The organism is Mesobaculum littorinae (genome assembly GCF_004011175.1).
Classification (GTDB): Bacteria; Pseudomonadota; Alphaproteobacteria; order Rhodobacterales; family Rhodobacteraceae; genus Tranquillimonas; species Tranquillimonas littorinae.
The window spans coordinates 564,659-621,529 of sequence record NZ_RQXX01000002.1; the positions used below are offsets into that span (position 1 = coordinate 564,659).

General features: G+C 69.4%; 47 protein-coding genes, 1 tRNA gene and 1 riboswitch (1 of these 49 running past the window's edge). Of the genes, 28 read left to right on the forward strand and 20 right to left on the reverse strand.

The annotated features are described in order from the left end of the window. The first annotated feature begins 36 nt into the window (after nt 1-36). The 3 genes from EKE94_RS07380 (at nt 37) to EKE94_RS07390 (ending at nt 3,407) form a co-directional block, all read left to right on the forward strand. On the forward strand, nt 37-1,035 hold the full coding sequence (locus EKE94_RS07380) for a taurine ABC transporter substrate-binding protein (RefSeq protein WP_127905946.1): 999 nt from the start codon (nt 37-39) through the stop codon (nt 1,033-1,035). A 127-nt stretch (nt 1,036-1,162) separates the two neighbouring features. After that, nucleotides 1,163-1,969: a taurine ABC transporter ATP-binding protein gene (locus EKE94_RS07385; protein ID WP_127905947.1), complete on the forward strand. Its 807-nt coding sequence runs from the start codon at nt 1,163-1,165 to the stop codon at nt 1,967-1,969. 175 nt (nt 1,970-2,144) lie between these two features. Beyond that, complete coding sequence (locus EKE94_RS07390) at nt 2,145-3,407, forward strand: ABC transporter permease (protein WP_127905948.1); 1,263 nt, start codon at nt 2,145-2,147, stop codon at nt 3,405-3,407. A gap of 364 nt (nt 3,408-3,771) precedes the next feature. Here the strand turns inward: EKE94_RS07390 and EKE94_RS07395 are convergent, their stop codons facing one another. Genes EKE94_RS07395 through EKE94_RS07405 form a run of 3 tightly spaced genes read right to left on the reverse strand, consistent with a single transcriptional unit; the run spans nt 3,772 to nt 6,345 of the window. Beyond that, a complete protein-coding gene (locus EKE94_RS07395) occupies nt 3,772-3,867 on the reverse strand; it encodes a DUF2474 family protein (RefSeq protein WP_127905949.1) in 96 nt (31 codons plus the stop codon). Continuing rightward, complete coding sequence (gene cydB / locus EKE94_RS07400) at nt 3,867-4,886, reverse strand: cytochrome d ubiquinol oxidase subunit II (RefSeq protein ID WP_127905950.1); 1,020 nt, start codon at nt 4,884-4,886, stop codon at nt 3,867-3,869. The genes EKE94_RS07395 and cydB overlap by 1 nt, the downstream gene beginning before the upstream one ends. A 1-nt stretch (nt 4,887) precedes the next feature. Then, complete coding sequence (locus EKE94_RS07405) at nt 4,888-6,345, reverse strand: cytochrome ubiquinol oxidase subunit I (RefSeq protein WP_127905951.1); 1,458 nt, start codon at nt 6,343-6,345, stop codon at nt 4,888-4,890. 624 nt (nt 6,346-6,969) lie between these two features. On the opposite strand from EKE94_RS07405, the gene rpsD reads away from it, so the two are divergent. Beyond that, on the forward strand, nt 6,970-7,590 hold the full coding sequence (rpsD, locus tag EKE94_RS07410) for a 30S ribosomal protein S4 (protein WP_127905952.1): 621 nt from the start codon (nt 6,970-6,972) through the stop codon (nt 7,588-7,590). Nucleotides 7,591-7,844: 254 nt separating this feature from the next. Here the strand turns inward: rpsD and EKE94_RS07415 are convergent, their stop codons facing one another. Beyond that, nucleotides 7,845-8,777, reverse strand: coding sequence for a DMT family transporter (locus EKE94_RS07415; protein WP_127905953.1), 933 nt, complete (start codon nt 8,775-8,777; stop codon nt 7,845-7,847). 268 nt (nt 8,778-9,045) lie between these two features. Continuing rightward, nucleotides 9,046-10,068, reverse strand: a complete 1,023-nt coding sequence (gene ilvC / locus EKE94_RS07420) for a ketol-acid reductoisomerase (RefSeq protein WP_127905954.1) — start codon at nt 10,066-10,068, stop codon at nt 9,046-9,048. A 133-nt stretch (nt 10,069-10,201) separates the two neighbouring features. On the opposite strand from ilvC, the gene EKE94_RS07425 reads away from it, so the two are divergent. Together EKE94_RS07425 and EKE94_RS07430 are read left to right on the forward strand one after the other, a co-directional pair. Beyond that, nucleotides 10,202-10,657, forward strand: coding sequence for an Lrp/AsnC family transcriptional regulator (locus EKE94_RS07425; protein ID WP_127905955.1), 456 nt, complete (start codon nt 10,202-10,204; stop codon nt 10,655-10,657). Beyond that, nucleotides 10,654-11,109, forward strand: coding sequence for an Lrp/AsnC family transcriptional regulator (locus tag EKE94_RS07430; RefSeq protein ID WP_127905956.1), 456 nt, complete (start codon nt 10,654-10,656; stop codon nt 11,107-11,109). Before EKE94_RS07425 ends, EKE94_RS07430 begins: the two co-directional genes overlap by 4 nt. Nucleotides 11,110-11,221: 112 nt before the next feature. Here EKE94_RS07430 and EKE94_RS07435 read toward each other — a convergent pair whose 3' ends face one another. Together EKE94_RS07435 and EKE94_RS07440 are read right to left on the reverse strand one after the other, a co-directional pair. After that, nucleotides 11,222-12,427: an FAD-dependent monooxygenase gene (locus EKE94_RS07435; protein WP_127905957.1), complete on the reverse strand. Its 1,206-nt coding sequence runs from the start codon at nt 12,425-12,427 to the stop codon at nt 11,222-11,224. Nucleotides 12,428-12,429: 2 nt separating this feature from the next. Further along, on the reverse strand, nt 12,430-13,089 hold the full coding sequence (locus EKE94_RS07440) for a pyrimidine 5'-nucleotidase (RefSeq protein ID WP_127905958.1): 660 nt from the start codon (nt 13,087-13,089) through the stop codon (nt 12,430-12,432). 209 nt (nt 13,090-13,298) lie between these two features. On the opposite strand from EKE94_RS07440, the gene EKE94_RS07445 reads away from it, so the two are divergent. Continuing rightward, a complete protein-coding gene (locus tag EKE94_RS07445; RefSeq protein WP_127905959.1) occupies nt 13,299-13,949 on the forward strand; it encodes a GntR family transcriptional regulator in 651 nt (216 codons plus the stop codon). Between the two features lie 75 nt (nt 13,950-14,024). On the opposite strand, the gene EKE94_RS07450 is transcribed toward EKE94_RS07445, so the two are convergent. Then, nucleotides 14,025-15,845, reverse strand: coding sequence for a glycosyltransferase (locus EKE94_RS07450; RefSeq protein ID WP_127905960.1), 1,821 nt, complete (start codon nt 15,843-15,845; stop codon nt 14,025-14,027). Nucleotides 15,846-15,935: 90 nt separating this feature from the next. Continuing rightward, entirely contained in the window at nt 15,936-17,090 is a 1,155-nt protein-coding gene (gene carA / locus EKE94_RS07455; protein ID WP_127905961.1) for a glutamine-hydrolyzing carbamoyl-phosphate synthase small subunit, read from the reverse strand. A gap of 157 nt (nt 17,091-17,247) precedes the next feature. Here carA and EKE94_RS07460 point away from each other — a divergent pair, with 157 nt between their 5' ends. After that, entirely contained in the window at nt 17,248-17,706 is a 459-nt protein-coding gene (locus EKE94_RS07460; protein ID WP_127905962.1) for a GatB/YqeY domain-containing protein, read from the forward strand. Nucleotides 17,707-17,796: 90 nt separating this feature from the next. Here the strand turns inward: EKE94_RS07460 and EKE94_RS07465 are convergent, their stop codons facing one another. From EKE94_RS07465 to lipB, 3 genes are all read right to left on the reverse strand, one after another. Continuing rightward, nucleotides 17,797-18,381 carry a DUF2244 domain-containing protein gene (locus tag EKE94_RS07465; protein ID WP_235855928.1) on the reverse strand — a complete coding sequence of 195 codons (585 nt, stop codon included), beginning with the start codon at nt 18,379-18,381 and terminating at the stop codon, nt 17,797-17,799. Further along, on the reverse strand, nt 18,381-20,054 hold the full coding sequence (gene ctaD / locus EKE94_RS07470) for a cytochrome c oxidase subunit I (protein WP_127905963.1): 1,674 nt from the start codon (nt 20,052-20,054) through the stop codon (nt 18,381-18,383). Before ctaD ends, EKE94_RS07465 begins: the two co-directional genes overlap by 1 nt. A 512-nt stretch (nt 20,055-20,566) precedes the next feature. After that, the gene (gene lipB / locus EKE94_RS07475; RefSeq protein WP_328590471.1) at nt 20,567-21,451 is read right to left on the reverse strand and encodes a lipoyl(octanoyl) transferase LipB; all 885 of its coding nucleotides are present in this window, start codon (nt 21,449-21,451) and stop codon (nt 20,567-20,569) included. A gap of 16 nt (nt 21,452-21,467) precedes the next feature. Here lipB and EKE94_RS07480 point away from each other — a divergent pair. Then, nucleotides 21,468-21,554 (forward strand) — tRNA-Leu (locus EKE94_RS07480). Nucleotides 21,555-21,669: 115 nt separating this feature from the next. Here EKE94_RS07480 and EKE94_RS07485 read toward each other — a convergent pair. Then, entirely contained in the window at nt 21,670-23,406 is a 1,737-nt protein-coding gene (locus tag EKE94_RS07485; RefSeq protein WP_127905965.1) for a hypothetical protein, read from the reverse strand. Nucleotides 23,407-23,592: 186 nt separating this feature from the next. Beyond that, a complete protein-coding gene (locus tag EKE94_RS07490) occupies nt 23,593-24,567 on the reverse strand; it encodes an AEC family transporter (protein ID WP_164870853.1) in 975 nt (324 codons plus the stop codon). Between the two features lie 320 nt (nt 24,568-24,887). Here EKE94_RS07490 and aroQ point away from each other — a divergent pair, with 320 nt between their 5' ends. From aroQ to EKE94_RS07510, 4 genes are all read left to right on the forward strand, one after another. Next, nucleotides 24,888-25,325, forward strand: a complete 438-nt coding sequence (aroQ, locus tag EKE94_RS07495; RefSeq protein ID WP_127905967.1) for a type II 3-dehydroquinate dehydratase — start codon at nt 24,888-24,890, stop codon at nt 25,323-25,325. 283 nt (nt 25,326-25,608) lie between these two features. Beyond that, nucleotides 25,609-28,641, forward strand: a complete 3,033-nt coding sequence (locus EKE94_RS19210; protein ID WP_164870854.1) for a methyl-accepting chemotaxis protein — start codon at nt 25,609-25,611, stop codon at nt 28,639-28,641. Nucleotides 28,642-28,771: 130 nt separating this feature from the next. Then, nucleotides 28,772-29,299: a chemotaxis protein CheD gene (locus EKE94_RS07505; protein WP_127905969.1), complete on the forward strand. Its 528-nt coding sequence runs from the start codon at nt 28,772-28,774 to the stop codon at nt 29,297-29,299. Nucleotides 29,300-29,671: 372 nt separating this feature from the next. After that, entirely contained in the window at nt 29,672-30,154 is a 483-nt protein-coding gene (locus EKE94_RS07510) for a GNAT family N-acetyltransferase (protein WP_127905970.1), read from the forward strand. A gap of 69 nt (nt 30,155-30,223) precedes the next feature. On the opposite strand, the gene EKE94_RS07515 is transcribed toward EKE94_RS07510, so the two are convergent. The 3 genes from EKE94_RS07515 to EKE94_RS07525 form a co-directional block, all read right to left on the reverse strand. Beyond that, nucleotides 30,224-30,631, reverse strand: coding sequence for a hypothetical protein (locus EKE94_RS07515; protein ID WP_127905971.1), 408 nt, complete (start codon nt 30,629-30,631; stop codon nt 30,224-30,226). Nucleotides 30,632-30,713: 82 nt separating this feature from the next. Next, complete coding sequence (locus EKE94_RS07520; protein ID WP_127905972.1) at nt 30,714-31,826, reverse strand: alkane 1-monooxygenase; 1,113 nt, start codon at nt 31,824-31,826, stop codon at nt 30,714-30,716. A gap of 475 nt (nt 31,827-32,301) precedes the next feature. Beyond that, on the reverse strand, nt 32,302-32,829 hold the full coding sequence (locus EKE94_RS07525) for a GNAT family N-acetyltransferase (RefSeq protein ID WP_127905973.1): 528 nt from the start codon (nt 32,827-32,829) through the stop codon (nt 32,302-32,304). A gap of 160 nt (nt 32,830-32,989) precedes the next feature. Between EKE94_RS07525 and ftsY the strand changes: the two genes are divergently transcribed. From ftsY to EKE94_RS07540, 3 genes are all read left to right on the forward strand, one after another. Beyond that, nucleotides 32,990-34,540: a signal recognition particle-docking protein FtsY gene (gene ftsY, locus EKE94_RS07530; protein ID WP_127905974.1), complete on the forward strand. Its 1,551-nt coding sequence runs from the start codon at nt 32,990-32,992 to the stop codon at nt 34,538-34,540. Between the two features lie 238 nt (nt 34,541-34,778). Next, complete coding sequence (locus tag EKE94_RS07535; protein ID WP_127905975.1) at nt 34,779-35,681, forward strand: DMT family transporter; 903 nt, start codon at nt 34,779-34,781, stop codon at nt 35,679-35,681. Between the two features lie 12 nt (nt 35,682-35,693). Further along, on the forward strand, nt 35,694-36,299 hold the full coding sequence (locus EKE94_RS07540; RefSeq protein ID WP_127905976.1) for an inner membrane-spanning protein YciB: 606 nt from the start codon (nt 35,694-35,696) through the stop codon (nt 36,297-36,299). 124 nt (nt 36,300-36,423) lie between these two features. On the opposite strand, the gene EKE94_RS07545 is transcribed toward EKE94_RS07540, so the two are convergent. Together EKE94_RS07545 and EKE94_RS07550 are read right to left on the reverse strand one after the other, a co-directional pair. Further along, nucleotides 36,424-37,125: a glutathione S-transferase N-terminal domain-containing protein gene (locus EKE94_RS07545; protein ID WP_127905977.1), complete on the reverse strand. Its 702-nt coding sequence runs from the start codon at nt 37,123-37,125 to the stop codon at nt 36,424-36,426. Nucleotides 37,126-37,333: 208 nt separating this feature from the next. Further along, nucleotides 37,334-38,308, reverse strand: coding sequence for an alpha/beta fold hydrolase (locus EKE94_RS07550; RefSeq protein ID WP_164870855.1), 975 nt, complete (start codon nt 38,306-38,308; stop codon nt 37,334-37,336). A 221-nt stretch (nt 38,309-38,529) separates the two neighbouring features. Continuing rightward, nucleotides 38,530-38,608: riboswitch (SAM riboswitch) on the forward strand. 88 nt (nt 38,609-38,696) lie between these two features. On the opposite strand from EKE94_RS07550, the gene metZ reads away from it, so the two are divergent. The 4 genes from metZ to EKE94_RS07570 all read left to right on the forward strand — a co-directional run bounded on the left by metZ (nt 38,697) and on the right by EKE94_RS07570 (nt 43,237). After that, nucleotides 38,697-39,875, forward strand: a complete 1,179-nt coding sequence (gene metZ, locus EKE94_RS07555; RefSeq protein WP_127905979.1) for an O-succinylhomoserine sulfhydrylase — start codon at nt 38,697-38,699, stop codon at nt 39,873-39,875. A 167-nt stretch (nt 39,876-40,042) separates the two neighbouring features. Beyond that, nucleotides 40,043-41,146 carry a GTP cyclohydrolase FolE2 gene (gene folE2, locus EKE94_RS07560; RefSeq protein WP_127905980.1) on the forward strand — a complete coding sequence of 368 codons (1,104 nt, stop codon included), beginning with the start codon at nt 40,043-40,045 and terminating at the stop codon, nt 41,144-41,146. A gap of 55 nt (nt 41,147-41,201) precedes the next feature. Further along, on the forward strand, nt 41,202-41,759 hold the full coding sequence (locus EKE94_RS07565) for a DUF6151 family protein (RefSeq protein ID WP_127905981.1): 558 nt from the start codon (nt 41,202-41,204) through the stop codon (nt 41,757-41,759). Further along, complete coding sequence (locus EKE94_RS07570; protein WP_127905982.1) at nt 41,756-43,237, forward strand: TrkH family potassium uptake protein; 1,482 nt, start codon at nt 41,756-41,758, stop codon at nt 43,235-43,237. Before EKE94_RS07565 ends, EKE94_RS07570 begins: the two co-directional genes overlap by 4 nt. Before the next feature lie 315 nt (nt 43,238-43,552). Here EKE94_RS07570 and EKE94_RS07575 read toward each other — a convergent pair whose 3' ends face one another. Then, nucleotides 43,553-45,739 carry a peptidoglycan-binding protein gene (locus EKE94_RS07575; protein ID WP_235855929.1) on the reverse strand — a complete coding sequence of 729 codons (2,187 nt, stop codon included), beginning with the start codon at nt 45,737-45,739 and terminating at the stop codon, nt 43,553-43,555. A gap of 221 nt (nt 45,740-45,960) precedes the next feature. Here EKE94_RS07575 and EKE94_RS07580 point away from each other — a divergent pair, with 221 nt between their 5' ends. From EKE94_RS07580 to glmM, 8 genes are all read left to right on the forward strand, one after another. Further along, a complete protein-coding gene (locus EKE94_RS07580; RefSeq protein WP_127905983.1) occupies nt 45,961-46,896 on the forward strand; it encodes a glycine--tRNA ligase subunit alpha in 936 nt (311 codons plus the stop codon). A 22-nt stretch (nt 46,897-46,918) separates the two neighbouring features. Then, nucleotides 46,919-47,437, forward strand: coding sequence for a DUF6446 family protein (locus EKE94_RS07585; RefSeq protein ID WP_127905984.1), 519 nt, complete (start codon nt 46,919-46,921; stop codon nt 47,435-47,437). Between the two features lie 2 nt (nt 47,438-47,439). Then, a complete protein-coding gene (gene glyS / locus EKE94_RS07590) occupies nt 47,440-49,605 on the forward strand; it encodes a glycine--tRNA ligase subunit beta (protein ID WP_127905985.1) in 2,166 nt (721 codons plus the stop codon). A gap of 373 nt (nt 49,606-49,978) precedes the next feature. Further along, nucleotides 49,979-52,540, forward strand: a complete 2,562-nt coding sequence (locus EKE94_RS07595) for a putative PEP-binding protein (RefSeq protein ID WP_127905986.1) — start codon at nt 49,979-49,981, stop codon at nt 52,538-52,540. Between the two features lie 237 nt (nt 52,541-52,777). Continuing rightward, nucleotides 52,778-53,527 (forward strand): cell wall hydrolase, encoded by a 750-nt coding sequence (locus EKE94_RS07600; protein ID WP_235855930.1) that lies wholly within the window; start codon nt 52,778-52,780, stop codon nt 53,525-53,527. 411 nt (nt 53,528-53,938) lie between these two features. Further along, on the forward strand, nt 53,939-54,859 hold the full coding sequence (locus EKE94_RS07605; protein WP_127905987.1) for a dihydroneopterin aldolase: 921 nt from the start codon (nt 53,939-53,941) through the stop codon (nt 54,857-54,859). 14 nt (nt 54,860-54,873) lie between these two features. Then, nucleotides 54,874-55,890 (forward strand): dihydropteroate synthase, encoded by a 1,017-nt coding sequence (gene folP, locus EKE94_RS07610; RefSeq protein WP_407940886.1) that lies wholly within the window; start codon nt 54,874-54,876, stop codon nt 55,888-55,890. Continuing rightward, nucleotides 55,887-56,871, forward strand: partial view of a phosphoglucosamine mutase gene (gene glmM / locus EKE94_RS07615; RefSeq protein WP_127905989.1) — the 5' portion only. The gene runs 371 nt beyond the window's last position; the window shows 985 of its 1,356 coding nt (coding positions 1-985); the start codon lies at nt 55,887-55,889; its stop codon lies off the right edge, out of view. The genes folP and glmM overlap by 4 nt, the downstream gene beginning before the upstream one ends.

The window sequence follows — 56,871 nt, forward strand, 5'->3', positions numbered from 1 at the left end:
ACCGAGAACGAAAGAGACACCAGGGAGACACGACAGATGACATTCGGAAAGACGATGCTGGCCGCGGCCGGGGTCGCCGCGCTTTCGACCGGCATGGCGCAGGCGCAGACCGACGAGATCACCGTGGCCTATTTCCTCGAATGGCCGATGCCGTTCCAGTATGCCAAGGCAATGGGCACCTATGCCGACGAGATGGACGTCGACATCAACTGGGTCAGCTTCGACACCGGCACCGCGATGTCGGCGGCGATGGCCTCGGGCGACGTCCAGCTTGCCGTCAGCCAGGGCGTGCCGCCCTTCGTCGTCGCGGCAAGCGCCGGGCAGGACCTGCAGGCCGTGGCCGTCGCGGTCAGCTATTCGGAAAACGACAACTGCGTCGTGTCGAGCCAGCTTGAAATCGACAAGGAGTCGGCCGGCGAGCTTGAGGGCGCGAAGGTCGCCGTGCCGCTGGGCACCGCCGCGCATTACGGGTTTCTTGAACAGATGAAGCACTTCGGCGTCGATGTCGCGTCGCTGAACGTGGTCGACATGGCGCCGCCCGAAGGCGCGGCGGCCCTGGCGCAGGGCGCGGTCGACATGGCCTGCGGCTACGGCGGCGGCCTGACCCGGATGAAGGAGCATGGCAACGTGCTGCTGACCGGCGCCGAGAAGGAAGAGCTGGGCATCCTTGTCTTCGACGTGATCTCGGCCCCCGCCGATTTCGTCGCCGAGAACCCCGACCTGGTGGCGCAGTTCCTGAAAGTCACGGCGGACGCCAACGAGATGTGGAACGCGGGCGAGAACCATGACGAGATGATCGAGGTCATCGCCGAGGACGGCGGGATGGAACTGGACGCCGCCGAGGCCGCGATTTCGACCATGGTCTTCCCCGGCGTCGAAGAGCAGCTTTCCGACAAGTGGCTGGGCGGCAACGCGCAGACCTTCATGGGCGGCGTGGCCGAGGTGTTCCTGGACGCAGGCTCGATCGGGGCGGTGCGCGACAGCTACGATGACGCGGTCAACACCGGCCCGCTGGAGCAGGTCGAGGGCATGTAATCCCCGGCCGGTGCCGCGGATCCGCGGCGCCGTAGAATGAGATGCCGCGGCGCGCGTGCCGGCGCGCCGCGGCCGCCCCTCCCCGCGGGACGGGCGAGGCAAGATCAGAGCAAGTTCCGGGAATTCCATGACCAGCCTCAAAATCGATGACGTCTCGATGCGCTTCGACCTGCCCAACGGCTCCTCGGTCCAGGCGTTGCAGAACGTCTCGCTCGATCTGCAGCAGGGCGAGTTGATGAGCGTCCTCGGCCCGTCGGGCTGCGGCAAGACCACGCTTCTCAACATCGTGGCGGGGTTCCTGGCGCCGACCGAGGGTCAGGTGCTTCTGGGCGACGAGGTCGTGCGCGGCCCGGGCCCCGAGCGCGGCATGGTGTTCCAGCAGGGGGCGCTTTTCGAATGGATGAACGTGCGTGAAAACGTGGGGTTCGGCCCGCGGATGAAGGGCATGCCGAAAAAGGAGAAGGCCGAGGTCGTCGATCACCTGCTCGAGGTGGTCGGCCTGCGCGATTTCAAGGAAAAGGCGGTTTACGAGCTGTCCGGCGGCATGCAGCAGCGCGTGGCGCTGGCACGTTGCCTGGCCAATGACCCCGACGTCATCCTGATGGACGAACCGCTGGGCGCGCTCGACGCGCTGACGCGCGAAAAGATGCAGGGGCTCGTGCTGAAGCTCTGGAAAGAGACGGGCAAGACGGTGATCCTGATCACCCACTCGGTCGAAGAGGCGCTGCTGCTGGGCGAAAGGCTTCTGGTGATGGCGCCGCGGCCGGGGCGGATCCACCGCGAATACCGTCTCCCCTTTGCCGACAACGGCGTGAACGCCGACCTGCGCGAGGTGAAGAAGGACCCCGAATACACCCGCACCCGCGAAGAGGTGCTGAGCATGATCTGGGAGATGGAGGAAGAGATCATGGGCCGCGCCGAGGACGCCGCATGAGCCCGGTTCCCCCAGCCGCCGCCCCCCTCGCGAAGCCCGCCGCGGGGGCGTCCGGGACCGACAGCCCGGGATCGCGCGCCGCCCGCCGGTCCACCCGGCCCGATGCCCGATCCGATGCCCGTACCCATGACAGACAAGACACGCGCGCGCAGCGCCGTCCCGAGGCAGTGACCGCATGACCATTCTTCTGATTTACGTCGCGATCTTCGTGATCGCCTTTCTCGTCGTGCGCGGGGCCACGCGGCTGGTCGCGGCGCGACATGATTACACCTCGCTCAAGACCGTCACCTTCGGCGACGAAAGCGCGGTGCGGCCGAACCGCGTGGCCTCGATCCTGTCGGTGCTGACGATCTTCGTGATCTGGGGGGCGTTCACCGGGTCGAACTGGGTGCCCGTGCACGCGCCGGGGCCCTTCGTGGGCGAGACGCAGTTCACCTATACCGCCGAGCGCGCGGATGGCGCACGCGACGACGCGACCGTGCATGTCGTCGTCAACCCGCCCGAGGGCGAGCAGGCCGATGCGCCCGAACCCGCCGCGGGCGACGGCTGGGCGCATGACGACGGGCTGGCGGTGACCGCGTGGCGGTCGTCGCTGATCCGGGTCGACCGCAATGACGACGCCGAAGAGCGGCCGCAGGTCGTGGCGATCGACGGCGAGCCGATCTCGCCCGGCGGGTCGGTCAAGGTCGCGCACGGCAAGGTCACGCTGTCGGGCAAGGGCACGCCCAACTTCATCCCCGACTCGGGCTGGCAGATGGAGCCGATCTGGCTCCCCGCGCCCGAGGCGGTGGTGGGCCGGCTGATCGAGATCGCGCAGGACGGCTATCAGAACTCGACGCTGTGGGAGCATCTTTTCTGGTCGCTCTTCCGGGTGATCCTCGGCTTCCTCTGCGGTGCGCTGGTGGGCATCCCGCTGGGCTATGCCATGGGCCTGTCGAACTGGTTCCGCGGCTGGTTCGACCCGATCGTCGAGTTCATGCGCCCGGTGCCGCCCTTGGCGCTGATCCCGCTCGTCATCATCTGGGCGGGGATCGGCGAGGTCGGCAAGATCATCCTGCTGTTCCTGGCCGCGCTCTGGATCATGACGATCTCGGCCCGCTCGGGCGTGTCGGGGGTGGCGGTGTCGAAGGTGCACGCGGCGTTTTCGCTGGGCGCCTCGAAATGGCAGGTGCTGCGGCACGTGATCATCCCGAACTCGCTGCCCGAAATCTTCACCGGGGCGCGGGTGGCGATGGGCGTCTGCTGGGGCACCGTCGTCGCCGCCGAACTGGTCGCCGCTGAAAAGGGGGCGGGCATGATGATCATGGTCGCCTCGAAATTCCAGCTGACCGATATCGTCATCATGGGGATCATCCTGATCGGGGTGATCGGCTACCTGATCGATATCCTGATGCGGCAGGGCGAAAAGTGGCTGGTGCCGTGGAAGGGCCGGGTCTGACGGCGGCGCGGGGCAGTTGACGCAGCTGGCCATTCTGTCGGCTGGTTCGGCGATCGGCGCTGTCGAGTCCCCGTAGCTACAAGGGCGTCCCGGCGATCCGGGGCGCCCTTGTCGTGTCTGCTGTCCTCTCGTGCAGACCTTGGGTTGCCAGCTTCGGCGCGCCCTTCCATCGGGGGGCACGGCCCGGTGCATCCTGCTAAGACACCGCACGACAGCCTCAACCGACATCGCGCGGAGATGTGGCGACCCGACGGGGTGGGCTCCGACCGTGACTGCATCATCGACGGGCAGGATCCGTGCCGCCCACCGCGACCCGATTGCTGTCGGGCGACGACGTGCGCCGCGGCAACGGGCGCCGGGCGGGTCAGCTGATGACGGCGCGCAGGGCCATGGCGACAAGACCGAGGGCCGCGACGCTCAGCACCCAGATCAGGGCGAACCATCCCAGCTTGCGCCACATCAGTGATAGCCCTCGTCGGGGTTCACCTTGCCGCGGAACACCCAGTAGGCGTAGCCGGTGTAGATCAGGATCATCGGGATCAGAACCGCCGCGCCGACCAGCGTGAAGGCCAGGCTTTCCTTCGGGGCCGCCGCCTGCCAGATCGTCAGGTCGTGCGGCACTATATAGGGGTAGAAGCTGACGCCGACGCCCGCGTAGCCCAGCACGAACAGCCCCAGCGCCGCGATGAAGGGCATGGCGTCGCGCCCCTGTGTCAGCGCGGTGAACAGCATCCACGCCGCCGCCGCGACCAGAAGCGGCACGATCAGGGTAAAGGCGACGGACGGGCTCCACGAAAACCAGCGGCCCAGGTAGACGGGGTGCAGGAACGGGGTGGCCAGGCTGACCGCGCCGATCAGGACCAGCGTCGCGATGCCGGTCAGGCGCGCGGCCCGCATCGCCAGGTCGCGCACCGGGCCCTCGGTCTTCATGATCAGCCAGCAGGCGCCCAGCAGGGTATAGCCCACCAGCACCGACACGCCGGTCAGGATCGTGAACGGCGTCAGCCAGTCCCAGCGGCCGCCGCCATAGGCGCGGCCATCCATCTCGATCCCCTGCACCAGCGCGCCGAGGGCGATGCCCTGCATCAGCGCCGCGAGGCCCGAACCCAGCGTAAAGGCCCAGTCCCAGAACCACTGGCCTTCACCCGCGCGCCACCGGTATTCAAAGGCCACGCCACGAAAGATCAGCCCCGCCAGCATCGCAAGGATCGGCACGTAGAGGGCCGGCATCACCACCGCATAGGCCAAGGGGAACACGGCGAAAAGCCCGCCGCCGCCCAGCACCAGCCACGTCTCGTTGCCGTCCCAGATGGGCGCCACGGTGTTCATCGCCAGGTCCCGCTCGCCACCCTTTTCAAGGAAGGGGAACAGGATGCCGATGCCAAGGTCGAAGCCGTCCAGCACCACGTAGGCCAGCACCGCGAAGGCGATCAGGCCGGCCCAGACGAAGGCGAGGATCTCGAAGCCGTTGCCGTCCATGTCAGTCGTCCTTCTCGTGGCCGCGGACCGGGGCGCCCTGCGGGGTGGCATCTTCGTCGTCGGGGTCGTGGCTGTCGCTGTCCATCCCCGCCGCGGGGGTGATCCCCGCGGTGCGGATCGGGCCGTCGGTGATCCGGCCCTTGGCGGTTTCGGGCGCCCGACCCATCAGCCGCAGGATATAGAAGGTGCCCGCTCCGAAGACGAAGAAGTAGATGACGATGAAGCCAAGGAGCGAGGCGGCGACCGCCGGCATCTCGATCGGTGAGGCGCTGTCGGCGGTGCGCAGAAGCCCGTAGACGGTAAAGGGCTGGCGGCCGACCTCGGTGGTGATCCACCCCGCGAGCACGGCGACGAAGCCCATCGGCCCCATCGCCAGCGCCGCCCGCCGCAGCCAGGGCGACTCGTAAAGGCGCCCGCGCATCCGCTGGATCACGCCAAAGGCGCCCAGACCCAGCATCGCGAAGCCAAGCGCGACCATCACCCGGAACGACCAGAACACGATCTGGACCGGCGGCTCGTCGGCGTCGTCGATGGTATCGAGCCCGGGCAGGGGGGCGTTCAGGTCGTGCTTGAGGATAAGGCTCGAGAGTTTCGGGATCTCAAGCGCGTAGTCGATGCGCTTTTCCTCGGGGTTCGGGATGCCGAACAGGATCAGCGGCGCGCCGTCGGGGTGGCTGTCATAGTGCCCCTCCATCGCCATGACCTTCTGCGGCTGGTGTTCGAGGGTGTTGAGCCCGTGCTCGTCCCCGGCCAGGATCTGCAGCGGCGCGGTGACCAGCAGCATCCACATCGCCATCGAGAACATCACCCGCGCCGCCGCGTTCTGCGAGTTGCGGCCAAGGTGCAGCGCCCCGGTGGCCCCCACGACCAGCGCGGTCGTCAGGTAGGCGGCCAACACCATGTGCACGAGGCGATAGGGGAAGGAGGGGTTGAAGACGATCGCCCACCAGTCCTCGGGCACGAACTGGCCGACGTCGTTCATCGCGTAGCCCGCGGGCGTCTGCATCCAGGAATTGACCGACAGGATCCAGGTGGCCGACATCAGCGTGCCGACCGCCACCATCAGCGTCGCGACGAAATGCAGCTTGGGTCCCACCCGGTGGCGCCCGAACAGCATCACGCCCAGGAACCCGGCCTCGAGGAAGAAGGCCGACAGCACCTCGTAGGCCATGAGCGGCCCCAGAACCGGCCCGGTCTTGTCCGAGAAGACCGACCAATTGGTGCCGAACTGGTAGGACATGACCAGCCCCGAAACCACGCCCATCCCGAAGGCGATGGCAAAGATCACCTTCCAAAAGTTGAAGACGCGCAGAAAGACCTCGCGCCCGGTAAAGAGATGCAGCCCGTTCAGAACGGCGAGAAAGCTCGCCAGCCCGATCGAAAAGGCGGGAAACACGATGTGGAAGGCGACGGTGAAGGCGAACTGGAACCGCGCGAGATCCAATGCGGTAACATCCATGCGGCGGCCCCTTGCAAAATCCCGGATCTGACACCGCAGGTAGGTCTGTCGGCCCGCCCCGGCAATGTCGGCTCGCGGTTGCCAATTGTCGCAGGTGGGCCGGGCAGGGGGCGCAGCGCGGCCGGGCGTCGCGCCGCGGTGTGGACTGCCTGGGGTGGCCAGCGGCGCCGCAGCCCGGCCGGGTGCCTTTCCGGTCGGGATCCGGTTCAAGGCGCACCCATCCCCCCCGCGGACGGTCGTGGTGACACCCGACGGGGCCCGGAGAGAGCAAGGCGGACGGCGACAGCGTACGGGCCCGCGCAGGCCGTTCCCATGGCCCCGCGGGCGCCCCGCGACCAAAGCCACCAGCCATCCTGTGCAGGGGCGCGCCGGTCGCGGGGATGGGGGATGCGGGGTTGGTGGATGCGGGCGACCCGTTGACTCCGCCCCGCCGCCGCGTATAAGCGCCGCTCGTGCCGTCGACCCCGCCCGGGGACCGCGGTTGCGTCAATTGGTGTTGGTGGCCCCCGCAAGGGGATGCCTGTCGGCCGCCTCGGGGCATCGCCCCCTTGGGTAAGTGCAGCAGGACAACGCCCTTCCGAAAGCCGCGTTCGCGCGGCGACACGTAGAGAAGGAGATCAGACGGTGACCAAACGCACCTCTGCCAAGTACAAGATCGACCGCCGCATGGGCGAAAACATCTGGGGCCGCCCGAAGTCCCCGGTGAACCGCCGCGAATACGGCCCCGGCCAGCACGGCCAGCGCCGCAAGGGCAAGATGTCGGACTTCGGTCTGCAGCTGCGCGCCAAGCAGAAGCTCAAGGGCTACTACGGCGACCTGACCGAAAAGCAGTTCCGCCGCATCTTCACCGAAGCCGAGCGGGTGCGCGGTGACACGGGCGAGCTGCTCATCGGCCTGCTCGAGCGTCGTCTCGACGCCGTCGTCTACCGCGCCAAGTTCGTGCCGACCGTCTTTGCCGCGCGCCAGTTCGTGAACCACGGCCATGTCACGGTGAACGGCAAGCGCGTCAACATCCCCTCCTACCGCGTGCAGGAAGGTGATGTGATCGAGGTCCGTCAGAAGTCCAAGCAGCTGGTGCAGGTGCTCGAAGCCGTGCAACTGCCCGAGCGGGACGTGCCCGACTACCTCGACGTCGACCACTCGAAGATGACCTGCACCTTCGTGCGCACCCCCGGCCTGGGCGACGTGCCCTACCCGGTGCAGATGGAGCCCAACCTCGTCATCGAATACTACGCGCAGAACTGATCCGGTTCCGCCGCAGGTATCCAAGGCCGCGCCCCCCGGGGGCGCGGCCTTTTTTCGTTGTGGCATGGGGTGCGCATGTTCAGCGGACGGATACCGACCGTCTTACGGACGCGCTTGCCTGCGGCCCGTGGCTTCGCCCGTTCGCCCCCGGAAAACCGTCCACCGGACGGTTTTCCGGGGGCGCCTGCCTTCGGCCCGGGGCTCCGCCCGTTCGGCGCTGAAAACCGTCTACCGGACGGTTTTCCGGGCGCGCCTCACCCAAAGAAAAGGCGGTGGAGCGCGCGGGCCTGGCTGACCAACAGCCCGGCGATGATCAGAAGAAGCGCCGCGAAGAACCGCCACGGCAGCGCCTCGCCCAGGAACATGACGCCGAAGATCATCGCCCAGATCGGCACCTGGTAGCTGACGAGGGTCATGAAGACCGGCCCGGCCGACCGGATCGTCACCACGCGCAACAGCACCGCAAAGGCCGTGGGCAACAGCCCCAGCGCCACGATGGCGACCCCCGGAGCGGCGCCTGCCCAGTGCGGCACGCCCTCGATCGCCAGCATCGCGGGCACCAGCACCACCGCGCCCACGCACAGCGTGATCGCGGCCATCACGATGGGGTCGACCGGCGGGCAGCGGCGGGTCACGATCGATGCGGTCGCATAGAAGACCGCCGCCGAGAAACACGCCACCTGCGCCATGACATGCCCCTCGGCCCCGGCCGAGATCAGCCCCGGCCCGATCAGCACGATGGGGCCGCTGAACCCGATCAGCACCCCCAGGACCTGTCGCAGGCTAAGCGTGTCGTCGGTGAAGAAATGTGCCAGCGGCAGCACGAACAGCGGTACTGCCGCCAGCGAAAGCCCGGCAAAGGCCGAAGGCACGAACTGCTGACCCCATGACAGCAGCATGAAGGGAAGCGCGACCGACACCAGCCCGTTGACCACGAGGTACAGCACCGTGCGGGGGGCAGGCGCGGGCCACGGCCGCCGCATCGCGAACACCAGCGCAAGAAGGGCGACAGCCCCAAGGCTCGCCCGGGCCGCCGCCACGGTGATCGGGCCATAGCCGTCCAGCGCGACGCGCATGACCGTGAAGGTCCCGCCCCAGATCACGCCTAGGACGATCACTGACACCCAGTTCAGGGCGGTGGGCTGGCCGGGGGCGCCCACGGCGCCGGGGGATGCGGTGCTGGTCATCCCATGGGGGATAGGGCGGCTGCCGTGGGTCGACAAGGGAGGGACCGGAAGAGAATGCATGCGTCATGCATTTAGATCGGGCCGCGGTCCCATTTCACACCCCCAGGCCTGATGTCGACCCGGGGCAATGACCCCGGACGTCTTCCCCACTCACTCCCCCCATCACGCGACACCCGACACGGCGTTCCGCATATTGCAGGACCCACGAAAAAGGGCCCGCCGCGATGCGACGGGCCCCTGTTCCGAATGGCAGTCCCGGATCGCGGGATCAGTTCTTGGCCTTGTCCACCATGCGGCCGGCCGAGATCCACGGCATCATGTCGCGCAGTTTCTCGCCCACCTTCTCGATCTGGTGCTCGTCGTTCAGGCGACGCGTCGCCTTGAAGCTCGGCTGACCCACGGCGTTCTCGGCCATGAAGTCGCGCACGAACTTGCCGTTCTGGATGTCGGTCAGAACCGCCTTCATCCGCGCCTTGGTCTCGTCATAGGGCAGGACGCGGGGGCCCGAGACATACTCGCCGTACTCGGCGGTGTTCGAGATCGAGTAGTTCATGTTTGCGATGCCGCCTTCGTAGATCAGGTCCACGATCAGCTTCACCTCGTGCAGGCACTCGAAATAGGCCATCTCGGGCTCGTACCCGGCCTCGACCAGCGTTTCAAAGCCCATGCGTATCAGCTCGACCAGGCCGCCGCACAGCACGGCCTGTTCGCCGAAGAGGTCGGTTTCGCATTCCTGGCGGAACGTCGTTTCGATGATGCCCGACCGGCCGCCGCCGATGGCCGAGCAATAGGACAGGCCCAGCTCCATCGCGCGGCCCGAGGCGTCGTTGTGCACCGCGACCAGGCAGGGCACGCCGCCGCCCTTGACGTATTCGCCACGCACGGTGTGGCCGGGGCCCTTGGGCGCCATCATGATGACGTCGACGCCGGGCTTGGGCTCGATCAGGCCGAAATGCACGTTCAGGCCGTGGGCAAAGGCGATCGCCGCGCCTTCGCGCAGGTTGTCGTGGACGTACTTGCGGTAGGTGTCGCCCTGCAGCTCGTCGGGCATGGTGAACATCATCAGGTCGCACCAGGCGGCGGCCTCGGCGATGCCCATGACCTTCAGGCCCTCGGCTTCGGCCTTGGCGGCCGAGGGCGAGCCCTCGCGTAGCGCGACGACAAGGTTCTTGGCGCCCGAATCCCGCAGGTTCAGCGCATGGGCGTGACCCTGGCTGCCGTAGCCCAGAATCGCGACCTTCTTGTCCTTGATCAGATTGATGTCGCAGTCGCGATCGTAATAGACGCGCATGTTCGTCCCTCCTTGGATATCTCTCGCCGGCACCATAGGGGCAGGCGCACGCTTAGGCGAGACAGGGTTACGCGGTTTCTGACAGCGCATATGCGCATTGTCATTCTTTGAACCGGGGAATAACGATATAATCATGCTCGACGACCAAGACCGCCGCCTTCTGCGCCAGCTACAGGCCGACCCGTCGCTGACCACCGCGGCGCTGGCGGCGCGGGCCGGGGTCAGTGCGCCTGTGGCCGCGCGCCGGCTTGAGAAACTGAAAGCCGCGGGCATCCTGCGCGGGGTTCACCGGGTGATCGACTGGCGCGCGCTCGGCTATGCGGTCGAGGTGTCGCTGCGCATCACGCTGGACAAGACCGACCCCGGTGCCTTCGACGCCTTCACCGCCGCGGCGCGCAAGGTGCCCGAGGTGACAGAGATCCAGACGTTCCTGGGCCGTGTCGATGTGCGCCTGTCGGTGATCGCCCGGGACATGGCGCACTGGCAGCAGATCTACCGCGCCCGCATCCTCGCCCTGCCGCATATCGCCGAGATCGAGGCGCTGATGCGCATCGCCACGATCAAGACCGACCCGGGGCTGCCGATATGACCGAGCTTGACGACACTGACCGCGCCATCGCGCAGGCGTTGCAGCGCGATGCGACCGTGTCGGCGGGGGCGCTGGGGCGCCAGCTGGGGCTCAGCCAGCCCGCGACGTGGCGGCGCATCCGGCGGATGGAAGAGGCCGGCATCCTCGCCGGGTGGCGCGCCGATCTGGACCTGCCCGCGCTGGGGCTGGGGGTGACGGTGTTTCTGGGCGTGAAGCTTGCCACGAAAAGCCGTGTGAGCCTGGAAGAGTTCGAACGCGCGATCTCGGCCATCCCCGAGGTGCAGGCGGTGGATCACGTGCTGGGGCGCTACGATTACCGGCTGCGTATCACGGCGCGCGACCTTGCCGATTTCGAGCGGGTCCTGCGCCGCCGCCTGATGACCCTGCCGGGTCTCGGCGATATCGAGGCCAACGTGCTGTTGAGCGAAGAGCGGTTGCCCGGCCCGCTCTGACGTCGGGCGACCCGATGCGGGGCAGGCCCGCAGGCAGCGCGCTGCCGCCCGCGGCCCTGTCGGGCGAGGCCCGCGCCCCCCGTGGGGCAGCCCGTCGCCGCTTCGCGACCCCTCACTCAGGGTCGGGGCCCAGTCCGGCAGAGATCAGACGCCGCCGCAGGGGGATCAGGTCGTGCGCCCCGCGCAGCCCGAGGCTGCGGAGCGCTTGGACGGGCGCCGCGTCGCTGCGGCAGACCCGGTTGAACAGGTTGATGGCCGTGGCCCGGGCGGCGATATCCCTTTCGCGCGCATGGGCATAACGGGCCAGCGCCCGGGGATCGCCGGGATCCTCGACCTCGTCCAGCGCATGGGCCAGCATTGCCACGTCAGCGAGCGAGGTGTTGAGCCCCTGGGCACCGATCGGCGGCAGGACATGCGCGGCCTCGGCCACCAGCGCCACGCGCCGCGCGGTCAGCTGCCGCGCACGCTGGGTTATGACGGGCCAGACGCGCACCTCGGTCTCGGGGTGCGCGCGGCCCAGGATGTGACAGCTGCGCCGATCCAGCTCGGCTCCCAGCGCCTCGGGCGCGAGCGCGGCAAGCTCCTGCGCGCGGGCGCCGTCCTCCATCCAGACGATGGCCGAGGCGGCGCGGCCCGCGTGATCCGGCAGCGGCACCGTCGTGCAGGCGCCGCCGCTGTTATAGACCTCGGTCGAGATCTGCCCGTGCGCCAGGTCGTGCGACACCGCGAAGGCCAATGCCTTCTGGCCGTAGCGGGTGGTGCGCATGGCGATGCCCGCGGCCTCGGCCACGCGCGAGGCCCGGCCATCGGCGCCGATCACCAGCCGGGCGCGCAGGCGGGTGCCGTCGGACAGCGTCGCCAGCGCCTCACGCTCGCGCGTCAGCAGGGCGGACAACCCGGCGCCCCAGCGCAGCGTCACCCCCGCGCGGTCGGCCAGGGCCGCGCCAATCTGGTATCGGGTCAGCCAGTTCGGCAGGTTCCAACCGAAGGCGGGGGCAGGCTCGTCGCCGTCCGGTTCGGGGCGGAAGGTGCGTTCGGCGCGGATCTCGGGTGGCCAGCCGGCCGTGTCGATGATGCGCAGCGCGTCGAGCGGGGTGGACCGCGGCGCCAGTCGGTCCCACAGCCCGCAGTGTTCTAGCAGGCGGCGGGCAGGCTGCAGGAAGGCGGTCGAGCGCAGGTCGGCCTCGGGCGCGGTGTCGCGGTCGGGCGGCGCGGCAGGGTCGATCACGGTGACCTGCCGGCCCGCCGCCGCCAGCCGGGCGGCCAGCGTCAGCCCGGCGATGCCGCCGCCTGCGATCAGGATATCGGTGTCGTCCATTCTCAGATCTCCCGTCGCGGCACGATCTGGCCCAGGAACGCGGTCAGGTCGTCGGTGTGATGGTGGATATGCGCCAGCTGCATCGGGGCGGGCGCGACGTGGACCGTGCGCAGGCCGCGTCGGTGCGGCTCGGCCAGGTTGCGCGGGTCATCGTCGAACATCGCGGCGGTGCGGGGGACCAGCCCGTCGCGCCCGAAGACCGCATCATAGGCCGCCGCCTCGGGCTTGGGACGGAACCCTGCGTGTTCTACGCCGTAGACCGCGTCGAACAGGCCGTCGAGACCGCGGGCCGCCAGCACCCGCGCCGCGTAGGGCCCCGATCCGTTGGTAAAGACCACCCGCCGCCCGGGCAGCGCCGCGATGTGGCGCACCAGAAGGGCGTCGATCTCGATATGGTCCAGAGTGACGGCGTGGACATCTTCGAGATAGGCGTCGGGGTCGACGCCATGCAGCGCCATCAGCCCCGCCAGCGTGGTGCCGTAGCGGACCCAGTAGTCATGGCGCAGGCGATCGGCCTCGGCCCGGTCGACGCCCAGCTCGCGCATGACCCACGCGGTCATCCTGACCTCCATCTGGTCGAAGAGCCGGGCGGAGGGCGGATAGAGCGTGTTGTCGAGGTCGAAGACCCATGTGCGGATGTGGCTGAAATGCGAGGCGACCATGCCCCGCGATGTAGAGCCTGGCGCGGGACGCGGCAACTGGCAGCTGCGGGGTGCGGCGGTGGGGCGCGGGGCCGATCGGTGGGCGGTCAGCGGGGCCGGCCCTCGCGGTCAGCCCGCGGGTCGGCGGCTCGGGCCCTGCGGGAAGCGACGACTTGATCCCGTGGCGCGCGGCGGGATAGGGTCGTGCGGACGACGAAAAGGGGCGGCCCATGGGCGAGACGCGGTCGGGTCAGCGAGACGCGTATCGGCTGATCCTCGAAGCCATCGACATCGGTATCTATCGGCCCGGCGACAGGCTCGTGGAAAGCGAACTGGCCGATCGGTTCGGTGTGTCCCGCACCCCGATCCGCGAGGCGCTTCAACGGCTTGAGACTCAGTCGATCCTCAGCCGCGACGGGCGGTCGCTGATCGTCTCGGCGCTGGATCACAACGCGCTGGCCGAGCTTTACGTCGTACGGACCGAGCTTGAGGGCCTGGCCGCGCGGCTCGCCGCCCGCCACGCCACGGCCGAGGAGGTGCGGGTGCTGTCGGACATGGCGCGGGAGGATCGCGCGCTGCTGGGCGACCCGGCCGCGCTTGCCCGCGCCAACCGGCGGTTTCACAAGCAGCTGCACCTGGCCTCGCACAACCGGTTCCTGATGCAGCAGCTGGACCTTGTGCACCGGTTCATGGCGCTTCTGGCGACGACCTCGCTGGCGATCGAGGGGCGCGGGGCGGATGCGCTCGACGAACACGACCGCATCGTCGCGGCCATCGCCACGGGTGACGGCGATGCTGCGGCGCAGGCGGTGCGCGGCCATATCTCGAAGGCCTTCGAGACCCGGCTGAAATACGACGCTGCGAGGTCCGCCGCGGAATAGGAGCGGTCAGGGCGGCGGTCGGGCGGACCTCAGGCAAGGCGGCATGCGGGCCGGATCGGTGCGGCCCCAAGGCAGCTATTCCGCAGCAATCCCGAAAACCTCGCCTTCGTTGCCCTCGGGCGGTGGCAGGCGGGGCGGGTCGGGGGCCGGCGGGGCGGGCGGGGCCGCGATCTGCGGCGGGCTCATTCCGTGTTCGGTCTTGTCCCAGTGGAACGGGCGGACCACGGCTTCGTAAAAGCCGCGATAGGCGGCGATGCACCCCAGCGCGTGGTAGACCCAGAGACAGGGCAGCCAGAGCAGGGGGCGAAACCCGCCCTGCGCCGCCGCGCCACGTGCCGCCACCAGGACCTGCAGCGCGCTGTAGCTGCACAGCACCCCCAGCAGGGCCGCCCCCGACGGCGCGATACCAAGTCCCGCCCAGGGTACCGGAACGCCCACGGTAAATAGCCAGAAGCTCCAGAGCAGGGGCGCGGCGGCGAAGTTCGCCAAAGCGCCCAGAAACAGGACCTGCACGCCAAAGAATCGCCAGGGTCCAAGATCGCGCCACAGCGCCCGCGGCGCCCGCATGTGGACGCCATAGGTCACCGCATAGCCCTTGAGCCAGCGAGTCCGCTGCTTGATCCACGGCCAGGCGCGGGCGACCGCCTCTTCCCGTGTCACGCTGTCGATCATGCGCGTGCGATAGCCATTGCGCGCCAGCCGCACGCCCAAATCGGCATCCTCGGTCACGTTATGCGCGTCCCACGCGGCCACGTGCTCCAGCGCGGCACGGCGGAAGAACACCGTCGTGCCGCCCAGCGGCAGGACCAGTCCCAGCCGTTCTAGCCCCGGCAGCACCGCGCGGAACCAACCCGCGTAGTCCAGCGCGAAACAGCGGGTGATCCAGGTCGCGCCGCTGTTGTAGTGGTCCAGAACGCCCTGCAGGCAGGCGACCTGTGGCGGCTCGGCGGCGAAACGGGCGGCGATCTTGCGCAGCTGGTCGGGGTCGGGCAGATCCTCGGCGTCGTAGATTCCCACGATGTCGCCCCGGCAGAGGTAGAGGGCATAGTTCATCGCCCGGGGCTTGGTCCTCACCGTGCCCCGCGGCACCCGCACCGTCCGCGCCCAGGGCGGCAGCCCGTGCGACAGAAGCGCGGCGTCGGTGGCAAGATCCTCTTCTTCCAGCACGACGAGCACCTCGAGCCGGTCGCGCGGATAGTCCAGCCGACCCAACCGGTCGATCAGGGCAGGCGCGATCCGGCCTTCGCGGTAGAGCGGCACCAGGAGCGAGATCACCGGCAGCCTGTCGTCGGGCAGGGGCGGCGCCTGCACCGGAGGGGCGGGGCGGGTGAGCGCCAGAAGCGCGGCGCCCTTCAGCAGCCCGTCGATGGCGAGGCTGATCAAGGCGACGGATGCCAGCACGCCGCAGGTGGCCGCGGGATAAAGCGAAAGCCCGACCACCGAGAGCGCCGCGAGGGTGGCGACGACATTGCGAACCGCACCAGTCGCAGGGTGCCGCGAGGTACGGCAGCTGTAGGCCGCCGGAACCCGCGATTCGGCACGGCTGGCGAGGCCCTGCCGTTGGCTGGATAGGAGTATCGCGCGCGCCTCGGGCGGCGGTACGACGCATAGCCGCACGGGGCCAAGCCGGCGTTCCAGCCACGGGCGCATCTCGTCGAACTGCGGTTCGCCCGCCGTGCCGACAAGCGTGACCGCCCCCGCACGCTTGAGCGGTACGGTATCGTGCGCCAGGCACCATCCAAGGCCCAGCTGGGCGATCCCGGCGGGATCGGCCGCGGGAGGGTCCGGGGGCAGAGGCCTGCGTGCGGCAGGGCGCGCCCGGTGCCCGCTGGCCGTCCGCCAGGGGGCTGTGCGCGGCGTTGCCGCGCCTTGGATGGTCGAGAGTTGTGCCGGCATGGTCAGCCCCCCGGTGACGTGGGGCCAGACTGGGCGCGGTATGCTTAACGGAACGTGAAGATCACCGGGCCGAAGCCCGGTGACAGGGGGTTAGCGCTGTTCCATCGCCTGCACGAAGCGCTGGAACAGGTAATAGCTGTCCTGCGGACCGGGGCTGGCTTCGGGGTGGTACTGCACCGAAAACACCGGGCGGTCGTCCAGCGTGATGCCGCAGTTCGACCCGTCGAAGAGCGACACGTGGCTTTCGGCGACGCCCGCGGGCAGGGTCTGCGCATCCACGGTAAAGCCATGGTTCATCGACGTGATCTCGACCTTCCCGGTGGCGAGGTCCTTCACCGGATGGTTGGCGCCGTGGTGGCCGTGGTTCATCTTGACCGTCCGGGCGCCAAGCGCCAGCGCCAGCATCTGGTGACCGAGGCAGATGCCGAAGATCGGCATGTCGGCGCGGTCCAGCAGCTTGCGCAGGGTCGGCACGGCGTATTCGCCGGTGGCGGCCGGGTCGCCCGGGCCGTTCGACAGGAACACGCCCTCGGGCTCGTGCGCCAGAACCTCTTCGGCGGTGGCGGTGGCGGGCAGGACGGTGATGTCGCAACCGGCCGAGGCGAGCGACCGCAGGATGTTCCGCTTGGCGCCGTAGTCGATGGCGACGACGCGGCGACCGGGCGTGTCGCGGCGGGCGTGCCCGCCGGGCCAGGCCCACAGCATCTCGTCCCACTGGTAGGACTGCGCGCAGGTCACCGTCCGGGCCAGATCCCGGCCGACCAAGCCCGGGAAATCGCGGGCCGCGGCGACCAGCTTGCCGATGTCGATATTCCCCTCGGGATCATGCGCCAGCGCGACATGCGGCGCGCCCTGACGCCGGATCGCCCGGGTCAGCCGCCGCGTGTCGACGCCGCCGATGCCGATCTTGCCCCGCGATTTCAGCCAGGCATCCAGGGTTTCCGTCGCGCGCCAGTTCGACGGCTCGGTCGGATCCCACTTGACGACGATGCCGTCCGCCGCGGGTTCAAGGCTTTCCTCGTCCTCGGGCGTGGTGCCGGTATTGCCGACATGGGGGAAGGTGAAGGTCACGATCTGCCCGGCGTAGGAGGGATCGGTCATGATCTCCTGGTAGCCGGTCATCGCGGTGTTGAAGCAGAGCTCGGCCTCGGTCTGGCCGGTGGCGCCGAACCCGCGGCCCCAGAAGACCGTCCCGTCGGCAAGCGCGAGGCAGGCGGTCGGCCGGGTGGCGGGGCTGGCAGGCATGGGGCAAAGCTCCGTATATACTGGGGGTCGCACGCTACCTAGGCGCGCCGCGCGAGGGCGTCAAGCCGACCGGGACGCGGCGCCGCAGTTGTTCCCGCGCGGGGTTTCGCATAGCCTGCGCGTTCAGGATCGACCGCTTCGGAATCAGGAAGACGTCATGGACATGAGAACCCGCATCTCGGCGGCGTTGAAAGAGGCGATGAAGCAGAAGGACACCGACCGGCTGTCCACGCTGCGGCTGATCAACGCCGCGATCAAGGACCGCGACATCGCGAGCCGCGGCGAGGGCGAGGATGACATGGTCGGCGATGCCGAGGTGCTTCAGATCCTGGGCAAGATGGTAAAGCAGCGCCAGGAAAGCGCACGCGCCTACGAAGAGGGCGGACGCCTGGAACTGGCTGAGAAGGAGCGCGCCGAGATCGCGGTGATCGAGCAGTTCCTGCCCCGGCAGCTGAGCGACGAGGAAACCGCGCGCGCCGTCGACGCGGCCATCGAAGAGACCGGCGCAAGCTCGATCCGCGACATGGGGCGCGTGATGGGCGTGCTGAAGTCGAAATACACCGGGCAGATGGATTTCGGCGCCGTGGGCCCGACGGTCAAGGCCCGCCTTTCCTGAAGCCCTGGCGCGGCGGCCTTGCCTGAGCGCGCACAGCAGGCTGAACGCCTGCAATTTGCGACATCCGCCGCCTGACCGCGGCGGCGCGTCCTATCGCGGCAGGCGGGCCAGCCGCCCGGTCAGCTCCTCATGCAGGCCCTTGCGTTCGTCCGACGACAGGAACGCCCCCAGCTCGACCTCACGCCCGCCGCCGCGCAGGGTGACGTAGTTCTCGACCGGGCCACCGCTTTCGTAGATCTCGACCCGAACCCAGTGCGGGTTGGCGTGCCATTCCCGCAGGCGGCCCGACGGGTCCGAGCGGCGCAGCTCGATCCGGTCGGACCAGAGCACAAGCTCCTCCTGCAGCGTGCCGTCGCGGTAGTTGCGGCGCAGGAAATACCACAAGCCCCAGATCGCCAGCACGACGAAGGGCAGCAGCCCCCACATCGCCATGGTGCCGACGAAGGCCAGGAGCGGCACCGCGATCAGCGATGCCGCGATGCCGATGGTCCAGGCAAAGCCCTCGGGCGGCATCGACCGGTGCGGCCAGAGGAGGGCGCGCGCGGCAGGGCGCCCGGCGGCATGGTCAAAGCGGACATGATCGTTCGCTGGGCGTCCGCCGGCATCGCCGTCATGCAAAGGGGCCCCGGCTTGCGCCGGGGCCCCTTCGTGCATGTCATCCCAGAGGAACGGCATCAGTGCGCCGGTTCACGGTCCCAGTCGCTGCGCTTGGGGAGCGTTTCAAAGGTATGCTCCGGCGGCGGCGAGGGCAGCGTCCACTCAAGCGTGTCGGCGTGTTCGTTCCACGGGTTGGGCCGGGTTTCGGGCCGACCGGCAATGATCGCGCGGAAGATGATCACGATGAAGAACACGAAGGACGCGAAGCTCAGGATCGCGCCCCAGGACGAGACGTGGTTCCACAGCGCATAGGCCTCGGGGTAGTCGATGTAGCGCCGGGGCATGCCCTGACGGCCAAGGAAGTGCTGCGGGAAGAACGTCAGGTTCGCACCGATGAACATCATCCAGAAGTGCAGCTTGCCCGCCCATTCGGGGTACATCTTGCCGGTCATCTTGGGGAAGTAGAAGTAGATCCCCGCGAAGATGGCAAACACGGCGCCCAGGCTCATCACGTAGTGGAAGTGCGCCACGACGTAATAGGTGTCGTGATAGGCACGGTCGATGCCGGCCTGGCTGAGCACGATGCCGGTGACGCCGCCGACGGTGAAGAGGAACAGGAAGCCGAAGGCCCAGAGCATGGGGGTCTTGAGCTCGACCGACCCGCCCCACATCGTCGCGATCCACGAGAAGATCTTGATCCCCGTAGGTACCGCGATGACCATGGTGGCCATCATGAAGTAGCTCTGCTGCGTCAGGCTCATCCCCACGGTGTACATGTGGTGCGCCCAGACGACGAAGCCCAGAACGCCGATGGCGATCAGCGCCCAGACCATCGGCAGGTAGCCGAAGATAGGCTTGCGCGAGAAGGTCGCGATGACGTGGCTGATGATGCCGAAGCCGGGCAGGATGATGATGTAGACCTCGGGGTGCCCGAAGAACCACAGGATGTGCTGGTAGAGCACCGGGTCGCCGCCGCCCGCGGGCTGGAAGAACGAGGTGCCGAAGTTCCGGTCGGTCAGCAGCATGGTGATGGCGCCGGCCAGAACGGGCAGCGACAGCAGGATCAGCCAGGCGGTGACGAAGATCGACCACGCGAAGAGCGGGACCTTGAATAGGGTCATGCCCGGCGCACGCATGTTGAGGAAGGTCGTGATCATGTTGATCGCGCCCAGGATCGACGATGCGCCCGAGATGTGGACGGCAAAGATCGCGAGGTCGGTGGAATACCCGCCCTCGGAGGTCGAGAGCGGCGGGTAGAGCACCCAGCCGATGCCCGAGCCGAGCTGCCCGTTGCCACCCGGCGCGAAGACCGAGGCGACGGCCATGCAGGTGCCCGCGACGTAAAGCCAGTAGCTGAGGTTGTTCATCCGCGGGAACGCCATGTCCGGCGCGCCGATCTGCAGCGGCATGAAGTAGTTGCCGAAGCCGCCGAACAGCGCGGGAATGACCACGAAGAACATCATCAGGATGCCGTGGGCGGTGATCAGAACGTTCCAGAGATGGCCGTTCGGGGTGCAGTCCTCGACGGCTGCCGGCAGGAACCGCATGCCTTCCGAGCACATGTACTGCACGCCCGGCTCCATAAGCTCCATCCGCATGTAGACCGTGAAGGCCACAGAGATGAAGCCGACGAGGCCGGCCGTGAAGAGATAGAGAATACCGATGTCCTTGTGGTTGGTGGACATGAACCAGCGGGTGAAGAACCCGCGTTCGTCGTGTTCACCATGGCCATGGACGGCTGCGTCCGCCATTGGGTGCCTCCTGCTTGCCGTAAAGTCGATAGGGTCCGGTCGGGCCGGGCCCCTGGACTTGATCCATGTCATAGCGGCTTGCGCCAATAGCGGCAATGTTGCGATCCGCCGCAGGGGTGGAAAAGTTGTCGCGGGGCCGCGTGCCGCCGCGGCAGGCGGGGTGCGCCCCCGGGGCGCGGGCCACCGGGTTTTGAGATCCGACCATCCGCGTCGCCGGGTCCGGCGCCTTGCCTGGCCCCCCTGCGGGCGGCACGCAGCCGCCGTGTCGCGTATTCGTGGCGCGGCGATCGACGGCAAGCAGGTTTGCCGACGCCCGGGGCCCGTTGGTACGGTTTTGTATGCAAGGCGTTGAAACCGGGCGATTCTGGCTGGTTTTCTCCGCCGCCGGGTCCTGCTCCGCTCATCACGTCATCTGGGGATGCGCATCGAACCGGCGCGGGACTGCCCCGTTCAGGGCTGGCGCGCCGGGGCGCCTGAGGGTGCGACAGGGGCGCCCGGCCCGCGCGCGCCGCTCAGATCCGGGCGAAGGCGCCGTCGAACTGTCGGCGCAGCGCGGCGTCAAGATCCTCCATCGTCACCGGGAGGCCTAGGTCGACAAGGCTGGTGACGCCGTGGCCCCGGATTCCGCAGGGAACGATTCCCTCGAAATGCGACAGGTCGGGTTCGACGTTCACCGACAGTCCGTGGAATGTCACCCAGCGGCGGACGCGCACGCCGATCGCGGCGATCTTGTCCTCGCGCGGGGTGCCGTCGGGCAGGGCGGGCTTTTCGGGCCGGTCGACCCAGACGCCGACGCGGCCCTCGCGAATCTGGCCGTCGACGTTGAACTCGGCCAGCGCGGCGATCACCCAGGCCTCCATCGCGGCGACGAAGCGGCGCAGGTCGCGGCCCCGGCGGTTGAGGTCGAGCATCACGTAGGCCACCCGCTGGCCCGGACCGTGATAGGTGTACTGCCCGCCGCGCCGCGCCTCGAAGACCGGAAACCGGTCGGGATCGGTCAGGTCCTCGCGACGTGCGCTGGTGCCGGCGGTGTAGAGGGGCGGGTGTTCGAGCAGCCAGATCAGTTCGTCCGCGGTGCCCTCGGCGATGGCCGCGGCGCGCGCTTCCATTTCGGACAGCGCGGTGTCGTACTCGGTCAGCCCGTCGGAGATACGCCATTCGACCATGCCTTGCCCCTTTTTCCGACCCGCCCGCCGCTCCCGTGTCGTGGCGACGAAGCCCGCCGGAGCGTCAGACCACCCTGCGCGCGAAGGTGCAAGAGGGCGGGCGGGCAAGGTGTTTGGCGGCGCGTTCGGCGGGGTTGGCGTGACGTCATCCGGGGTCACCGCGCCGGGGTGGCAGATTCCCCGCGATTCGCCCTTCACATCCCTGCGGGCATCGTCTAAGAGGCGGCTCACTTGAAGCCTAGACAGTGCGGTCGTGGCGGAATTGGTAGACGCGCAGCGTTGAGGTCGCTGTGGGGTAACTCCCGTGGAAGTTCGAGTCTTCTCGACCGCACCATCTGCTTCAAGTTTTTCCCCAAGCTAGTGATCGGCCGGCACCGAACAGACCCAGCGTTTTGGCTCGAGTTTAGCGGCTGCGGCGACCTCTGCCGATCCCGCGGACCCAGCCGGTCCTAGAACCCCAGCCGCCGCAATTCGCTGCGGATGCGTTCATAGTCGCGCGGATCCTGGGAAAACCGGCGCGACCGCCATGTTTCCGCTGTAAAGTCCGGCTGCACGCGGCGCAGGCGTTCCTTCCAATGGGCCACGGCGCCGGCATCCTCCTGCCGCGCAGCCTCGAGCAGTTTCGCAAGGTGGGCGCGCGGGTTGCCGGGGTCGAGCGCCAGCGCGTCGTCGATCACCGGGTCGAGCGTCTTGTCCCCGCGCATCAGGCAGGCGACGGCGAGGTTGGTGCGCAGCCAGTTCGGCGGGTGCCGCGTCAGGCCAAGCGCCTGGTAATACGTGTAGATCTCGTTCTCGATATCGCCGGAATAGCCCATCAGCGCGGCGTGATATCCCAGAAGCTCGGAGCTGGGCGGGGCGGTGTCGATGATCTCGCCCATCTCGTGCACCGCCTGGCGGAACCGTCCCGACAGGCACAGCAGCATCGCCCCCAGCGTCCGCACGAAGTGGTCACGCGGCGCGGTCTGAACGGCGGCGGCATGCAGGCGGCGGGCCTGCGCCTCGACCGCGGCTTCGTCGCGGACCCAGTTCAGCCGGATCCCGTCGATCAGCAGGAACGCCAGAGAGGTGACGGGCAGCAGGAAATCCGGTGCCATGTCGATGGCGCTTTGATAGTTGTGGATGGCGCGGCGGAACGCGGTCTTGTTGCCCTGCATCTCCTGCACGCGCCCCCGCTGGTAGGCGGCCCAGGCCGAAATCCCCACACCGTGGTCAAGCGGAAGACGCGTCCAGTCGCCGTCGCTGAGTTCGGAGTAGAAGCCGCCGACGATGCGGCGTGCGACACGTTCGATGTCCGCGGGTCCCAGCCGGCCCGGGGGCACGGCGATGCGGTCGGACCACAGCGTCAGCTCGGACTTCCCGTCAGACAGTACCGCGTGCACGCGCCCCTCCGACAGGTAGCCGGCCAGAACGTAGTCGGACGCCATGTCGCCGCCGCGGTCCACAGACCGTGCGCCCTGTCCCGCGCGGATCGTGAAGATGCCTTCGAAGGCGCGGGCCATGGCGACGACCTCGCGCGTCAACGCCTCGGCATTGCGCCCCGCGATCCCGCTCAGCTGGCCGAAGGGCTGCACGGTCAACGACGGCGGCCCGACCGGGCGGGCCCGTGCCGCATCGCCCGCGGGCGCGGTCGGCGGAACACCGAGGATCGGTGGTGGCGGCTTGACGGGCGCCTGCGCCCCGGGTTGCGCCGCGGGCAGGGCCGTGGCCTGGCGTGGGGTGGCCTGCCGGGCCAGTGCGGCACGCTCCATCCGCAGCCATTCCTCGAAGGCGGGGTCTGGCAGGTCGATCCCCTCCAGAAGCTCGCTCTGCCCGTCCGGGCCGCCGGTGGGGTTGGCTACCGCGATCGTCGCGGGGTTCAGCGCGACACTGACCGGCCCGATAATCAGCCCTTCCAGGTCGAGACCCGCGAAGTGCTTGCGGAGCCCCGACAATTCGCGCCTGAGGCTTTGCGCCGCACGGTCTGGGGTGCTTTCGCTCCACAACACGCTTTGCAGCCAGGCCCGCGTGCGCTTGGCATTGGGCGCGGTGGCCAGCAGCGCCAGAAGCCCCTGCGACTTGCGCGACACGGGCGTGACGTCGGCCCCGCCCCGGGCGGTCAGCGCAAAGCTGCCGTGCAGGGTCAGCGTCAACAGGGGATCGTCGTCCAGAGACGCCGGACGGTCCCGCACATTGTCGCGATCGGCCATGTGGTTCGTCACCTCCCGGGTGTCACGCCGGATCAAAGCTCCCGCACCCAAGGCTGCCGGAGCGGCGGGCCCCGTGGCGGGACGGCTGATAGTCCTCGACGGGGATGTGGCGCGCAACCATTCGCTGACAAGAAATCAATTCAGTTTAACAACTCCGCGCTGCGGGCGGGGTGGGAGGGTGGCGGATCAGCCGCCCAGCACCGACTGTGCCAGCCCCAGCCACAACGGCAGGGTGGCGAAGGAGGCAACCGTCGCGCTGATCATCGCGGCGGCGGTCAGGTTGCCGAGCCCCGCCCCCTGGCCGATGATCGGAAAGATCGAGATCATCGGCGCGGCGGCAAAGATCAGCCCTGCGGCGCGCATCTCGGGGGGGATGCCGGGCAGGGTCAGCATCAGCACCGCGACCAGCGCGGGATGCAGCAGAAGCTTGGTCGCCGCGATCCCGGCCACGGGCAGCGGCCCGCCTTCGAACGGCAGCGTCGCCAGCATGCCGCCGATCACGAACAGCGCGACCGGCGCGGCCACCGCCGACATCAGCTCGAACGCGCGGGTGAAGGGGCCGGGCAGCGGCAGGCCGGTCAGCTTGACCACCAGCGACAGGAAGACCGCGATCAGGATCGGGTTGGTCACCGCCGCCCGCAGGCTGCGGGCCACCACCCGGCCGCGACGGTTCGGTGCGCCGGCGGGTGCGGTCCCGCCGGCATCGGTTTCGCCGTCGATGTCACCGCGCGACAGGTCCACCAGCATCAGCGACAGCGGCAGGATCAGCATCGTCTCGACGATCATGCAATGCGCCAGGACCTGCGCCGCGCCGTCTCCGATGACGCTCAGCGCGACGGGGTAGCCGATGAAGCCCGAGTTCGAGGCCGAGGCGCCCAGCCCCGCCAGCGCCGCGTGCCCGCGCGGCATCGACAGGGCCCCGCGCGCGGCCGCGAAGGCCAGCCCCCAGGTCGCCAGCGACCCTGCGCCGTAGGCCAGCAGGTACCGCCACGACAAGGCCGATTCGGACTGCGCCAGCGCATGGAAGATCAGCGCGGGCAGGGCGATGCGGATCACGAAGGCGCCCAGCGGCGCCACCGACCCGGGGCCCAGGTAGCGCGACCGGATCGCGACGAAGCCCGCGCCGATCAGCAGGAACAGCGGAAGGATGGTCGCGATCATGCGCGCCGCTGCGTCGTCGCGCGGCGCGGGGCCGCGATGGGGGCGGGGCTGGGCATGGTGGCGCGGGCAAGATGGGGCACGGCTGAGGTCCTGTTGCATGGCCGCCGCGCGGGCGGCCGCTTCGGACCTTCGCATAGGTGCGGGCCGCGGCGACTACAACCCGGGGGTGTCGAAGCGCGGGCCGGCGGGGCGGGCCGGGGTGAGGCTTTGAGGGAGGTCGCCGGACGGTCCGGTGTGCGGGCCGGGGGGCTTGCGCGGCGGGGCGGGTTGGGTCACCTCTGGGCGGCAGGCATGTCCCGAGACGAAAGGTGCAGCGCGGCGTGACACGGTCGATCCTGGTCCTGAACGGGCCCAACCTGAACCTTCTGGGCGAACGCGAGCCGCAGATCTACGGCGCCGAGACGCTGGCCGATGTCGAGGCACGGTGCCGCGATGTGGCCGCCTCGGCAGGCCTTGCGTGCCGTTGCCTGCAGTCGAATCACGAAGGCGCGCTGATCGATGCGATCCAGGCGGCGCGGGGCACGGAGGCGGGCATCGTCATCAACCCCGGCGCCTATTCGCATACCTCGATCGCCATTCTCGACGCGCTTTCGGCCTACGAAGGCCCGGTGATCGAGGTGCATATCTCGAACATCCACAAGCGCGAGAGCTTCCGCCACACCTCGTACGTGTCCCGTAGGGCCGAGGCGGTGATCGCGGGATGCGGCACCGAAGGCTATGACTTCGCGATCCGCCGGATCGCCACGCTCATCGCCTGATCCCCAACACGCCGCGCCGGGCCAGACCCGGCGCGGCCTGGACCCGCTGGGCCCCGCGCAGATCGACGCGACCCGGAACCGCCCCGGGCCGCCCCGGCCCGGGCGGCGCCGATCCGGCCCGAGTTATCGGGACCTTTACTTTTCCGCGACATGGTCCGCTGCGCAGCCCCTGCGTCGGGGGCCTTGGACGATTCACGGGACCTGCGGCGGATCCACGCCGCGGCGAAGCGCGCACGCGTCTTCGCCGCCGGTAGCGGCGCGGCTCCATCTGGCGGAGACGAACATGAAGTTCCACAGTCTATCCTTCAAACTGCCTGCCCTGATTTCGGTGCTCTGCGCGATCATCGCGCTGCTGATGTCGGTCGAGGGGTATCTGGGTGCGCGCGGCAGCCTGAAAAATGATGCCACCGAACGGCTGACGCTGGCGCTGCACGCGACCGAACTGCAGCTTGAGAGCTGGTTGCACGAGGTCGAAGAGGATCTGGACGTGCAGGCCGAAAACCCATCGGTCATCGGGGCGCTGCGCCTCTTCACGATGGCCTGGGACGCGCTGGGGGACGAGGATCGCGCAGCGCTGGTCCGTGCCTACCGCGCCGGCAGCACCGCCGACAGCGACGCGGCCGCGGCCTACAACAACGTGCATGCCCGGTTCTCACCCTTTTTCGAGGCGTTGCGTGACGCGCAGGGCTACGCCGATGTCCTCCTTGTCGATGCCGAGGGCCGGGTGATCTACTCGGTCGAGGCCGCCGCCGATTTCGGCACCGTCCTGACGCCCGATGGCGGACCGATGGGCCGCGCGGTGGATCGGGCGCAGACCGCCGGCGGCAAGACCGTCTTCCAGGATTTCACCAACTACGCGGCCCTCGACGGCACGCCCGCGGCCTTTCTCACGCATGACGTAGCCGACCGCAGCGGCGCCTCGATCGGCACGATCGTCTACCGCCTGAGCCCCGAGAGCCTGGCCCGGAGCGTCGATACCGCCGCGCTTCTCGGCGATACGGGCCGGATCAACGTCGTGGGAACCGACCTTCTGCGGCGCAGCGCATCGATGTTCGAAGATGGCGGCGAGGTGCTCGAGCCCTATTACGATCCCGAAACCGCGCAGCGGGTGCTCGACTCCGAGGGTCTGACCGTGCTTTCGGTAGCCGACAGCCATGGCGACGCCGTCATGGCAGTGGCCGAGCCCTTCTCCTTCATGGGTACGACCTGGGCGATGATTGCCCTGCAGTCGGAAGCCGAGCTGATGGCGCCGGCCCGCGACCTTGCGCGGACCTTCGCGATGTACTTCGCGGTGGCGTTCGTGGTGTCGCTGGTACTGGGCTTCGTCGCGGCCCGCGGCGTGACCAAGGCACTGGAAAGCGTCACCAAGACGATGGACGAAATCGCCGCCCGCAATTTCGGCGTCAAGATCACGCGGCTGAAGCGGCGTGACGAGATCGGCGATATCGTGCGGCGGATCGACGAGTTCCGCGATCAGATGGCGATGGCGGCGGTGAACGAACAGCAGGGCCAGTTCCAGGCCTCGGCCTTCGCCAACTCCTCGACCGCGATGCTGATGGCGGATCTCGACGGCATGATCGTCAACCAGAACAAGGTGTCCGAGGCCTATTTCAGCGACAACATGGACGAGGTGCGCAGCGCGCTGCCCGCCTTCCCCGACGGGTCGCTGATCGGGCGGAACATCGACATCTTCCACAAGGACCCGCAGCGGATCCACGCCATCCTGCGCGATCGCAGCAAGCTGCCGCACCAGGCGGACGTCCGTCTCGGCAATCTCAACGTGTCGCTGTCCATCTCTCCGATCGTCGACGAGTCCGGCGCGCATGTAGGCAACGTCCTGGTCTGGGACGACGTGAGCGAGATCCGCACCACGCAGGGCATCATCAACGCCATCCGCCGCAGCCAGGCGGTGGTGGAATACGATCTCGACGGCAGGATCCTCGAAACCAACGATGTCATGCTGGACGTCACCGGGTATGGCCGGGACGAGCTGATCGGCCAGCCGGGCAAGATGCTGGTGGGCGATGGCAACGGGATCAGCGACACCACGTGGTCGCGCATCATCGCGGGCGAACCCTTTGCCGAACGCCTGGCCCGGGTCGACCGCAATGGCAAACCGATTTGGATGGACGTCAACTTCAACACCGTGCGCGGGGCTCAGGGGCAACCGATGAAGGTGGTCGAAATCTCCCGCGACGCGACCAGCGAAGAGGAGGCGCGCCAAGCCTTCGAAGCCGAGCGTGCCCGGACCGCGGCCAGCCAGGACGAGATGATCTCGTCCCTGCGCAACGGGCTGTCGGCGCTGGCCGATGGCAACCTGGTCGAGCGGCTCGAAGAACCCTTCTCGCAGGAATACGAACAGCTGCGTGAGGACTTCAACGCCGCCAGCGACCGTCTGAGCGGGGCGATCGGGCAGCTGGTCGAAGCCGCCGACGCGATCCGCGCCGGGTCGCGCGACATCAGCCAGGCCTCCGACGACCTGTCGCGCCGCACCGAAAGCCAGGCCGCGACGCTCGAGGAAACCGCCGCCGCGCTCGACGAGCTGACGGCGAGCGTGAAATCCTCGGCCGCCCGGGCGAGCGAGGCCGACACCATCGTGCAGGAGGCGCGGACCAACGCCCAGACCTCGGGCGAGGTGGTGGTCGAGGCCGTGACCGCGATGAGCGAGATCGAGAAGTCCTCGGATCAGATCAACCAGATCATCGGGGTGATCGACGATATCGCCTTCCAGACCAACCTGCTGGCCCTGAACGCGGGGGTCGAGGCCGCCCGGGCGGGCGAGGCGGGGCGCGGCTTTGCCGTCGTCGCCTCGGAGGTGCGGGCGCTGGCCCAGCGGTCGTCCGAGGCTGCCAAGGAGATCAAGGCGCTGATCTCGACCTCGTCCAGCCATGTCGAACGCGGCGTCTCGCTCGTCGGTAAGACCGGCGATGCGCTGAAGGAGATCGTCGACAGCGTCGCCCATATCTCGTCGCTGGTCTCGGAAATCTCGTCGTCGTCCAAGGAGCAGTCCACCGGCCTGTCCGAGATAAACACCGGCGTCACCCAGCTGGACCAGGTGACCCAGCAGAACGCCGCCATGGTCGAAGAGGCGACCGCGGCCAGCCATTCGCTGCGCGGCGAGGCGGAATCGCTCGGGGAACTGGCCGGCATCTTCCGCATCACGCGGGGCGAGAGCGGAGGCGGCACGGTCGTCGACCTGTCGCCGCGGGCCCCCGCGGGCGGCGCACCGGTCAAGCCGCAGCTGTCGGCCCCGGCGCCTGACGAGGCACCCCGCGCCGCATCCGGCGGCGGTGGCGGCGGGTGGGAAGACTTCTGACCCGCACCGCGATCACGAACGGGGCCGTCCCCCGCAATCCGGCGCCCTCGGGCGCCGGATATCTCACATCCGACACGCTGTCCGCGGCCGCCACGTACCGGCCCGGGCTGACAGACCCTGAAGAGGCGGCATGACAACAGCGACCCGTAACGTCCCGGTCATTCAGGGCGAATTCCGCGTCACCAGCGATCCGCAGGATATTCTGGTGACGATCCTGGGCTCCTGCGTGGCGACCTGTCTCTTCGACGAACAGGCGGGCATCGGCGGCCTGAACCACTTCCTTCTGGCCCGCAGTTCCGAGCCCGACCAGGCAAGCCTGAAATACGGTGCCTATTCCATGGAGCTTCTGATCAACGCGCTGCTCAAGGGCGGTGCGCAGAAGCGGCGGCTGAAGGCCAAGGTCTTTGGCGGCGCGCGGATGATCAAGGGGCTGTCGGATATCGGCGATTCGAACGGGCGTTTCGCCATCTCCTTTCTCGCGCATGAAGGGATCCCGGTGGTGAACACCTCGCTGGGCGGGACCCAGGCGCGCAAGATCCGGTTCGACGCCACGCGGGGCAAGGCGCAGCAGATGCTGGTCGGCGAATCCGCCCTCGCCGCCTACGAACGCGCCGCGCCGCCTCCTGCGCCGCCCGGCGGCGATGTCGAGCTGTTCTAGGCCGCGGCAGGCGTTCCGCTTAGCGCCCCTGCCGGGTCATCCGGCCGGGGTCAGGCCTTGTGAGGCGGACGGAACCCGCCCCGATCGTCACGCCGCTTCGGTCGGCACAGGGGCCGCCCCGGGTCGTGACCCGGAACGTGGAGGCAGCGGCGAACGCTGGCAGCCCGTCCTGGCAGTGCGCCTGGGTGCGCTCCGTCAGGCGCTTGCGGAGGGGGTGCAAGTGGCAGGCCGGCCCGGTGTGGACGCGGGCGCCATGGCCGCGCGACCCGTCTGCTGACACATATGCCGCCGGCCGAGGCGTCGCGGACGCTCTCGACCCTGCCTGCCGCCTGCCTGTAGGGTCGCAGGGGCGCAACCGGACGGAGGGCGAGGATGGGCGTGTCGATCCGCAGCGCGGGGCCAGAGGCCGCCGCGGCCCTCGTGCCGCTGCTTTGCGAGGTGCAGGGCCTGCATGCCGCGCATCTGCCCGACGACTTCCTGCCGCCGACCGACATCGCCGCCGCCCGCGACTGGCTGGCTTCGTGGCTGGGGCAGGTGGGGGTCTTCGGTCTGCTGGCCGAGGTGCCCGGCACTTCCGCCCCGGTCGGCTACGCGATCTGCGAAATCGCGGCCCGGCCGCCCAGCTTGCTGCGCCCGGCGTTGCGCATCGCGACGCTGCACCACATCTGCGTTGACCCCGCTCATCGCCGGCAGGGTATCGCGCGGGCGCTGATCGGCGAGGCGCAGGTGCGGGCGCGGGCCGAGACCTGCAGCCGGTTCCGCGCCACCTTTCACGATTTCAACCGCGCCTCGGCGGCGCTGATGCGCAGCACCGGGCTGGCCCCGCGCCTGATCGTGTCCGAACGCAAGCTTTAGGTCGGGCGGTCATCGGATGCGGGCGACGGTCATCGGGCGCGGGCGCCCGTCAGACGCTGCGGGCGACGGTCAGACCCCCAGCATCGGGCCGTTGCATTGCAGCGGCGCGTCGGCCGAGCGGGTTTCGTACAGCAGCGTCTCTTCGGGGTCACCCTCGAACCGCGCCCTGAGGCCAGGACCCTCGCGGTAGAACTCCCAGCACTGCGGGCTCAGCCCGTCTTCGTATTCGAAGCAGATCATGCCGTCGCGTTCGTACCACGACCCGGTCTTGCACTCGCCTTCCAGGAAGGACCACAGCACCTGCCGCCCCGGCAGGTACTGCTCGATCCCGTAAGGCACGCCGCCGTTGGAGAAATAGAGAGTCTTGCCACGGGTATAGGCATCGAACTCGGCGGCGCTCATCGCGTCCTGCGCGAGGGCGGGAAGGGGTGCGGCGAGGAGGGTGAGCAGGGAGGCAAGGGCGGTGGGACGCAGCATGGACGAAACCGTTACACAGAGGGATCGGATTTGCCAGATGGCAGGGCGGCGGGTGGCGAAAGGTCGCGTGATCACCATGGGGTCATCCCGCGGGGCCGGATTGTAGCGCATCCAGCCGCGGATGCATCACCCGCTTCCAGCCGCGCGGATAAAGCGCCAGCAGCGCCATCACCGGGACCGAATGCGGCAGCGTCGGCGCGCCGTCCGGCAGGGTCAGCGCGGTGAAGGGGCGGGCGGGATGCGCGTGGTGGTCGGAATGGCGCGGCGCGTGCAGCATCATCCGCGACGAATAGGGATGCGGCGCGTTCCAGCTGTGCCGCGCGGCCACGGGTTCGAACCTTCCCGGCGCGATCTCGGCCCGTTGCAGGCCGTAGTGCTGCACGTAGTCCGACAGCAGAAGCTGGATCTGCGCATGGGCGCAGAGCGCAAGATACCACGCCAACCCGGCCACGCCGCCAATCCCCGCCGCCGCCCCGAGGCACAGCACCGCGCCCAGGAGGTAGCTGCGGTAGGGATGCGCGCGCCGGGTGGCGCCGCGGGCCAGCAGCTCGGCCTCGGCCCGGTAGCCCGCGCGGAACGATCCCAGCCAGGCCCGCCGGGCGAATCGATGAAAGGACTCGCCGCGCCGCGCGGTATTGGGATCGGCGGGCGAGCCGACGTGCCGGTGGTGCACCTTGGGGTGGGCCGAGGCATGGTGCCCGAACAACAGCGAGATGTAGATCCACCGCCCCAGCCGCGCCAGCCCGGCGCCGGGACGGTGGATCAGCTCGTGCGCGTTCGAGTTCGAGACCTGACCGAACCACACCCCCAGGGCGGCGAAACTGGCCAGCCGAGACAGCCAGCCGGTTCCGGCCTCGCCCGCCAGTTCACCGCCTGCCAGTCCACTGCCTGCAAGTCCACCGCCCGCCAGCGCCCAGACCGAGAGCGCGAGAAGGGGAAAGTGCACGACCCCCAGCACGACCGACAGGGCGGTGCCCGCGGGAAACTCGGCCTCCATGTCGATGCGGCGCGACAGAAGGTCCATCAGACCTGCGAAGACCGTGACGAACAGCAGCGCGGCAAGGCTCCACGCCCCGCCGAGAAGACAGCCCGCGACCAGAACCGGCACGGGCGCAAGCGTCGCCGCGGGGAACAGCAGATGCGCGCGCCAGGCGGCACGGTCCTGCGGGACAGTCGGGCTGGGGGGCGTGGTCATCGGGCGGATCCTCAGTCTCTGCCCGCGTCTATAGCAGACACCGCGCCGGTCGGCAGTGACAAGCGCGAGATCAGAGCGTTTCCGCACCGGACCCGCCGCCACGGCACCCTGCGACGCCTGTCGGTGTGCCCGCGCCGCCGGTACCTGAGACTGTGCCGATCCGCCACGCGGCCGCAGGGCCCCCGCGGCGACGTGGCCCGGGCCGGTGCGCAGGTTACGCCGGTCCTGCGGGGGATGCGCGCCGCGAGACCCCCGCGATATGTCGGCAGAAGAGGTCTTTGGCGGTCTGCAGGACCGCGCAGCGGCCGATGTCCGCGGGCCGCGACCCGGGATGATGCGTCTTGGGAAGAAGCGGCGGTTGGCATTGGCCGGGGCCCGATGCCGCCCCGTCTCAGGCCCGGGCAAGGTGGCCAGTTGCCCTAAAGGCAGGCGGCAGCCACGCGGCGCCGTGCGCCGAACGCGGACCTTTTGGCCGTCAGGTGCCGCGTGGCGCGCCGAAATGACGATAGACCAGGTCGTCGGGGCCCGGCCGCGCCGCCGCGGGATCCTGCTGCGCGCCCAGCCGTTCGGCCAGCCGGCGCGAGGCCGCGTTTTCCGCGTCGATATAGCTGACCAGGGTGGGCAGATCGGCGGTGTCGCGCGCCCAGTCGAGCATCCGCTGCGCGGCCTCTGCGGCGATGCCCCGCCCCTCGGCCCCGTCGTATAGGCACCAGCCCAGTTCGTGCTCGGGAAAGAGCGGCCCGGCATTGACCGCAATTTGTCCGACGGTACGGCCGCTGTCCCGCTCTTCGATCATCAGCGCGCCGCAACCCAGAAAGTCCCATTGCGCGTGGTCGGCGCAGAACATGCCCCACGCGGCGGCGGAGGCAAAGGGACCGCCCATGTAGCGCGCGCGAGCCGAGGCCATCAGCGCGGCATAGGCGGGCCAGTCGTCGGCCCGCATCGGGCGCAGCCGCAGCCTGTCGGTCGCAAGCGTCGGGGGCGCGGTCGGCGAAAGGGGCATCCAGTCTCCTTGCAGTCGGACGTCGGGGTGGTGGCTGCGGCTTAGCAGCCCGGCGGGCTGTTGTCTCGGGCCCGGTCGGGCGACGTGCCGGGCGGGCCTGACGGCTTCCATCCCGCGGCCCGAGCGATTAGGTGAAGGGACAAAGCAGGGGGCCCGTGAAATGTCGTTCTTCTCAAAACTCAAGTCGCGGCTGACGAAATCCTCATCGAAGATCGAGGAAGGGCTCGACGCCATCGTCGAAGAGGGCGGCACGCCGGACGAGACACCCGAGCCCGAGCGGCTGCCTGAGAGGCCGCCCGAACCGGCGACCGAACCCGAACCGGCGCCCGTGCCGGATCCGGCGCCCGAGCCCGCACCGACCCCGGCTCCCGCGCCACCGTCGGCACCCGACCCCTTTCCGGCACCGCAGGACCCCGCGCCCGCGCCTCGGCCCGAGGAGATACCCGGCAGCACGCCGCAGGAGACCCCGGTCGAGCGGCCGCAGGAACTGCCCACGCCGCCCGCCACGCCCGCGACCCCGCCCGAGGGGCCCGGCACGCCCCCTACCTCGGCAACGTCGACCCCGACCCCGGCAACGTCGAGCCCAAGCACTCCGTCCCGGCCTGCAGGGACCCCGCCCGCACAGCCGTCAGCCGCGCCGTCGGGTGCCGGGGACGCCGGCGCAGGCGCGCCTGCGGCCATGCCCGCGACGTCGCCGACGCCGGCGCGGCCCTCGGAACCGGCCCCCCGGACCGCCGACGCCGCGCCCACGGCCCGCGCCCCCACCGAGTCTGCAGTGCCCGCAGCGCCCGAGACGCCGCAGGGCGCGCCGCGCGGCGGGATCCTGGGGCGGTTCTTCGGGCGGCAATCCGAACGGCAGCCCGATCGTCAGGTCGTGCGCCGCACGCTTGACGACGACATGCTGGAAAGCCTCGAAGAGCTGCTGATCACCGCCGACATGGGTGTCGACACCGCGCTGCGCGTCACCGCGAACATGGCCGAGGGCCGGTTCGGCCAACGCCTGTCGACCGACGAGATCAAGCGCCTGCTGGCGACCGAGGTCGGCCGGATCATGGAGCCGGTCGCCCGCCCGATGCCGCTTTATCCCGACCGTCCGCAGGTGGTTCTGGTTGTGGGGGTCAACGGCTCGGGCAAGACCACGACCATCGGCAAGCTCGCCAGCCAGTTCCGCGCCGCGGGCAAGTCCGTCGTCATCGCTGCGGGCGATACCTTTCGCGCCGCGGCCGTGGAGCAGTTGCAGATCTGGGGCGACCGCGCGGGCGTGCCCGTGCTCAAGGCCGACCAGGGCACGGATCCCGCAAGCCTGGTCTTCGACGCGATGACGAAGGCCGAGGCCGACGGCGCCGACCTTTTGCTGGTCGACACCGCCGGGCGGCTGCAGAACCGCGCCGACCTGATGGAGGAGCTGGCCAAGATCGTCCGGGTGATCCGCAAGAAGAACCCCGACGCGCCGCACAACACGTTGCTGGTGCTGGATGCGACGACGGGACAGAACGCGATCAGTCAGGTCGAGACGTTCCAGAAGCTCGCCGACGTCTCGGGCCTCGTGATGACCAAGCTCGACGGCACTGCGAAGGGCGGCATCCTCGTGGCGCTGGCCGACCGGTTCGGCCTGCCGATCCATGCCATCGGCGTGGGCGAGCAGATCGACGACCTCGCCCCTTTCGACCCCGAGGAGTTCGCCCGCGCGCTGACCGGCCTCGACACGTGATCCGCAGGGTCAGGGGCGCCGGGCCGGTCATCCCCGTCGCGCCCGGTCACCCGCGGGCCCGGGCGACCGGGCGCGATGCGGCGGGCACGGAGGAAGCCGGCGTAGGCACGCCCCTGCGCTGCGCGACACGATGCTCTGCGCCCCGGGGCGGCGAGCCTGTCGCCTGCACCGCCGGCCCGCGGCCCGTGCCTTGCGGCTTTGCCTTTTCGCGCGGGGCCGGTGACCGGGCGGTTCCGGCGTGAGCGACCTGATCATCAACCTCGACGGCACGGTTGCCGGGCATCGTGCCGCCATGGGGCTGGCGCTTCTGGCGGCCCTTCTGCACGCGGTCTTCGGAGCGCTGCAGAAAGGCCGCCACGACCCTTGGCTGTCGCGCGGGGCGATCGACGGATGGCTCGTCGTGCTGTCGGCGCCCGTCGCGCTGTTTCTCGTGCCATGGCCGCAGGGGGCCGAGTGGCGCGTGCTGGCCGGGGCGATGGCGATCCACCTGATCTACAAGCTCGGGATGGCCACGAGCCTGTCGCGCGGGGCCTTCACCGTGGTCTACCCGGTGGTGCGCGGCACCGGGCCGCTCTTCACCGTCTTCGGCGCGTGGGTAATCTTCGACGAGGTTTTTGGCCCGCTTCAGTGGCTGGGGGTCGGGGTGCTGCTGGCCGGGATCTTCGGCCTTGCCGCCTACAACCTGCGCCATGTCGAGGTCGGGCGCGACACGCTGCGGCCTGCGCTGCTGCTGGCCGTGGGAACGGGCGCGATGGTCGCGCTTTACACGACCTACGACGCCTACGGCATCCGGCTGACGCCCGACCCTTTCACCTTTCTTGCCTGGTTCTTCCTTCTGACATCGCTGGATTTTCCCATCATCGCCGCACTGCGCTACCGCGCCATGACGGCCCCGCCTGCACCGGGGCCGCTGCTGGCACGCGGGCTGGTGGGGGCGCTGGTGGCATGGGGCAGTTTCGGATCGGTCATGCTGGCCACCCGGCTCGACAAGGTCGGCGAGGCGGCGGTCCTGCGCGAAACCTCGATCGTCTTCGCGGCGCTGATCGGCTGGCTGTGGCTGGGCGAAACCGTGGGGCCGCGGCGGATGGTCCTCATGGGTTTGATCGCGGCCGGCGCGGTGATAGTAGAATTCGGTGGCTGAGAAGGGCGAGACATGGCCGAACGGCAGATCAATCCGAAACTCAAGACGGCGCTCGACCTCGGGCCCGTCGTCCTGTTCTTTCTGGGCTATATCGCCCTGCGCGACCGCGAGTTCGTGATCGGCGGCACGGCCTATTCCGGCTTCGTGCTGATCACCGCGGCCTTCGTGCCGATCCTTGCGCTGTCGACGCTGGCGCTGTGGCGGCTGACGGGCAGCGTGTCGAAGATGCAGATCGTGACGCTGGTGCTGGTCGTCGTCTTCGGCGGCCTGACCGTGTGGCTGAACGACGAGCGGTTCTTCAAGATGAAGCCCACGCTGATCTACCTGATCTTTGGCGGCCTTCTGGGCATCGGCCTGCTGCGCGGGCAGTCGTGGCTGAAGCTGGTGATGGACGGGATGATCCCGTTGGATTCCGAGGGATGGATGATCCTGACGCGGCGGCTGTGTTTCTTCTTTTTGGCCCTCGCGGTGCTGAACGAGATCATCTGGCGCAGCATGTCGACGGATGCCTGGGTGACGTTCAAGACCTTTGGCCTGACGCTCGCGATCTTCGCGTTCTTCATGACGCAAAGCCGCCTCTTCCGCGATCACGGCACCTCGGACCCCGACGAGGGGTGACGGTTGACGCGATATGGATGACTGGTAACGGTCGAGGGGGAGGGATGGCCCGCGGGTAACGGGCCATCCGTGGCGTTGCGAAGGCGCCCGAGGCAGGCCCCGGGGGCGCCGCCCTGCGCGGGCGCTACCTTTTGCCGAAGAGCACCTCTTGCGCCTTTTTGTCCTGCGTCGCGCTGCGCTTCTCCTCGGCCACCGCCTTGCCCGCCTGGACGGCGGGGCGGTCGCCTACCAGTTTCAGCCAGCGCGCGAGGTTGGGCTTGTCCTCGAGCGTCTGCTGCTGGCCTTCCCAGAGCGTGGCCCACGGCCAGATCGCCATGTCGGCGATCGAGTAGAAATCGCCCGCAACATACTCGTTTTCCGCCAGCTGACGGTCGAGCACCCCGTAAAGCCGCCCGGTTTCGGTGCGATAGCGGTCCTTTGCGTAGGGCAGGTCCTGCGGCGGATCCATCGCGGGGGCGTATTTCAGGAAGTGGTGCGCCTGTCCGGCCATCGGCCCCAGGCCGCCCATCTGCCACATCAGCCACTGGTCGACCGCGATGCGTCCGCGTTCGCCGGGGCCGGTGAACTGGCCCGTCTTGCGGGCGAGGTATTGCAGGATCGCCCCCGATTCGAAGATCGAGATCGGCGCGCCGTCGGGGCCCTCGGGGTCGATGATCGCGGGCATGCGGTTGTTCGGTGCGATCTTCAGGAAGTCGGGCGCGAACTGGTCGCCCGCGCCGATGTTGATGAGCTTCACCTCGTAGGGCAGGCTCATCTCTTCGAGCGCGATCGAGATCTTCCAGCCGTTGGGCGTGGGCCAGTAGTAGAGGTCGATGGGGGCGGGCATGGGGTTTCCTTCTGTGGCGTGTCGCGCGCAAGGCTCGGGCAAAGGGCCGCGGGGCGCAAGGGGGCGCGCTTCGTGGCAGATCGGGGCCGGGCCGCCCGGCGTGGTACGGGGTGGGCCCGCCGGGGGACGCCTCCGGCGGGAGTATTTTTGAAGAGAAGAAGATGGGGGCGCGAGGGATGTCGTACGGGGGGCGAGCCGCTGTGGCGGGTCAGGCGCGCCGGACGAAGAGCGTGGGCAGCGATGCGGGCGGGGCGAGGAGGCGCGACCAGCGACGGCGCTGCCTTTGGGGCAGGGCCGCGCGGAGGGTCGAGAAGGGCAGGGCGGGATCCCCGGACAGGACGCGGCGGTAGAGCGGGAAGAGGCCGGCGCGCAGGTAGCCCGACCAATGGCAGATGCGCCGCTCGGGCGCGGCAACGCGGTGCCCCAGTGCCGCCAGGGCACTCAGCGTCGCCGGATCATCGACCTGCATGTCCAGCCAGTTACCGGCGGGCCGCTTCAGACCCGCGCCCAGCGTGCGCTCGGGCGCGCAGAGCGCCAATTCCAGAAGCAAGTCGAAGAGGTCGTTTTCCCGGCTGGTGACGTTCAGCCATTCGGCCGAGGCGCCTGCCGGGCTGTCGAGCGCCCGCCGCGCGTCCGAGCGGAAGGCGGCTGCGAAGAGCAGCACCACCCGCCCGATGGACCCGGGCGGCAGGGCGGTCGCGGCGCGCAAGGCTACCCGCGCCCCCATCGAATGGGCGATGATCTGCACCGGGCGTCCGCTGCAGGCGTGGAGGTGCCGGACCAGCCGGGCCAGCGCGCCACCTGCCAGCGCCGCCGCCCGCCAGGCGCGCCAGAGCGACCCGCCGCCGTCCCAGCCAAACCCGATGCAGAGCGGCTCGGCCGTGTCGTCACCGGTCCGGGGGCGGGGGGCGGTCGGGCGGTGTGGCGGGGCTGCCGCGTCGGGCGCGCCGACGGTGCCCCGCCCGCACCCCAGATGCCGCGGCCAGGAGACGGCCCGGGGCCCCGAGGGGCGGGGATCGAGGGACAGGATATGGGCATGCGGCGACAGCTCGGAGATGTCGGGGGTATACTTGAAGCCGTGCACCATCACGATCACGGGGCCGCGGGTGGCGGCCAGATGCGGGGCGAGGCGCGCTGCGATGGCGCCGATCTCGTCACTGGCATTCACGGCAAGAAGCGGCATGCGTGCTGACCCCAACATCTTGTGCGTCCCTTGTCGCGGAAGCTTAAGACGGTGGCATGAAGCCTGGATTACGGCTCCGTGACGGTGCGGGGCTGTCGCGTCTGCGGCTGGGCTGGGTACGCCGGTCCGGCGCTGGATCGGCGCGGCCCATTCCGTCCCGGCCCGGCTGGGCCGACATTGCGCCGACCGTGGCTTGACCCGGCGATTGCACGGGGCTATGCCGCCGGCATCGTGGCGATTTGTTCACCGGATTGCGGGCCACGTTAAACATGCCGCTAAAGAGGTCAGGGATCGTCGTGACGACCCCCGGCGCTCTGGCGATCCGGGGGTTTTTCGTTTCCGGCGGCCACCTGTCGTGGTGCCGGCAGCGCGGCAGGAGGCACGGAACATGACCGATTGGAACACGCGCACCAAGCTCGTCCACGGCGGCACCCGCCGCAGCCAGTACGGCGAGGTGAGCGAGGCGATCTTTCTCACCCAGGGGTTCGTCTACGACACCGCCGAACAGGCCGAGGCCCGGTTTCAGCAGCTAGGCGATGACGAGTTCATATATGCGCGCTACGGCAACCCGACGGTGCGCATGTTCGAAGAGCGTATCGCCATGCTGGAAGGGGCCGAGGACGCCTTTGCCACCGCCAGCGGCATGGCGGCGGTCAGTGGCGCCCTGACCTCGATGCTGAAGGCGGGCGACCACGTGGTCAGCGCCCGGGCGCTGTTCGGGTCGTGCCTCTACATCCTCGAAGAGGTGCTGTCGCGCTTCGGGGTCGAGGTCACCTTTGTCGACGGCACCGACCTGGAAGCCTGGCGCGCCGCCGTGCGTCCCGACACCAGGGCGGTGTTCCTCGAAACGATGTCGAACCCGACGCTCGAGGTCGTGGACCTGAAATCGGTGGCCGAGATCGCGCACGCGGCAGGCGCGCTCGTGGTGGCCGACAATGTCTTTGCCACGCCGATCTATTCCAACGCCATCGCGCTCGGGGCCGACGTGGTGATCTATTCCGCCACCAAGCATATCGACGGGCAGGGCCGCTGCCTGGGCGGGGTGATCCTGGGCAGCCGCGAGTTCATCCGCAAGACCGCCGAGCCCTATCTCAAGCATACCGGCGCGGCGATGAGCCCGTTCAACGCCTGGGTGCTGCTCAAGGGTCTGGAAACGCTCGACCTGCGGGTGCGGGCCCAGGCGGAGGGCGCGCAGAAGCTGGCCGAGGCGCTGCACGGCGACGCACGGCTCGCCCGCGTGATCTATCCGGGCCTGCCCGACCACCCGCAACACGCGCTGACACAGGCGCAGACCGGGTCGGGCGGCACGGTGCTGTCGATCGACCTTGCCGGGGGGCAGGAGGCCGCGTTCCGGTTCCTGAACGCGCTGACGATCTGCGTGATCTCGAACAATCTCGGGGATGCCAAGAGCATTGCCACCCATCCCGCGACGACCACCCACCAGCGTCTGCCGGCGGACCAGAAGACGACTTTGGGCATCACCCCCGGTCTGGTGCGGATCTCGGTGGGGATCGAGGACACCGCCGACCTGATCGCGGATTTCCGCAACGCGCTTTCCGCGGTATGATCGTATCGCGGTCCGGGCCCTGCTGCCGCAGGACGCCCGGACCGGCCCACATACGTCTGCGTGAGATTTTTGCAGCAAGGACAAGGAGCATACCCGTCCCTGCCTCCGTAATTTGTAGGAATTTTCCTTAAGAGTACCTATCATGGCTCCCTGGACGGGGGACTGACATGAACGTTTATTCCAAAGACTTCGACGAAACGCCCAAGCGTGAGGAGGCAGAGGACGCGCTGCGCCGCCTGCGCGCCTGGGCCGAGACGGCCACGCCCGAAGAGGTGGCCGACCTGGACCCGGCGATCAGCCGGCTGCTGCCCGACCGGCCGCTGCCGAACTATCCCGAGTTGTCCCGGCGATACCCCGAGGGGTTCGAGGTCGACGATGCCTATCGCGCCACGCTGCCCGATCTGCAGAATGGGCCGCAATCGCTGATTCGCGGCGCGCGACGGCTGATCCAGCATGTCGGGATCTCGCATTTCCGCCTGCCGATCCGGTTCCACACCCGCGACGGCGACGACCTGACGCTGGAAACCTCGGTGACCGGCACGGTCAGCCTTGCCGCCGAGAAGAAGGGCATCAACATGAGCCGCATCATGCGGTCCTTCTACCGGCACGCCGAACGCACCTTTTCCTTCGAGGTGATCGAAGCCGCGCTCGACGACTACCTGTCCGACCTGGGCAGTCTCGACGCGCGGATCCAGATGCGATTCTCCTTCCCGATGAAGCGGCCTTCGCTGCGGTCGGGGCTGGAGGGCTACCAGTACTACGACATCGCGCTGGAACTGGTGGATCGTGGCGGCGTACGGCACAAGATCACCCATCTCGACTACGTCTATTCCTCGACCTGCCCCTGTTCGCTGGAACTGTCCGAGCATGCGCGGCAGTATCGCGGCCAGCTGGCCACCCCGCATTCGCAGCGCTCGGTCGCGCGGATCTCGGTCGCGGCGGACACCTCGGGCGAGACCCTGTGGTTCGAGGACATCATCGACCACTGCCGCGCCGCGGTGCCGACCGAGACGCAGGTGATGGTCAAGCGCGAGGACGAGCAGGCCTTTGCCGAACTGAACGGCGCCAACCCGATCTTCGTCGAGGATGCCGCCCGGCTTTTCGCGCAGGAGCTTCAGGGCGATGCGCGGATCCAGGACTACCGGATCATCGCCAGCCACCAGGAAAGCCTGCACAGCCACGATGCGGTCAGCGTCCTGACCGAGGGGGCGACCTTCGATCAGCTGTCCTTCGATCCGCAGCTCTTCTCGACGCTGCACCACCCGGGCTAGATGCGCGTGGGCGGCGGTGCTAGGCAGGCGGAAGCTTCGTAGGAGATCGCCGCCGATGCCCGGACCCATCGACCTGAGCTGCCGCTGCGGCGCGGTGGCGGTGCGCGTGGCCGAAGGGCCGGGGATGCGCTGCACCTGCTACTGCGCCGACTGCCGCGGCTATGCCCACCGGTTGGGGAGGGGAGAGATCCTCGACCCCGCCGGCGGCACCGAGGTCTATCACACCACACCGGATCTGGTCAGCATAACCCGCGGTGCCGATCGCATCGCCTGCCTGCGGATGACGCAGCGCGGCCCGTTGCGGTGGTTCGCGGCCTGTTGCAACACCCCGCTCGCGGGCACGCCGCCGACGCGGGCCGTTCCCTTCGTCGGGATCGTTTTGGCCGGCGCGGCCGACCCTGAGGCCGCGGGGCGATGCCGGGCCCGGCTGTTTCCGGATGCCGCGACCGCGCCGCTGACCGGGCGTCCCAGGGCGCGCCGCGGTAACGTGGCGGCGGTGGTGGGCGGCGTCGTCGCGCGCGGGATCGCCGCGCGGCTGGCCGGGCGCCACCGCGACACGCCGTTCTTCGACGCCGCCGGCGCCCCCGTCGCCCAGCCCGAGCCCCCGGCATGAGCGGCGCGGTCCGCCGATCCCGCCCCGTCGCGCTGGACCTGCGTCCGGTCGGCTACGTGATCGGGCTTCTGGTCACCGCGCTGGGCCTGTCGATGCTGGTGCCGCTGACCGTCGATATCGTCGTGCGCAACGGCTATTGGCCCGACTTCGCCGAGGCCTCGGCGATCACCGCGCTGACCGGCGCGCTTCTCGCCCTGGCCTGTGCGAACGGCACCAGCGAACGGCTGTCGATCCAGCAGACCTTTCTTCTGACCACCGCGGTCTGGATCGTGCTGCCGATCTTCGGCGCGATCCCCTTCGTGCTAAGCGAAACCGACGCCAGCGTGACCGACGCGTTCTTCGAGGCCGTCTCGGGCATGACGACGACCGGCTCGACCGTGTTCTCGGGCCTCGACGATCTGCCGCACGGCATCCTTTTGTGGCGCTCGATGCTGCAATGGTTCGGCGGCATCGGGATCGTCGTCGTCGCCATGGTGTTCCTGCCGGAACTGCGGGTTGGCGGCATGCAGATCTTCCGCTCGGAAGCCTTCGAGACGATGGGCAAGATCCTGCCCCGCGCGGCCGAGATCGCGGCCCAGATCTCGTGGATCTACGTCGTGCTGACCTTCGTCTGCTTCCTTGGCTACGTGGCACTGGGGATGTCCAGCTTCGACGCGATCAACCATGCGCTCACCACCATGTCGACGGGCGGCTTTTCGACCCGTGATGCCTCCTTCGGGGCGTTCCAGGGCGCGCCGGAATACTACGCCTCGGTCTTCATGATCCTCGCCAGCCTGCCTTTCGTCCGCTACATCCAGGTGATCGCCGGACACGGGCGACCACTGTTCCGCGACGCGCAGGTGCGGGCGTTCATCTCCGTGATCCTCGTCGTCGTGCTGTTGCTGGCGGGCTACCAGGTCGCGTTCCTGGGCCGCGGGATCGAGGAGAGCGTGCGCGAGGCGGTGTTCAACGCGACCTCGGTCATGTCGGGCACCGGATTTGCCAGCGTCGACTACCAGCTCTGGGGGCCCTTCGCGATGGTGGTCTTCTTCACCGTCGGGCTGGTCGGCGGCTGCGCGGGGTCGACCTGCTGTTCGATCAAGATCTTCCGCTACCAGATCCTGATTTCGTCGATCCGGGCCCAGATCCAGCGCATCCATTCGCCGCACGGGCTGTTTACGCCGCGCTTTGACGGACGACCGGTCGACGACGAGGTTCTGAACTCGGTCATGGCCTTCTTCGTGCTCTTCGTCGTGTCGCTGGGGGTGCTGTCGGTGCTGCTGTCGCTGACGGGGCTCGATTTCACCACCTCGCTGACGGGCGCGGCGACGGCGATCGCGAATATCGGCCCGGGCCTGGGCGACATCATCGGCCCCGCGGGGAATTTCGCCGCGATCAACCCCACGGCGAAGTGGCTGCTGATCGGCGGAATGATCGTCGGGCGGCTCGAGCTGATGGCGGTCTACGTCCTCTTTACCCTGACCTTCTGGCGGACCTGAGGCGCAGCCCCGGGCGGCGCGGCAGTCGGGGCCCGACCGAATGGGCGCGACCCGCGACCCTGCGGGAGGCGCGGCGGAGTGGTCTTCCGGAAAGGTTCTTAGGCCGGCCGAGGCCCCTGGCTGCGCGGTCTACGCCCCCTCATCAGAACGTTTTGGGGACGTTGACGTAAGTCGTCACGCAGCGGCAGCGCGCCGTTCCGACCCGACCGGACAGAACAGCCGCCCGAACGGAACAGGGGCACCGCCCGACGCGATGCCCCTGTTCATGGTGCCGTTTTCCCGGCGGATCGGCCGGGTGCCTGACGCGGCGGGCGGTCAGTCCCAGCAGCTGACCAGCACGGTCATGCCGCCGGCCTTGCGCCCCAGCTGATCGGGGTTGAGCGTGCTGCGATCCTCGGCCTCGGACACCTGCACACCCTCGCGCCCCAGAAAGGCGGCGATTGTGTCGCTGTCGGCGGCGAAGGACACGCCGTCGGGCAGGACCCGACCGCCATCCTCGTTTCGCGGCAGAAGCATTCCCAGGACCGCGCCGGTGGCATCGAGCACCGGGCCGCCCGCGTCGCCGGGCTGGGTTCCGACTTCGAGCCGGCGCACGGTGTCCGCCCCGTCGAGCCCGCGCAGGTCCGCCAGCCGCCCGAAGGTCAGGCTGGGCGCGCCCAGCACCCCTTCGTAGGAAAACCCGGACACGGCGACTTCGCTCTGCAGGCGTGGCGTCGCGGTCTGAAGGCGGGCGTAATCGCTCGGGGACAGCGGCGATTGCGGCCGCAGCAGCGCCAGGCCGCTGGCGTCGTCCTGCGCCGCGATCTCGGCCTCGACGGCTTCGTCCAGCGTGATCCGCCCGCAAGAGCCCAGGATGTCCGAGGTGGTCAGCACCATGCCCGCGGCATCGACGTAGAAGCCCGAGCGCGACAGCTCGGGCCGGCGGATCTGCAGGCCGGCCAGTAGATCGACGCGCTGCGTCTCGTCCGGGGCGCCGACGCGGTCGGGCATCACCACGCCCGGGATCGGCGCGAAGCTCTGGCGCATCTCGTCCAGCACCCGCGCGCGCCGCTCTTCGTCGCCGCGCGGCCAGATCAGCGTGAAGCCCTTGACCGACCCGTCGACCAGCCCGGCCTCGGTATGCGAGACGAAGTCGGCGTTCTGCCCCTCCAGCCGGAACACGGTGTCGTCGCGGTCGCGCGGGCCGTCCTGCGGCACGATCTCGAGCGTCTGCATGACGTCGTAGAGCCCTGCCAGCGTGTCGCCGTCGCCGTCCTGCGAAATCAGCAGGACGCGGTAGGCGGCGCCGTCCTCGATGGCATCGTAATGGGCGAAGGGCGGCTCGTAGCGGGAAAACTCGACCAGGGCGGTCGGCATCCGCATCTCGATCCCGGCGGTATCGTCGCGCACGAGGTCGAGCCCGAGGCCTTCGAGGATGGCGTTGTAGTCCGCCATCAGCTCGTCGCGCTGGCGGGTCGTCAGGACGCCGGTGACGTCATATCCCTTCCGTGCCTGCCAGTCGCCCATCGCGGCGCGGGTGCCGCGACCGAAGGCGCCGTCGATGGCGGCGTCGTAGACACCCGCCCACTGCATCGCGCGCTGCAGGGCGCGGCGTTCTTCGCCGCTCAGGCCCGCCTCGCTCTGCCGGGCTTCGGCGACGGTTTCATAGACCGGGGCGGGGCCTTCCTCTTCCACGCGGGCGGCGTAGGCCCGGGCCAGGGCGGCGCGCTGCGCAGTGGTCAAAACGCCTGTGGGGTCGGCGCCCACGTCGGTTTGCCAGTCCGACATCGCGGCGCGGGTCGACCGGCCGAAGGCGCCGTCGATCGGGCCGCGGTAGAAGCCCAGCCGCCGCAGCGCGCGCTGAAGCTCGCGCCGCGCCTCGCCGTCGAGCGCGCGTTCTGACTGGCGCGCCTCGGCCACGGTCTCGGTGTCGGCCGCCGTTTGGGACGACGTGTCGCTCGTTGTTCCGGTGGCGGTTCCGGTGGAAGCTTCAGTGGCGGGCTGGCCGGCTTCCGGCGCAGTGTCGCCGGTGCGCGCGCCAGCCGCGTCCTGGGCGGCGACGACGGCATCGGCCAGCGCATCCTCGGCGGCCGAGGGCGCATCGGCGGTTGCGTCCTCCGCGTCGCCCTCGGTGTCCGGCGCATCGGGGAGGGCCTGCGCAGTGTCGACGCCGGCGGGCTCTTCCCCCTCGGCGGGCCAGAAACGGGTGCCGAAGCTTTGGCCATCGGTGACGAAGCTGTCGCCCGGGATCAGCCCGCGGCGCCGCAGGTCGCTGCGCGTCGCGGCGGCGGCGTCCTCGGTCAGCGGGCCGACGGTGATCGCGTACCACGCGCTGCTGCCCAGCCGGAATCCGGCGACATCCTCGATCTGGCCGGCGTAATCGCGCGCGGCCTCGACCGCCTCGGCCCGGGAGGGTTGCGCCTCGATCTGCAGCCAGACGTCCTGTGCCGTCGCCGCACCGGCCACAAAACCCGCGGCGCCGACGGTGTAGGCCGCAAGAAGCAGCCGGATAACTCTACTCATTCTTTGTCCGTATTTCTTGACGCGTTCAATCGCCGCGAAGGAAGCCCGCCCCCGGCGTCCACCCTATCACCCCGGATGGGGGGCGCACGTCAAGAATGCGGGCCTGCGTCGGGGGGCCGCGATTGACCCTTGTTGCCCTTCTGCCTATGCAGTGCCCGCACGAGGGGGCAGGCCCCCCGGAACGGGTGCGGAGACGATCCGCGAAGGGAACGGCGACACACATGGCAACCGGCGGACCGGCGGACAAACCGCGCAGCTTTCAAGAGATCATCCTGCGGCTTCAGGCCTACTGGGCGGCACAGGGCTGCGCCATCCTGCAACCCTACGACATGGAGGTCGGCGCGGGCACCTTCCACCCGGCCACCACGCTGCGCGCGCTGGGGCCGACGCCCTGGGCCGCGGCCTATGTCCAGCCCTCGCGCCGCCCGACCGACGGGCGCTACGGCGACAGCCCGAACCGCTGGCAGCACTACTACCAGTTCCAGGTGCTCATCAAACCCTCGCCCCCCGATTTCCAGGCGATCTACCTGGGCAGCCTCGAGGCCATCGGCATCGACATGTCGCTGCACGACATCCGCTTTGTCGAGGATGACTGGGAAAGCCCGACGCTGGGCGCCTGGGGTTTGGGTTGGGAGGTCTGGTGCGACGGCATGGAGGTGTCGCAGTTCACCTATTTCCAGCAGGTCGGCGGGCATGACTGCCGCCCCGTTTCGGGCGAGCTGACCTACGGGCTGGAACGGCTGGCGATGTACGTGCTGGGCTATGACGACGGCAACGCGATGCCCTTCAATGACCCCGGCGCGCCGATCCCGCTGACCTATGGCGACGTCTTCCGCGAGGCCGAGGCGCAGTATGCGCGCTGGAATTTCGACGTGGCCGACACGCACATGCTGATGCGCCATTTCGAGGATGCCGAAGCCGAGTGCGCCCGCATCCTGTCGGAACCGGCCCTGGACCTCAAGACCGGGCGCCGCATCGTCATGGCGCAGCCCGCCTACGACCAGTGCATCAAGGCCAGCCACTTGTTCAACCTGCTCGATGCGCGCGGCGTGATCTCGGTCACCGAACGGCAGGCCTACATCGGGCGCGTGCGCGCGCTGGCCAAGGCCTGTGCCGATGCCTACCTGCTGACCGAGGCGGGGGGCTTTTCCGCATGATCGCCAGCGATCCGGTCCGGTCATGAACGGCAAGCTTCTCGGAGGATCCATCGTGGGGATCGCGCTCGTCGCCGGTGCGGCGCTTTACTATCTGCAGGTCTATGCCTTCTACGACGAGGTCGAATTCACCCCCGACGCGATCCGCATGACCCCGGTCGCGACCGGTCAGCCGGAATCGATGCCGGCCGAGGATTTCGAGGCGATCGACGCCGACAGCTCGCCCCTGCGCTACCGCGCCTGCTTCCGCCTCCCTCTGTCGCAGCCGACGCTGACCGAAACCTACGAGATCTACGACAATCCCGAGCCGCTGACCGCGCCGCCCTGGTTCGACTGCTTCGATGCCGGCGCGGTCGAGGCGGCGCTGGAGAGCGGCGAGGCGATGGCCTTCCTGGGCGAGCACAACGTCTCTTACGGCGTCGACCGGGTGATCGCCGTCTTCAACGACGGCCGCGCCTATGCGTGGCACCAGCTCAATGACTGCGGCGAACTCGACTATGCCGGCAACCCGGTGGGCGAGGCCTGTCCCCCGCGCGAGGAATAATCATGCCCGACCTTTTGATCGAACTCTTCAGCGAAGAAATCCCGGCGCGCATGCAGGGGCGTGCGGCCGACGACCTGAAACGCCGCGTCACAGACGGGCTGGTCGAGGCGGGGCTGACCTACGCCTCGGCGGGTGCCTTTTCGACCCCGCGGCGGCTGGTGCTGTCGGTCGAGGGGCTGACCGCCGAAAGCCCCGCCCAGACCGAGGAACGCAAGGGCCCCCGCGTCGATGCCCCCGACAAGGCGATCGAGGGCTTCCTGCGCTCCACCGGGCTTGCGCGCCAGGATCTGGAAACGCGGTCCGAGAAGAAGGGCGAGGTCTATTTCGCCGTGATCCGCAGGCCCGGGCGTCCTGCGCGCGACATCGTGGCCGAGGTTCTGGAAACCGTCGTGCGCGGCTTTCCCTGGCCCAAGTCGATGCGCTGGGGCGCTGGCGAAATGCGCTGGGTGCGGCCGTTGCACCGGATCCTGTGCCTGCTGTCGGACGAGGCCGGCGCTGAAATCGTGCCGCTGGAAATCGACGGGATCCGGGCGTGCGATGTGACCGAGGGCCACCGCTTCCTGAGCCCCGGCGAATTCTCGGTCTCGGGATTCGAGGATTATGCCGCCAAGCTGCGGCGCGCCTATGTCGTTCTGTCGCCCGCCGAACGGGCCGAGGCGATCCGCGCCGACGCCGATACGCTGGCCTTCGCCGCGGGGCGCGAGGTGGTCGAGGATCGCGCGCTGCTGGCCGAGGTCGCGGGACTTGTCGAATGGCCGGTGGTGCTGATGGGGGCGATCGGGAAAGACTACCTCGACCTGCCGCCAGAGGTGCTTCAGACCTCGATGCGCGAACATCAGAAGTTCTTCAGCGTCCGCTCCCCCGGGGCCGCGGGGGACGATGTTCAGATCACCCATTTCATCACCGTGGCCAACCGCGAGACCGCGGATGACGGCGCCACTATCCTTGCCGGCAACGGCCGCGTGCTGGCCGCGCGGCTGGCCGATGCCAAGTTCTTTTGGGACAACGACCTGCGGGTCGCCCGCGACGGCATGGCGCCCTGGCTCGAGGCGCTGTCGCAGGTGACCTTCCACGCCCGGCTGGGCAGCGTCGCCGACCGCAGTGCGCGGATCGCGCGGCTGGCGCGGCGGCTGGCCCCCGTGACCGGCGCCGACCCCGACACCGCGGCCGAGGCCGCGCGGCTGGCCAAGGCCGACCTGACCTCGGAGATGGTCTACGAGTTCCCCGAGCTTCAGGGCGTGATGGGGCGCTATTATGCGCAGGCCGCGAGGTTCGGCCCCGAAATCGCGGATGCGGTGCGCGACCATTACAAGCCCCTCGGCCCCTCGGACGAGGTGCCGGAAGGCCCGGTGACGCAGGCCGTGGCGCTGGCCGACAAGATCGAGATGCTGCGCGCCTTCTGGGCGATCGACGAAAAGCCCACCGGCTCGAAGGATCCCTTTGCCCTGCGGCGCGCGGCGCTGGGCGTGATCCGGCTGTGCCTGGCCCACGGGCTGCGCCTGCCGCTTCTCGAAGTTCTGGGCCGCAATCCCGACGAGGCGTCCGACCTGGCGCAGACCTCGGACCGGCTGCTGACCGAAGAGCTCGCCTCGGGCGGGGCCGGGCTACCGGGCGATCCCGCGCGACCCTCGCCCGAGATCGCGGCGGATCTTCTGGGCTTCTTCCATGACCGTCTCAAGGTGCACCTGCGCGACGCGGGCCTGCGGCATGACGTGATCGACGCCTGCCTCGCGATGCCGGGCAGCGACGACCTCGTGGGACTCGTCCGCCGGGCCGAGGCTCTGGGCGCGGTGCTGGGCACCGACGAGGGCGAGAACCTGCTGCAGGGGTTCCGCCGTGCCAACAACATCCTCGCCCAGGCAGAAGAGAAAGACGGGGTCGAATACTCCTTCGGTCCCGACGAGAAGTTTGCCGAGGCGGACGAGGAAAAGGCACTTTTCGCCGCGCTCGACCGGGCCGAGGCGATTATCGCCCCTGCGCTTTCCTCCGAGGATTTTGCCACGGCGATGGCGGCGATGGCGGATCTGCGCGCCCCGATCGATGCGTTCTTCGAGGCGGTCCAGATCAACACCGACAACCAGATCATCCGCCGCAATCGCCTGAACCTTCTGGGCCGCATCCGGCAGGTCTGCGGCGGTGTCGCCGACCTCACCCGCATCGAGGGGTGATCCGCGCCCGGGAAACCGTCCAGTGGACGGTTTCCAGCGGATCACGGGCGCGAGCCCCGGGTTTTGCGAGGGCAATGGCTCGGTCGGCCCGTGGCGGGGGGCGGCGGTGGGCGCCCCGATCCGAGCGGAGCCTCAGCCGCGTGAGGCCTGTCGGGGTCCTTTGGAACCGGTCATGTCGCTCCTCGGTGCAGCCATCTGGGACGGGCCGCTACGGGCCTCTGTAGGATTTAATTTCTGCAATCTCTGCATGGCCCGTGCCGGGCCACCAATGGTGCTCGGGGGCGTCGCACCGATGCCGACCGTGGGGCAGGGCGGCTGACAATTTGCCCCCGACGCCAGCCGCGCTATGGTGGGGTTGAGGGGGAATGCTGCGGTGCAGAAACATATCGAGATTTCCGACGTCGTGCGGATCACGCCCACCGCGTCCGTTTCTGTCGGCGCCTACGGGGGGCGTGCGAAGTGCCTGCAGCGCCTGATCCGTCTGGGGCTGCCCGTGCCCGCGACCGCCGCGCTCAGCTTTCGCGCGGTGCGGGCCATCGCGGCGGGCGACATGCTGGACCCCGAACCGCTGCTGGCCGCGGTCGACGATGCGCCGCTTCTGTCGGTGCGCCCCTCCAGCGAGGATCCCGACTGGGGCGGGCCGGGGGCGATCCTCAACATCGGGATGAACGATGCCCGCCACGCCGAGCTGACCGAAACGCTGGGGCCCGCGGCGGCCGATGCTCTCTACGCCCGCTTCATCCACAGCTTCGCCGTGCATGTCGCCCGGCTCGACCCCGGGCCGTTTGACCTGCCGTGCCGGCCCGACCGCGCGACGATTTCCGCCATGCTGCAAGCCTACGAGACCGAGCGCGAGGATATCTTTCCCCAGGATCCCACCGCGCAGTTGCAGGATGTCCTGCGGTCGATGGCGCGGGAATGGGACGGGCCCACCGCGCGGCTTCTGCGCGGTGCCAGGGGCGCGCCGGCCGAGGCGGGGCTGGGTCTTGTCGTGCAGGCGATGTCGCTGGGGCTGGGGGCGCCCGAGGCGGGGGAAAGCGGATCGGGCGTGATCCAGTTCGTGTCGGGCCGCACCGGCCTGCCGCAGATCACCGGGCGCTACCTGCCGCAAAGCCAGGGGCGCGAGGCGCTGGACGGCCGCAACGACGCGATGATGCTGACGCGCGATCCGCGCGGGCCCTCGCTGCAGGACCACTGCCCCGAGGTGTTCGACGAGCTTCTGCGCGCGGGCGATCTGGCCCGGGCGCGGCTGCGCGAAGAGATGCAGATCGAGTTCACGATCGAGGCGGGCCGTCTTGCCTTCCTCGACGCCGTGCGCGTCACCCGCAACGCCCGCGCGGCTGTCCGCATCGCGGTTGCGCTGGCGGTGGACGGCATCATCCCCGAGGCCGAGGCGGTGCTGCGCATCCCGCCCGCGGCGATTTCCCAGATGCTGCACCCGCAGGTGGATGCCGAGGAGGACGGCGACCTGCTGGCCCGTGGCATCGCCGCCTCGCCCGGTGGCGCGGTGGGGCGGCTGGCCTTCAGCTCGCGCGCGGCGCAGGGGTTCGCGCTGCGCGAAGAGCCCTGCATCCTGGTGCAACGCGAAACCTCGCCCGACGACGTGCGCGGCATGCACGCGGCGCGCGGCGTGCTTACCGAAAAGGGCGGGGTAACGAGCCATGCCGCGGTGATCGCGCGCGGGCTGGGCCTGCCCTGCGTGGTGGGGGCCACCGGTCTGGCCATCGACCGCCGCCGCCGCGAGATGACGCTGGCCGACGGGCGGCGCCTGCGCGAAGGCGACCTGGTCACGCTTGACGGGACCTCGGGCCTGGTCCTTGGCGGGGCGGCGAAGCTGGTGCAGCCGGCCTTCGACGATGCCTTCCGCACGCTTTTGGGCTGGGCGGACGAGGCGCGGGACATCGGCGTGCGCGCCAATGCCGACACCGCGACCGAGGCCGAGGTCGCGCGCGGCTTCGACGCCGAGGGGATCGGGCTGTGCCGGACCGAGCACATGTTCTTCGAAGGCGACCGTCTGTCGGTAATGCGCGAGATGATCTTTACCGACAGCGCGCCGGACCGGGCCGCTGCGCTGGCGCGGCTGCTGCCGATGCAGCGCGCCGATTTCGAACGTCTCTTCGCGATCATGCGCGGCCGGCCCGTCTGCATCCGCCTGCTCGACCCGCCGCTGCACGAGTTCCTGCCATCGGGCCGCGATGCGCTGCACGATCTGGCTGAGGCGCTGGCCCTGCCGCTCAGCGAGGTTACCGCGCGGGTGGAATACCTGTCGGAGTTCAACCCGATGCTGGGGATGCGCGGCGTGCGGCTGGGGCTCGTCGTGCCCGAGATATACGACATGCAGGCCCGCGCCATCTTCGAGGCCGCGGTCGCCGTGGGCGACGTCGTGCCCGAGGTGATGGTGCCGCTGGTCTCCGCCAGCCGCGAGGTCGAGCTGGTGCGCGGCCGGATCGACGCCGTTGCCGCCGCGGTGCGGGCCGAGGCGGGGACCGGCCCCGGCGCCGATCTCGAGTATCGGCTGGGCGTCATGGTCGAAACCCCGCGCGCCGCGCTCAGGGCAGGCGACATTGCCGCGCAGGCCGCGTTCCTGAGTTTCGGAACCAACGACCTGACGCAGATGACCTACGGCCTGTCGCGCGACGACGCCGGGCGGTTCATGGGCACCTATGTCAAGCAGGGAGTCTTTCCCGAGGACCCGTTCCTCAGCCTCGACGAGGACGGGGTCGGCGAGCTTCTGACGCTGGGCGCGCGGCGGGGGCGCGAGGGCAAGCCCGACATCACGCTGTCGGTCTGCGGCGAACATGGTGGCGATCCGCAATCCATCGCCTTCTGCCGCAGGGCGGGATTTAACTACGTGTCATGCTCGCCCTACCGGGTGCCGATGGCAAGGCTGGCCGCGGCGCAACTGGCAATCCGCGACCGGGCCGCCGTTCGCTAGGGTCTTTCGCTGGGGCCGGTCGGTCAGAATCCGCGCAGTTTAACCCCCTGTTATCCTTGATCTCGTAACTGCTGCGGCAGGGTTTCGCCGGGGAAGTCACCCTGCGACAGGTTGACCGGTTTTACCTTGGAACCCGCTTTGTCACATAACCGGCTGCACGACTGGCCCGGGCCGGTCACGCGACCGCTATCGCGTGGCGGGCCCGACGGGGGCCTTTGGGAAGACTGAGGAACGACCATGAACCGACCGATCTCGATCGGCGCGGCGATGCGCTGCGCTGTCCTGACAGCGGCTGTGGCCTGCACGGCGGGGGCGCCGCGCCCGGCTGCCGCCGACGTTGTGATCAGCACGTCGAACAATCCGGCCATGCCGCTGGCCGACGACTTTGCCGCCGCGCAGAAGGCGGAAAAGCCTGATGCCGGGGACATCGACCCGGTGCTGGCGGCGCTGCTGGGTCCGGAGGCGCCGGAGGTCCGGATGAAGCGCAACGGCGATCTGGTCCGGTTGATCGGCCCCCGTGGCGCCCCGCCCATGCCCGAGGTGCCCGAGATCGACTATACCGTCGCCTTCGTCGCCGACCTGCCCGAGGCTTCGGGCGGCGAGGACTGGCAGTGCCTGACCGAGGCGCTCTATTTCGAGGCACGCGGCGAAACCGTGCGCGGCGTCGCCGCGGTGGCCGAGGTGATTCTCAACCGCGTAGAAAGCTCCCGGTTCCCGGGGTCGGTCTGTGCCGTGGTCCGGCAGGGCACGGGCAAGAAATATCAGTGCCAGTTCAGCTATACCTGTGACGGCCACGACGAGGCCGTGCACGAACGCGCCGCCTGGACCCGCGTGGGCAAGATCGCCAAGCTGATGCTGGACGGCGCGCCGCGCGATCTGACCGAGGGCGCGACCTACTACCACACCGCTGCCGTGCGCCCCGGCTGGGCCGGCCGCTTTGCGCTGACCGCGACGATCGGGGCGCACCTGTTCTACAGCAACGGATAACCCGCGTCGCCGCCCGGCTCCGGTACCCCGGGGGGCGCCTGCGGCCCTTCATGTACTGGAGGTGCAGGGACGGTGGCGGGGTTCCCCTCCGTCTGCGTTGCAGGCCGAGATGTATACATGGGGGTGGTGTTTCAGGCAGCTCAAGCCGCGATCCGGCCGGTCCGCAGACCGCGAAAAGCGGCCTCCGTGTCCTGCGCCGCGCCGCCGGTCCAGCCCTGCCCGCCCGGGGCCTCGCGCCGGCCCCTGGGCGCCGCTTTCGTAGCCGACATCCAGCCGCCCACGGGCCCCACCGGCCCGCTTCCGCGCGGCCATGCGTCGCGCAGGTCGGGGGCGGCGGGGCGGCTCTGCCTCTGTGCAAGGGCGTTTGCGTCCTGTAGGAGGTCTGCGTCGCGACGGGGAGGATGCCGCACTATGATCGACGAGACGAAGCTCGCCTTCGCGCATCCCGAGGATCGCGCCCAGGCCACGGCGCCGAACGCACGCGACCGAATTTCGCTGCGCGACCACGTGGTCGAGGTCGAGATCGGCGCCTTCCAGCCCGAGCGGGGCACCACCCAGCGCGTGCGCTTCAACGTGGTGGTCGAGGTGCGCCCCAGCGACGCGTTCGAGACCGACGATGTCGACAAGATCCTGTCTTACGACACCCTGACCGATGCCATCGCCGCCGAACTGGCCGCCGAGCGTCTGAACCTGCTTGAGACCCTGGCCGAGAGGGTGGCGCTGCGGATCCTGGACGAGCCCGCCGCGCTGCGCTGCTTCGTGCGGATCGAAAAGCTTGACCGCGGGCCCGGCGCGCTGGGGGTCGAGATCATGCGCGAGGCGGCCGACGAACGTCCCCCCGCCTCGGACCGCGACGCGCCGCATCCGCGCGTCGTCTACCTGTCGAACGACGCCGTCGCCTCGGACCAACTGCCGGGGTGGCTGGATGCGCTCGAGGCCGACGGCACGCCGACGATCCTCTGCGTCGGGCCCGCCGACATGGCGCGGCCTGTGTCGGGGGCAAAGCCCGCGCAGCGGCGGATCGACCTCTTGGCGATCGAGCAGAACGCCTGGGTGCTGGCCGGGCGCGATCCGCGCTGCCTGGTGGTGTCGACCCGGACCGAACTGGACTGGGCGATGCGTCATGGCCGGATCACGGTCTGGGCGCCGTCCAAGATCGTCCTCGACGCGGTCGAGGCGCCGCCGGCGGGGCCCGTCGCGTCGGTGCGTCTGGCGCAGTGGTTCGCCGAGACGATGCACGCGGTGGAGATCGTGCTGGCGGGTGCGGCCCCCGATGGTGGCGCGGACCTGCCCCTGCGCCGGGTCGACGCCGCGGCCGCGACGCTTCTGTGAGCGTATCGTCCCCCTTGCGCGCCCTGCGCCCGATCCCCCGGCTTGGCCTGCCGCGCGGAACCGGAGGGCTTCCTCTCGCGGGCAGTGCGACGGTGTGGTTCGATATGGTCGAATATCTTGCGCGGGGGGAGGCGCCCCGGACCCTGCCGCTTGACGCGCTGACCGACGAGGAACGCGCGCGCCTGTCGGCGCCGCGTCCCCGCTGGGCCGGGTTGGGGCTAGACCGGCCCCGGATCATGGGGATCCTCAACGTCACGCCCGACAGCTTTTCCGACGGCGGCGCCTTTGACGGGGCCGATCGGGCGCAGGCGCATGCCCGCGTGATGCAGGCGGACGGGGCCGCGATGCTCGACATCGGCGGGGAAAGCACGCGCCCGGGCGCGGTGACCGTGCCGGTGGAGGACGAGATCGCGCGCACCGCGCCGGTGATCGCCGCCCTGCGCGCGGCCGGGGTGGCTCTGCCGATCTCGATCGACACCCGCAAGGCGCCGGTGGCCGAGGCCGCGCTTGCCGCGGGCGCGACGGCGGTCAACGACGTGTCGGCCATGCACTACGACCCGGCGATGGCCGAGGTCGTCGCGGCCCGCGCCGCCCCGGTCGTGCTGATGCACACGCAGGGCGGGCCCGAGACGATGCAGGACGATCCGCGCTACGACGACGTGCTGCTGGACGTACACGACCACCTGGCCGCGCAGGTCGCCGCGGCCGAGGTGGCGGGCATACCGCGCGACCGCATCATGGTCGATCCGGGGGTCGGCTTCGGCAAGACGGTGGCGCACAACCTCGCGCTGCTGGCACGGCTCAGCCTGTTCCACAACCTGGGCTGCGCGGTTTTGCTGGGCGCCTCGCGCAAGGGGTTCGTCGGGCGGATCGGCGGGGCGGCGGAGCCCCGCGCACGAATGCCCGGTTCGGTCGCGGTCGCGCTTGCCGGCGCGGCGCAGGGCGTGCATATGCTGCGCGTTCATGATGTGGCAGAGACGGTCCAGGCGCTCGCGCTCTGGCAGGCGGTAACGACAGGAGAAGCCCCATGACCCGCAAGTTTTTCGGAACCGACGGCGTCCGCGGACGCGCCAACACGTCGCCGATGACGGCCGAGATGGCGCTGCGGCTCGGGGCCGCGGCCGGACGGTACTTCCGCAAGGAGGGCGGCACCTCGCACCGCGTGGTGATCGGCAAGGACACCCGACGGTCGGGCTACATGTTCGAAACCGCGATGACCGCGGGCTTTACCAGCGTCGGCATGAACGTTTTCCTGCTGGGCCCGGTGCCGACGCCCGCGGTGGGTCTTCTGACCACCAGCCTGCGCGCCGACGTGGGCGTGATGATCTCGGCCAGCCACAATCCGCATTACGACAACGGGATCAAGTTCTTCGGGCCCGAGGGCTTCAAGCTGTCGGACGAGGCCGAGGCCGAGATCGAGGCGCTGCTCGAGGCCGGGACCGTGCCCGCGCAGCCCGAGAATATCGGCCGCGCCAAGCGAATCGACGACGGTCGTTTCCGCTATGGCGAGCGGGTCAAGGCCACCCTGCCGCCGGGCACCCGGCTGGATGGCATGCGGGTGGTGATCGACTGCGCCAACGGCGCCGCCCACCGCGTCGCGCCCGAGGTCCTGTGGGAGCTTGGCGCCGAGGTCATTCCGCTGGGGACCGAACCCGATGGCTTTAACATCAACGCCGGCTGCGGCTCGACCGATGTCGAGCGTGCGGCGACGCTGGTGCGCGAACGGCGGGCCGACGTCGGCATTTGCCTCGATGGCGATGCCGACCGGGTGATGATCCTCGACGAGAACGGCGAGGTTGCCGACGGCGACCAGATCATGGCGCTCTTCGCGCTGCGGCTGGCCGAAGAGGGGCGCCTGGCGGGCAACACGCTGGTCGCGACGGTGATGTCGAACCTCGGGCTCGAACGGCACCTGTCGGCGCGCGGCATCGGCCTGCACCGTACCGCCGTGGGCGACCGCTACGTGGTCGAGGCGATGCGCGCGGGCGGCTACAACCTGGGTGGCGAGCAGT

Bases quoted from the DNA above. Each gene is read 5' to 3' on its own strand.
- EKE94_RS07380 (WP_127905946.1), top strand. From the start codon at position 37: ATGACATTCGGAAAGACGATGCTGGCCGCGGCCGGGGTCGCCGCGCTT.
- EKE94_RS07385 (WP_127905947.1), top strand. From the start codon at position 1,163: ATGACCAGCCTCAAAATCGATGACGTCTCGATGCGCTTCGACCTGCCC.
- EKE94_RS07390 (WP_127905948.1), top strand. From the start codon at position 2,145: ATGACCATTCTTCTGATTTACGTCGCGATCTTCGTGATCGCCTTTCTC.
- EKE94_RS07395 (WP_127905949.1), bottom strand. From the start codon at position 3,867: ATGTGGCGCAAGCTGGGATGGTTCGCCCTGATCTGGGTGCTGAGCGTC.
- cydB (WP_127905950.1), bottom strand. From the start codon at position 4,886: ATGGACGGCAACGGCTTCGAGATCCTCGCCTTCGTCTGGGCCGGCCTG.
- EKE94_RS07405 (WP_127905951.1), bottom strand. From the start codon at position 6,345: ATGGATGTTACCGCATTGGATCTCGCGCGGTTCCAGTTCGCCTTCACC.
- EKE94_RS07415 (WP_127905953.1), bottom strand. From the start codon at position 8,777: ATGACCAGCACCGCATCCCCCGGCGCCGTGGGCGCCCCCGGCCAGCCC.
- ilvC (WP_127905954.1), bottom strand. From the start codon at position 10,068: ATGCGCGTCTATTACGATCGCGACTGCGACATCAATCTGATCAAGGAC.
- EKE94_RS07425 (WP_127905955.1), top strand. From the start codon at position 10,202: ATGCTCGACGACCAAGACCGCCGCCTTCTGCGCCAGCTACAGGCCGAC.
- EKE94_RS07430 (WP_127905956.1), top strand. From the start codon at position 10,654: ATGACCGAGCTTGACGACACTGACCGCGCCATCGCGCAGGCGTTGCAG.
- EKE94_RS07435 (WP_127905957.1), bottom strand. From the start codon at position 12,427: ATGGACGACACCGATATCCTGATCGCAGGCGGCGGCATCGCCGGGCTG.
- EKE94_RS07440 (WP_127905958.1), bottom strand. From the start codon at position 13,089: ATGGTCGCCTCGCATTTCAGCCACATCCGCACATGGGTCTTCGACCTC.
- EKE94_RS07445 (WP_127905959.1), top strand. From the start codon at position 13,299: ATGGGCGAGACGCGGTCGGGTCAGCGAGACGCGTATCGGCTGATCCTC.
- EKE94_RS07450 (WP_127905960.1), bottom strand. From the start codon at position 15,845: ATGCCGGCACAACTCTCGACCATCCAAGGCGCGGCAACGCCGCGCACA.
- carA (WP_127905961.1), bottom strand. From the start codon at position 17,090: ATGCCTGCCAGCCCCGCCACCCGGCCGACCGCCTGCCTCGCGCTTGCC.
- EKE94_RS07460 (WP_127905962.1), top strand. From the start codon at position 17,248: ATGGACATGAGAACCCGCATCTCGGCGGCGTTGAAAGAGGCGATGAAG.
- EKE94_RS07465 (WP_235855928.1), bottom strand. From the start codon at position 18,381: ATGCCGTTCCTCTGGGATGACATGCACGAAGGGGCCCCGGCGCAAGCC.
- ctaD (WP_127905963.1), bottom strand. From the start codon at position 20,054: ATGGCGGACGCAGCCGTCCATGGCCATGGTGAACACGACGAACGCGGG.
- EKE94_RS07485 (WP_127905965.1), bottom strand. From the start codon at position 23,406: ATGGCCGATCGCGACAATGTGCGGGACCGTCCGGCGTCTCTGGACGAC.
- EKE94_RS07490 (WP_164870853.1), bottom strand. From the start codon at position 24,567: ATGATCGCGACCATCCTTCCGCTGTTCCTGCTGATCGGCGCGGGCTTC.
- EKE94_RS19210 (WP_164870854.1), top strand. From the start codon at position 25,609: ATGAAGTTCCACAGTCTATCCTTCAAACTGCCTGCCCTGATTTCGGTG.
- EKE94_RS07505 (WP_127905969.1), top strand. From the start codon at position 28,772: ATGACAACAGCGACCCGTAACGTCCCGGTCATTCAGGGCGAATTCCGC.
- EKE94_RS07510 (WP_127905970.1), top strand. From the start codon at position 29,672: ATGGGCGTGTCGATCCGCAGCGCGGGGCCAGAGGCCGCCGCGGCCCTC.
- EKE94_RS07515 (WP_127905971.1), bottom strand. From the start codon at position 30,631: ATGCTGCGTCCCACCGCCCTTGCCTCCCTGCTCACCCTCCTCGCCGCA.
- EKE94_RS07520 (WP_127905972.1), bottom strand. From the start codon at position 31,826: ATGACCACGCCCCCCAGCCCGACTGTCCCGCAGGACCGTGCCGCCTGG.
- EKE94_RS07525 (WP_127905973.1), bottom strand. From the start codon at position 32,829: ATGCCCCTTTCGCCGACCGCGCCCCCGACGCTTGCGACCGACAGGCTG.
- ftsY (WP_127905974.1), top strand. From the start codon at position 32,990: ATGTCGTTCTTCTCAAAACTCAAGTCGCGGCTGACGAAATCCTCATCG.
- EKE94_RS07540 (WP_127905976.1), top strand. From the start codon at position 35,694: ATGGCCGAACGGCAGATCAATCCGAAACTCAAGACGGCGCTCGACCTC.
- EKE94_RS07545 (WP_127905977.1), bottom strand. From the start codon at position 37,125: ATGCCCGCCCCCATCGACCTCTACTACTGGCCCACGCCCAACGGCTGG.
- EKE94_RS07550 (WP_164870855.1), bottom strand. From the start codon at position 38,308: ATGCCGCTTCTTGCCGTGAATGCCAGTGACGAGATCGGCGCCATCGCA.
- metZ (WP_127905979.1), top strand. From the start codon at position 38,697: ATGACCGATTGGAACACGCGCACCAAGCTCGTCCACGGCGGCACCCGC.
- folE2 (WP_127905980.1), top strand. From the start codon at position 40,043: ATGAACGTTTATTCCAAAGACTTCGACGAAACGCCCAAGCGTGAGGAG.
- EKE94_RS07565 (WP_127905981.1), top strand. From the start codon at position 41,202: ATGCCCGGACCCATCGACCTGAGCTGCCGCTGCGGCGCGGTGGCGGTG.
- EKE94_RS07570 (WP_127905982.1), top strand. From the start codon at position 41,756: ATGAGCGGCGCGGTCCGCCGATCCCGCCCCGTCGCGCTGGACCTGCGT.
- EKE94_RS07575 (WP_235855929.1), bottom strand. From the start codon at position 45,739: ATGAGTAGAGTTATCCGGCTGCTTCTTGCGGCCTACACCGTCGGCGCC.
- EKE94_RS07580 (WP_127905983.1), top strand. From the start codon at position 45,961: ATGGCAACCGGCGGACCGGCGGACAAACCGCGCAGCTTTCAAGAGATC.
- EKE94_RS07585 (WP_127905984.1), top strand. From the start codon at position 46,919: ATGAACGGCAAGCTTCTCGGAGGATCCATCGTGGGGATCGCGCTCGTC.
- glyS (WP_127905985.1), top strand. From the start codon at position 47,440: ATGCCCGACCTTTTGATCGAACTCTTCAGCGAAGAAATCCCGGCGCGC.
- EKE94_RS07600 (WP_235855930.1), top strand. From the start codon at position 52,778: ATGAACCGACCGATCTCGATCGGCGCGGCGATGCGCTGCGCTGTCCTG.
- EKE94_RS07605 (WP_127905987.1), top strand. From the start codon at position 53,939: ATGATCGACGAGACGAAGCTCGCCTTCGCGCATCCCGAGGATCGCGCC.